This window comes from Sphingomonas sp. (assembly GCF_036388215.1).
Classification (GTDB): domain Bacteria; phylum Pseudomonadota; class Alphaproteobacteria; order Sphingomonadales; family Sphingomonadaceae; genus Sphingomonas.
This window is the reverse complement of sequence record NZ_DASVSH010000010.1, coordinates 222,811-263,953: the sequence shown is the minus strand read 5'-3', so window position 1 is coordinate 263,953 and position 41,143 is coordinate 222,811. Positions and strand designations below refer to the sequence as shown.

Annotated in this window: 39 protein-coding genes and 1 tRNA gene (1 of these 40 cut by a window edge); 18 read left to right on the top strand and 22 right to left on the bottom strand. The window is 66.0% G+C overall.

All coding sequences use genetic code 11. From position 1 onward, the window contains the following. A partial coding sequence (locus VF617_RS04750) for an FtsK/SpoIIIE family DNA translocase (protein WP_331013704.1) occupies nt 1–2,015 on the bottom strand: 2,015 nt, incomplete at its 3' end. A 104-nt stretch (nt 2,016–2,119) separates the two neighbouring features. On the opposite strand from VF617_RS04750, the gene VF617_RS04745 reads away from it, so the two are divergent. Continuing rightward, nucleotides 2,120–3,349, top strand: coding sequence for an FAD-dependent monooxygenase (locus tag VF617_RS04745; protein WP_331013703.1), 1,230 nt, complete (start codon nt 2,120–2,122; stop codon nt 3,347–3,349). A 10-nt stretch (nt 3,350–3,359) separates the two neighbouring features. On the opposite strand, the gene VF617_RS04740 is transcribed toward VF617_RS04745, so the two are convergent. Continuing rightward, nucleotides 3,360–3,968 (bottom strand): LON peptidase substrate-binding domain-containing protein, encoded by a 609-nt coding sequence (locus VF617_RS04740; RefSeq protein ID WP_331013702.1) that lies wholly within the window; start codon nt 3,966–3,968, stop codon nt 3,360–3,362. Beyond that, entirely contained in the window at nt 3,965–4,855 is an 891-nt protein-coding gene (locus VF617_RS04735; protein WP_331013723.1) for a tetratricopeptide repeat protein, read from the bottom strand. The genes VF617_RS04740 and VF617_RS04735 overlap by 4 nt, the downstream gene beginning before the upstream one ends. Nucleotides 4,856–5,041: 186 nt before the next feature. Here VF617_RS04735 and VF617_RS04730 point away from each other — a divergent pair. From VF617_RS04730 to VF617_RS04720, 3 genes are all read left to right on the top strand, one after another. Next, nucleotides 5,042–5,116, top strand: a tRNA-Gly gene (locus VF617_RS04730). Nucleotides 5,117–5,297: 181 nt separating this feature from the next. Beyond that, a complete protein-coding gene (locus tag VF617_RS04725) occupies nt 5,298–6,671 on the top strand; it encodes a DUF1593 domain-containing protein (RefSeq protein WP_331013701.1) in 1,374 nt (457 codons plus the stop codon). A gap of 293 nt (nt 6,672–6,964) precedes the next feature. Continuing rightward, on the top strand, nt 6,965–7,765 hold the full coding sequence (locus tag VF617_RS04720; RefSeq protein WP_331013700.1) for a DUF72 domain-containing protein: 801 nt from the start codon (nt 6,965–6,967) through the stop codon (nt 7,763–7,765). Here VF617_RS04720 and VF617_RS04715 read toward each other — a convergent pair. The 6 genes from VF617_RS04715 to hemC are packed head-to-tail and all read right to left on the bottom strand — an operon-like array spanning nt 7,749 to nt 13,044. Beyond that, nucleotides 7,749–8,858: a CaiB/BaiF CoA-transferase family protein gene (locus VF617_RS04715; protein WP_331013699.1), complete on the bottom strand. Its 1,110-nt coding sequence runs from the start codon at nt 8,856–8,858 to the stop codon at nt 7,749–7,751. The two genes, VF617_RS04720 and VF617_RS04715, sit on opposite strands and share 17 nt — an antisense overlap. Further along, nucleotides 8,855–9,382 (bottom strand): GNAT family N-acetyltransferase, encoded by a 528-nt coding sequence (locus tag VF617_RS04710; RefSeq protein ID WP_331013698.1) that lies wholly within the window; start codon nt 9,380–9,382, stop codon nt 8,855–8,857. The genes VF617_RS04715 and VF617_RS04710 overlap by 4 nt, the downstream gene beginning before the upstream one ends. Beyond that, on the bottom strand, nt 9,382–10,566 hold the full coding sequence (locus VF617_RS04705; RefSeq protein WP_331013697.1) for an acyl-CoA dehydrogenase: 1,185 nt from the start codon (nt 10,564–10,566) through the stop codon (nt 9,382–9,384). The genes VF617_RS04710 and VF617_RS04705 overlap by 1 nt, the downstream gene beginning before the upstream one ends. Before the next feature lie 38 nt (nt 10,567–10,604). Continuing rightward, on the bottom strand, nt 10,605–11,438 hold the full coding sequence (locus VF617_RS04700; RefSeq protein WP_331013696.1) for a hypothetical protein: 834 nt from the start codon (nt 11,436–11,438) through the stop codon (nt 10,605–10,607). Between the two features lie 32 nt (nt 11,439–11,470). After that, the gene (locus VF617_RS04695; RefSeq protein ID WP_331013695.1) at nt 11,471–12,133 is read right to left on the bottom strand and encodes a uroporphyrinogen-III synthase; all 663 of its coding nucleotides are present in this window, start codon (nt 12,131–12,133) and stop codon (nt 11,471–11,473) included. After that, nucleotides 12,130–13,044 carry a hydroxymethylbilane synthase gene (gene hemC / locus VF617_RS04690; RefSeq protein ID WP_331013694.1) on the bottom strand — a complete coding sequence of 305 codons (915 nt, stop codon included), beginning with the start codon at nt 13,042–13,044 and terminating at the stop codon, nt 12,130–12,132. The genes VF617_RS04695 and hemC overlap by 4 nt, the downstream gene beginning before the upstream one ends. 81 nt (nt 13,045–13,125) lie before the next feature. Between hemC and tsaD the strand changes: the two genes are divergently transcribed. Genes tsaD through VF617_RS04675 form a run of 3 tightly spaced genes read left to right on the top strand, consistent with a single transcriptional unit; the run spans nt 13,126 to nt 15,663 of the window. After that, complete coding sequence (gene tsaD / locus VF617_RS04685; protein WP_331013693.1) at nt 13,126–14,151, top strand: tRNA (adenosine(37)-N6)-threonylcarbamoyltransferase complex transferase subunit TsaD; 1,026 nt, start codon at nt 13,126–13,128, stop codon at nt 14,149–14,151. 10 nt (nt 14,152–14,161) lie between these two features. Continuing rightward, nucleotides 14,162–15,136: an NAD(P)H-dependent glycerol-3-phosphate dehydrogenase gene (locus VF617_RS04680; RefSeq protein WP_331013692.1), complete on the top strand. Its 975-nt coding sequence runs from the start codon at nt 14,162–14,164 to the stop codon at nt 15,134–15,136. Beyond that, nucleotides 15,133–15,663: a DUF1697 domain-containing protein gene (locus VF617_RS04675; protein WP_331013691.1), complete on the top strand. Its 531-nt coding sequence runs from the start codon at nt 15,133–15,135 to the stop codon at nt 15,661–15,663. The genes VF617_RS04680 and VF617_RS04675 overlap by 4 nt, the downstream gene beginning before the upstream one ends. On the opposite strand, the gene VF617_RS04670 is transcribed toward VF617_RS04675, so the two are convergent. After that, nucleotides 15,660–15,812, bottom strand: coding sequence for a DUF1674 domain-containing protein (locus VF617_RS04670; protein ID WP_331013690.1), 153 nt, complete (start codon nt 15,810–15,812; stop codon nt 15,660–15,662). The two genes, VF617_RS04675 and VF617_RS04670, sit on opposite strands and share 4 nt — an antisense overlap. A gap of 42 nt (nt 15,813–15,854) precedes the next feature. Between VF617_RS04670 and VF617_RS04665 the strand changes: the two genes are divergently transcribed. The 5 genes from VF617_RS04665 (at nt 15,855) to VF617_RS04645 (ending at nt 22,460) form a co-directional block, all read left to right on the top strand. Beyond that, the gene (locus VF617_RS04665; protein ID WP_331013689.1) at nt 15,855–17,123 is read left to right on the top strand and encodes an RsmB/NOP family class I SAM-dependent RNA methyltransferase; all 1,269 of its coding nucleotides are present in this window, start codon (nt 15,855–15,857) and stop codon (nt 17,121–17,123) included. Nucleotides 17,124–17,158: 35 nt separating this feature from the next. After that, nucleotides 17,159–17,815 (top strand): ribulose-phosphate 3-epimerase, encoded by a 657-nt coding sequence (gene rpe, locus VF617_RS04660; RefSeq protein ID WP_331013688.1) that lies wholly within the window; start codon nt 17,159–17,161, stop codon nt 17,813–17,815. After that, entirely contained in the window at nt 17,812–19,545 is a 1,734-nt protein-coding gene (locus VF617_RS04655; protein ID WP_331013687.1) for a heparinase II/III family protein, read from the top strand. The genes rpe and VF617_RS04655 overlap by 4 nt, the downstream gene beginning before the upstream one ends. 49 nt (nt 19,546–19,594) lie before the next feature. Continuing rightward, entirely contained in the window at nt 19,595–21,157 is a 1,563-nt protein-coding gene (gene purH, locus VF617_RS04650; RefSeq protein ID WP_331013686.1) for a bifunctional phosphoribosylaminoimidazolecarboxamide formyltransferase/IMP cyclohydrolase, read from the top strand. A gap of 79 nt (nt 21,158–21,236) precedes the next feature. Beyond that, nucleotides 21,237–22,460, top strand: a complete 1,224-nt coding sequence (locus VF617_RS04645) for an NYN domain-containing protein (protein WP_331013685.1) — start codon at nt 21,237–21,239, stop codon at nt 22,458–22,460. On the opposite strand, the gene VF617_RS04640 is transcribed toward VF617_RS04645, so the two are convergent. The 5 genes from VF617_RS04640 to nadB form a co-directional block, all read right to left on the bottom strand. Continuing rightward, nucleotides 22,457–23,911 carry a lipopolysaccharide biosynthesis protein gene (locus tag VF617_RS04640; protein ID WP_331013722.1) on the bottom strand — a complete coding sequence of 485 codons (1,455 nt, stop codon included), beginning with the start codon at nt 23,909–23,911 and terminating at the stop codon, nt 22,457–22,459. The two genes, VF617_RS04645 and VF617_RS04640, sit on opposite strands and share 4 nt — an antisense overlap. Before the next feature lie 52 nt (nt 23,912–23,963). Continuing rightward, nucleotides 23,964–24,770, bottom strand: a complete 807-nt coding sequence (locus VF617_RS04635) for a hypothetical protein (RefSeq protein WP_331013684.1) — start codon at nt 24,768–24,770, stop codon at nt 23,964–23,966. Beyond that, nucleotides 24,767–27,520 (bottom strand): DNA polymerase I, encoded by a 2,754-nt coding sequence (polA, locus tag VF617_RS04630; protein ID WP_331013683.1) that lies wholly within the window; start codon nt 27,518–27,520, stop codon nt 24,767–24,769. The genes VF617_RS04635 and polA overlap by 4 nt, the downstream gene beginning before the upstream one ends. Nucleotides 27,521–27,572: 52 nt before the next feature. After that, nucleotides 27,573–28,622, bottom strand: coding sequence for a serine hydrolase (locus VF617_RS04625; RefSeq protein ID WP_414713951.1), 1,050 nt, complete (start codon nt 28,620–28,622; stop codon nt 27,573–27,575). Nucleotides 28,623–28,852: 230 nt separating this feature from the next. Then, on the bottom strand, nt 28,853–30,430 hold the full coding sequence (nadB, locus tag VF617_RS04620; RefSeq protein ID WP_331013681.1) for an L-aspartate oxidase: 1,578 nt from the start codon (nt 30,428–30,430) through the stop codon (nt 28,853–28,855). Between the two features lie 126 nt (nt 30,431–30,556). Here nadB and VF617_RS04615 point away from each other — a divergent pair, with 126 nt between their 5' ends. Further along, nucleotides 30,557–31,417: an alpha/beta hydrolase family esterase gene (locus tag VF617_RS04615; RefSeq protein WP_331013680.1), complete on the top strand. Its 861-nt coding sequence runs from the start codon at nt 30,557–30,559 to the stop codon at nt 31,415–31,417. 3 nt (nt 31,418–31,420) lie between these two features. On the opposite strand, the gene VF617_RS04610 is transcribed toward VF617_RS04615, so the two are convergent. Both VF617_RS04610 and VF617_RS04605 read right to left on the bottom strand, forming a co-directional pair. Continuing rightward, nucleotides 31,421–32,716: a hypothetical protein gene (locus VF617_RS04610; RefSeq protein ID WP_331013679.1), complete on the bottom strand. Its 1,296-nt coding sequence runs from the start codon at nt 32,714–32,716 to the stop codon at nt 31,421–31,423. 17 nt (nt 32,717–32,733) lie between these two features. Beyond that, nucleotides 32,734–33,657: an ABC transporter ATP-binding protein gene (locus VF617_RS04605; protein ID WP_331013678.1), complete on the bottom strand. Its 924-nt coding sequence runs from the start codon at nt 33,655–33,657 to the stop codon at nt 32,734–32,736. A gap of 66 nt (nt 33,658–33,723) precedes the next feature. Here VF617_RS04605 and VF617_RS04600 point away from each other — a divergent pair, with 66 nt between their 5' ends. After that, the gene (locus VF617_RS04600; RefSeq protein ID WP_331013721.1) at nt 33,724–33,954 is read left to right on the top strand and encodes a zinc-finger domain-containing protein; all 231 of its coding nucleotides are present in this window, start codon (nt 33,724–33,726) and stop codon (nt 33,952–33,954) included. A gap of 18 nt (nt 33,955–33,972) precedes the next feature. After that, complete coding sequence (tldD, locus tag VF617_RS04595; protein ID WP_331013677.1) at nt 33,973–35,400, top strand: metalloprotease TldD; 1,428 nt, start codon at nt 33,973–33,975, stop codon at nt 35,398–35,400. 4 nt (nt 35,401–35,404) lie between these two features. Here the strand turns inward: tldD and VF617_RS04590 are convergent, their stop codons facing one another. Continuing rightward, the gene (locus VF617_RS04590; protein ID WP_331013676.1) at nt 35,405–35,701 is read right to left on the bottom strand and encodes a CcdB family protein; all 297 of its coding nucleotides are present in this window, start codon (nt 35,699–35,701) and stop codon (nt 35,405–35,407) included. Next, complete coding sequence (locus VF617_RS04585) at nt 35,701–35,946, bottom strand: type II toxin-antitoxin system CcdA family antitoxin (protein ID WP_331013675.1); 246 nt, start codon at nt 35,944–35,946, stop codon at nt 35,701–35,703. The genes VF617_RS04590 and VF617_RS04585 overlap by 1 nt, the downstream gene beginning before the upstream one ends. Nucleotides 35,947–35,991: 45 nt before the next feature. Here VF617_RS04585 and VF617_RS04580 point away from each other — a divergent pair, with 45 nt between their 5' ends. From VF617_RS04580 to VF617_RS04570, 3 genes are all read left to right on the top strand, one after another. After that, a complete protein-coding gene (locus VF617_RS04580; protein ID WP_331013674.1) occupies nt 35,992–36,201 on the top strand; it encodes a DUF2007 domain-containing protein in 210 nt (69 codons plus the stop codon). Nucleotides 36,202–36,338: 137 nt separating this feature from the next. Continuing rightward, on the top strand, nt 36,339–36,677 hold the full coding sequence (locus VF617_RS04575) for a P-II family nitrogen regulator (RefSeq protein WP_331013673.1): 339 nt from the start codon (nt 36,339–36,341) through the stop codon (nt 36,675–36,677). 65 nt (nt 36,678–36,742) lie between these two features. Next, a complete protein-coding gene (locus VF617_RS04570) occupies nt 36,743–38,167 on the top strand; it encodes an ammonium transporter (protein WP_414713949.1) in 1,425 nt (474 codons plus the stop codon). A 200-nt stretch (nt 38,168–38,367) separates the two neighbouring features. Here the strand turns inward: VF617_RS04570 and VF617_RS04565 are convergent, their stop codons facing one another. From VF617_RS04565 to VF617_RS04555, 3 genes are all read right to left on the bottom strand, one after another. After that, the gene (locus VF617_RS04565; RefSeq protein ID WP_331013671.1) at nt 38,368–39,948 is read right to left on the bottom strand and encodes a GMC family oxidoreductase; all 1,581 of its coding nucleotides are present in this window, start codon (nt 39,946–39,948) and stop codon (nt 38,368–38,370) included. Next, nucleotides 39,882–40,844 carry a sterol desaturase family protein gene (locus tag VF617_RS04560; RefSeq protein ID WP_331013670.1) on the bottom strand — a complete coding sequence of 321 codons (963 nt, stop codon included), beginning with the start codon at nt 40,842–40,844 and terminating at the stop codon, nt 39,882–39,884. The genes VF617_RS04565 and VF617_RS04560 overlap by 67 nt, the downstream gene beginning before the upstream one ends. Before the next feature lie 66 nt (nt 40,845–40,910). After that, nucleotides 40,911–41,143, bottom strand: partial view of a hypothetical protein gene (locus tag VF617_RS04555; RefSeq protein ID WP_331013669.1) — the 3' portion only. It continues 112 nt past the right edge of the window; the window shows 233 of its 345 coding nt (coding positions 113–345); its start codon lies off the right edge, out of view; its stop codon occupies nt 40,911–40,913.

The window sequence follows — 41,143 nt, the reverse complement described above, 5'->3', positions numbered from 1 at the left end:
GTGCCCTGCAGCTTCAGATGCGCCACCACCTTCTCGACCTCATCGTCTGAGACGAACGGGCCGTGGACGCGCTGAATGCGGCCGCCGCCGGCCAGGTAAAGCATGTCGCCCATGCCGAGCAGCTGCTCGGCGCCCTGCTCGCCGAGGATGGTGCGGCTGTCGATCTTCGAGGTCACCGAGAAGCTGATGCGGGTCGGGAGGTTGGCCTTGATGACGCCGGTGATGACGTCGACCGACGGGCGCTGCGTCGCCATGATCAGGTGGATGCCCGCCGCGCGCGCCTTTTGCGCCAGCCGCTGGATCAGGAATTCGACTTCCTTGCCCGCGGTCATCATCAGATCGGCGAGTTCGTCGACGATGATCACGATTTGCGGCAGAGGCTGGAGGTCGAGCGTCTCTTCCTCGTAGATCGGCTTGCCGGTATCGGCATCCCAGCCGGTCTGCACCTTGCGGCCGAGCTTTTGCCCCTTGGCGCGCGCCTGGCGGACCTTGTCGTTGAAGCTCGCGAGGCTGCGGACATTGGCGGAGGCCATCATCCGATAGCGGTCCTCCATCTGCTCGACCGCCCATTTGAGCGCGCGCACCGCCTTTTGCGGCTCGGTCACCACGTCCGCCAGCAAATGCGGGATGCCCTTGTACATGCTCAATTCGAGCATCTTGGGATCGATCATGATCATCCGGCACTGCTCTGGCGTCATCCGATACAGCAGCGACAGGATCATGCAGTTGAGCCCCACCGACTTGCCCGATCCGGTCGTGCCGGCGACCAGAAGGTGCGGCATCGGCGCCAGATCGGCGATCACCGGATCGCCGGCGATGTTCTTGCCGAGCACCAGGGGCAGGCTCGCGCCTTGGTCCTCGAAACTCTGGCTGCCGATCAGCTCGTGGAGGTTGACCGGCTCGCGCGTCGCGTTGGGCAGCTCGATGCCGATCACGCTGCGGCCGGGAATCGTGGCCACGCGCGCCGATATCGCGCTCATGTTTCTAGCAATATCGTCGGCGAGCTGGATCACGCGGCTGGCCTTGATCCCCGATGCGGGCTCGAGTTCGTACATCGTCACCACTGGCCCTGGACGGACCTCGACGATCTGGCCCTTCACGTTGAAATCGTCGAGCACGCTTTCGAGCAGCCGCGCGTTTCGCTCCAGCGCCGCCTTGTCGATCGCCGCATTCTTGTTGATCGGCGACGGTGTGAGCAGGTCGAGCGGCGGCAGCTTGTAGCTGTCCTTGAAATCCAGGCTGGTCTGCGTTGGGGGCTTGGTGCGTGCTGGAGAAGGCGCGATCGTCCGGTCGGCGATCACCGGCCCGGGGCGCGTATCGGGCACCACCACCTTGCGCGGCTCGGATATGGTCTGTTGGCGCTCGGGCTTGGGCTCCGGCGCTGGGAGCAGCGGCTTCTTGGTTTCCCCCAAGCGAAACTGGGGTAGGCTGAAGCCGCCCTCGGGCAAACTGAAATCGAGCCGATTCCACCAGATCCACAAGCCAAGGGCCGCGAAGACCACGCCCAGTGCGCGGCCCGCCCACCAGGTCAGGCTGGGCTCGCCGGCGAATCCGATGAGGAAATTGAACAAGCCGGCGACGCTGAGCCCCGCGATGCCGCCCCATCCGCCGGGGAGCGCCAGCACCGAATCGCTCGAGAAGAACGCCGCCGCGCTCGCCGCGAGCAGGGTGCCGAGCAGGGCCCCGCGCAGCATCCGTGCCCAATCCCCTACCGGCCGCCCTAGCCAGAGCCGGTTGGTGACGATCAGCCCGACCGGCGCAAGCAGCACAACCGGCACGCCAAGCGTGGCCAGCAACGCATCCGCGACCCATGCGCCGAGCGGCCCGAGCAGGTTGCGCGTCGGCCCGCCCGATGCGGTGTTCAGCGAAGGGTCCTGCGCGTGATAAGTGACGAGCGCCAGCACGGCGGCAAGCACGGCCAGAAACATCAACGTGCCGCCGATCAGCGCGATGCTGCGGCGCGCGCCAGCCTTCATCGTGTCGCGCAACAGCGACTTTTGTGCCCGGGACGCCATCCGCCCAGCCTCCGCAATTTTCAGGGGTGCGCGCGAATCATCGCCGCTCGCGAGTCCCGCGTCAAGCGGCTGGCGCAAGCGGGGGACTATGCTAACGGCGTTCCATGGCCCAGGCACAGTCAAGCGCGGACGTTCTTATCCTCGGCGGCGGGCTTGTCGGCAGCGCGCTCGCGGTCGCGCTAGATGCGCATGGCCTCACTTCGATCGTAATCGATCCCGCCGATGCCGCGACGATCACCGCCGCCGATTTCGATGGGCGGGCTTCCGCGATCGCATCGGCGCCGATGCGGATGTTCGAAGCGATCGGCGTCGCGCCCAGGCTGGCCGGCAAAGGCTGCCCGATCCAGGGCATCCGGGTCAGCGACGGGCTGGCGCCCGGCAAGCTCGATTTCGCGCCTGAACAGGGTGAAGGCGCGCTCGGGCACATGTTCGAGAACCGCCAACTGCGCAGCGCCTTGCTCGAAGCGGCGCAGGCGGCGGCGGGAGTCGACCTGCGGATGCGGACGCGTGCGGTCTCGGTCGAGCGCGGCGAATTCGGCGTGACGGCGATCCTCGATTCGGGCGCGACCGCGCATGCGCCGCTGTTGATCGCGGCGGAGGGCAGGAATTCGCCGATGCGCGAGGCGGCGGGCCTCAAGACCGCGCGGTGGAGCTACGATCACGCCGCGATGGTGGCGACGCTGGGGCATGAGCGTTCGCATGAGAATATTGCCTTCGAAATATTCTATCCGGAAGGCCCCTTCGCGATCCTGCCTCTGCGCGACGACGAACGCGGACACCGATCGGCGGTGGTATGGACCGTGAAGGCCGGCGACGCGGCGGGCATGATGAAGATCTCCGACCGCGCCTATCTGGCCGAGGCCGAGAAGCGCATGGGCGGGTTCCTGGGGAAGCTCGGCCCGCCTACCCGGCGCTTCAGCCATCCGCTCGGGTTTCACCACGCCGCCTGGATCACGTCGAACCGGTTGGCGCTGGTCGGCGACGCGGCGCACGGCATTCATCCGATCGCAGGGCAGGGCGTCAATGTCGGCTTTCGTGACGTGGCGACGCTGGTCGAGGTGCTGGTGGATGGCAAGCGGCTGGGCATGGATCTCGGCGATCCGCAACTGCTCGCACGCTACCAGCGCTGGCGCGGGCTCGACACCTTCATGGTCGCCACGGCCACCGATGGCCTGACGCGGTTGTTCGGTATCCCCGGCAAGACCGCAGCTGCGGTGCGCCGCTTCGGCCTCTCCGCAGTCGACAGGATGTCCCCGCTCAAGGATTGGTTCATCGCCGAGGCGCGCGGCGAGAGCGGCGATGTGCCAAAGCTGTTGCAGGGCGATCTGGCATAAGGGTGACGGCCTATTGCAGCGTGCCCACCTCGTCCCCGCTGCGGCCATAGAATTGCATGAGCTGGACGATCAGCTCGGCTCGGTCCGCCAGGGAGTTCGCTTCGAGCAGCGCCTGTTTCGATGCGGGGTCGAAGGGTGCGATCTGCGCGATGCCGTTGACCAGGGCTTCGTCGTCGAGCCGGGACACCGCTTCCCAATCGACCGCATAGCCAAGCCCATCGGCGAAGCGCCGCGATTCGATTTCGAGCGATGCGCGGCTGATCGACGCGAGCACTTCGCTTTCGCCGGCCGGCTCCAGTTCGGCTTCGACCTGGCGGAAGGGCGTGACCACGTCGAGCTCGCGCAGGATCGTGAAGCGCGCCAGTCCCTCCAGCACGATATCAAACCGCCCATCGTCGAGCGCTTCCACTTCAGCGATCCTGCCGACGCAGCCCATGTCGAACAAGGTCGGTGGCTCCTTGCCGTCGCGCGGCTGGATCATCCCGATACGGCGGTCGCGGGCCAGCGAATCGGTGATCATCGAGCGATAACGCGGCTCGAAGATATGGAGCGGCAAGTGCATCCGCGGAAACAGCAGCGCGCCGCTCAGGGGGAAGATCGACAGCCGAGTCGCCGTCATCCGAACAGGATCGCCGAAAGCTTGCGCCGCTGCGCCGATACCCAGGGATCTTCGAGGCCCACGGCTTCGAACAATTTGAGCAGCCGCTGGCGTGCCGCGCCTTCATTCCACTCGCGATCTTCGGCGATCATCGCGAGCAGGGTTTCGGCGGCCGCATCGCGGTCGTTCGCCGCCATCTGTCCGCCGGCCAGTTCGTAGCGCGCATCCATGTCCCCCGTCGCCGCTTGCGCCGCGAGACTGCTCAGATCTTCGATGGGCGTGGCTTCCTGGGCAAGGCTCACGGCCGCGCGGGCCCGCTCCACTTCGGGCGCCTTGGCGACATCGTCGGGCAGATCCGCAAGCGCGATCTCCGCCTCCCCGGTTCGCCCCAATGCGAGCAGCGCCCGGGCGCGGCCCGCCGCGACGGCCGGATGTGCGGGCGCCATCTCGCCGATCTGATCGAATACCGAAAGCGCCCGCTCCCCATCGCCTTCGGCGAGCAACTGCTCCGCCATCGCGATCAGCGGCTCCAGTTCGGCCTCCGCCGCGGCTTCCTCGCTCTGCACAGGCAATTGCTTCAATATCTGGTCGAGCATCGTGCGAAGTTGCGCCTCGGTCCGCGCTTGCGAAAGATCGGCGACCAGCTGGCCCTGGAACATCGCATAGACGGTCGGGATCGAGCGCACCTGGAATTGGGCGGCGATGAACTTGTTGGCGTCGACATCGACCTTGGCGAGCCTGACGCCCTTGGCGGCGTAATCTTCGGCAACCTTTTCGAGCACCGGCGACAGCGCCTTGCACGGCCCGCACCATTCGGCCCAGAAATCCACGATCATCAGCGAAGTCATCGAAGGCTCTACGATGTCGCGGCGGAAACCCTCGACGGCTTCCTTCTCTTGCGGGGTCATTCCAAGCGTGGCCATCAAGCGCTCCAAGGGAGTGGCGGTTTGGAGCCTATGTGGGGGTTTGGCCGTGATGCGCCAAGCGTTTTCGCCCGGGACTTGCGAGACAGGCCAGGGGGTTGCGCTGCCCCAAGGGCGCTGCTAGTGGCCGCGCCTCACCCGCCCGGTGCATGTTGCCGGGCAGACGCCAGAGCGGGCGTAGCTCAGGGGTAGAGCACGACCTTGCCAAGGTCGGAGTCGAGGGTTCGAATCCCTTCGCCCGCTCCAGCGATTGCGATACCCTGCCTCAGCGCGCGTGCACATGACGGAATATCCCGTCCGCATGCAAGATCGGAGGCGATGGGAAGCAAAGGCCGCCCAGACGACCCATTATAGTATATTAGCGTCCAATTGGGACCCTCCGCTTCCTGGCGGAAGGACAGACAGCATCTCAACAAGGACGTGGCTGATGTCGAAATTTGTTCTTTCCGCGCTGCTTTCACTGGCCGCGCTCATGCTGCCGGCCGCGGCACAGGCCGGGGAGAAGAGCCGCGTCCTTGTTCTGACCGATATCGGCAACGAGCCCGACGATTCCGAGTCCCTCGTCCGCTTCCTCGTCTATGCGAACGAGTTCGATGTCGAGGGGCTCGTGGCGACCACTTCGCGCCACCAGCGTACCACGGCGCGGCGCGAGCTGATCGAGGAGCGCGTGCGCGCCTATGGCCAGGTCCTGCCCAATCTGCGCGCCCACGCGCCGGGATATCCGGACGAGAACTTCCTGTGGGGCCGCATCAAGTCGGGCCGCCCTGAATTCGGTCTTGCAGCCGTCGGCGAAGGAAAGGACACCGAGGGTTCCCGCTGGATCATCGAGACGGTCGATAAGCCCGATGCGCGGCCGTTATGGGTGCTGGTCTGGGGCGGGGCAGTCGATCTCGCCCAGGCGCTCCACACCGTAAAGGCGACCCGTACCCTCGCGCAGGTCGAGGCCTTCATAAGCAAGCTGCGAGTCTATTCTATTTCGGATCAGGACGACGCGGGCCCGTGGGTGCGCCGCGCCTTTCCCGAAATCTTCTGGATCGTCAGCCTCCACGCGCAAAACCATTACGAGCGATCGACCTGGTCCGGCATTTCGGGCGAGGCCTGGTATCGTTTCGAAGGGCCCGAATCGCACCTCATCTCGAACGCATGGCTCAAGGACAATGTCCGCAAGGGTCCGCTCGGCGATCTCTATCCCGAGTGGAAATACATCATGGAGGGGGACACTCCCTCCTTCCTTTATCTGATACCCAATGGCCTGGGCGTGCCTGAGCGGCCGGACTATGGAAGTTGGGGCGGCCGCTATGGCCGATTGTCGCCGCAGGACAATATCTGGACCGACACTTCCGACATGGTGGAAGACAGCAAGGGGCAGGTGCGCGAGACCAACCAGGCGACGATCTGGCGCTGGCGCGAGGCCTATCAGCACGATTTCGCGGCCCGCATGCAATGGACGCTGACGCCGAAGCGCGCGGATGCGAATCACAACCCGCTGCTGGTGCTCAACGGCCGTCCGGGCCGCGATCTCGTCCGCATTGCCGCCAAGCCAGGGGCGGCGATCGTGCTGGACGCCGCCGGCAGCCGGGACCCCGACGGCCATGCGATACGCTATCGCTGGTTTCAATACCGGGAAGCCGGGGCCTTGAACCGAAACGCGGAAGGAAAATTCTCCTCCACCACCGACGAAAAGATCCTCTTCACTGCGCCGCCGCGCGACGGCGAGCATCATGTCATCCTGCAGGCGCGCGACGATGGCCCGCTAGGGCTCTACAGCTATCGCCGCGCCTTGATCACGGTCGCGCAATGATGCGGGGCCCAATGCGCGCTGGGGCTCATGATTTTCCTGATGCTGGCCGGTATCGCCGCCCCGGCCCAAGGCCCGGATATCCGTGGTCCAGAGCAGGGATAGCGGGCTTTACGATCCGGTAACGGTAGAATTTGACGGAGCCTGGACCTCGGAGGACCCCCACCCGGGGGATCAGGCGAGTGGACCATCCGGGTCGAGAAGGCGGATTGAACCCGCGAATGGCTGGCGGGCCGCTGCGCCGGAGAGGCAATCGGCGGGTTTGCCGCGGGCACCTTTCCGCCTAATCTCCCCTCATGACCCGAGCACCCATCCGAATCGGCATCGGCGGCTGGACCTTCGAGCCCTGGCGCGGCGGCACCTTCTATCCGGAAGGACTCTCCCAGAAGAAGGAGCTCGAATTCGCTACTCGCGCGCTCACCGCGATCGAAGTCAACGGCACCTATTATTCGACGTTCAAGCCGCAGACCTTCGAGAATTGGGCTAGCACCGCGCCCGAGGATTTCGTCTTCACCGTCAAGGGATCGCGCTTCTGCACCAACCGCAAGGTGCTGGCTGAAGCGGGCGATTCGGTCCAGCGCTTCGTGGGCCAGGGAATCACGGCGCTCGGCGACAAGCTGGGCCCAATCTTCTGGCAATTCATGGCGACCAAGAAATTCGACGCGGTGGACTTTCAGGCGTTTCTCGACCTCCTGCCCGCCAAGCAGGAAGGCGTCGCGCTTCGCCATGCGATCCAGGTGCGCCACGAAAGTTTCGCGGTTCCCGAATTCGTCCGGATGTGCCGCAAGGCCGCAGTGGCTCTCGTCTATGCGGATTCCCCGCAATATCCCGCGATTGCCGATGTAACCGGCGATTTCGTCTATGCCCGGCTCGAGGCCGGCGTGGACGAGAATCCGCTCTGCTACCCGAAGGAGCATTTCCCGCGCTGGACCGAGGCGGCGAAGACCTGGGCGAGCGGCGCGTCGCCCGATGGGCTGCCCTATGTTTTGGATGCGGCCCCGCCCGCGACGCCGCGCGAGACCTTCATTTTCTTCATCCATGGCGGCAAGATGCGCGCGCCAGCCGCAGCGCAGGAGCTGATCAGGCGAGTCGCTTAGGGCTTGCCCGGCCTGACACCATTCGCTCGCCGTCGATCACGATCGGGCTGGCGAGGCCCGGCACGCCATCGCGCTCGATCCGCATCCCGCGCGCGATTACTTGCGGGTCGGCAAACACGTCGGCGACATCGTTGATCGGACCCGCCGGCACGCCCGCCGCTTCAAGCGCTTCGTAGAGGTCGGCCTTGGCCCAGCCCGCGATCGCGGAGGCGACCAGCGGGATCAACGCCTCCCGGTTGGTCACGCGCCCAGGATTGGTCGCGAAGCGAGGGTCATCGGCCAGTGCGAGCCCCAGCACCGTGCAGAGCTTGCGGAACTGCGAATCATTCCCGACAGCGATGACCAGGTCGCCATCCCCGCAGGCAAAGGCCTGATAGGGGACGAGGTTGGAATGGCCGTTGCCCATCCGGTGCGGCACCTTGCCCGAAGCCATCCAGCCCAGCGCCTGATTGGCCAGCACGCTCACTTGCGTGTCCAGCAGCGCCATGTCGATATGCGCGCCCTGGCCGGTTTCGTCGCGGCGGCGCAGCGCGGCCAGGATCGCCACTGCCGAATAGACACCGGTGAAGATGTCGGCATAAGCGACGCCCGATTTCTGGGGCGCGCCATCGGGCTCGCCGGTCAGCGACATCGCGCCGCCCATGCCCTGGATGATGAAGTCGTATCCGGCGCGGGCGGCATAGGGGCCATCCTGCCCGAAGCCGGTGATCGAGCAGACGACAAGCCTGGGATCGGCTGCGATGAGGCTAGCAGGGTCGAGGCCGTATTTGACCAGCCCGCCGACCTTGTAATTCTCGATCACCACGTCGGCGTCGGCGATCAGCGCTCGCGCCTCGGCCTGCCCCTCCGTTGTCGATATATCGATCGCGCGCCCGCTCTTGCCGCGATTGCAGGCGTGGAAATAAGCCGCGTCGAGATTTTCGCCGTCCGCACCGTGGAGGAAGGGTGGACCCCAATGGCGAGTGTCGTCGCCCTCGCCCGGGCGTTCGATCTTGATAACCTCGGCGCCCAGGTCCGCGAGCAACTGCCCGCACCACGGCCCCGCCAGGATGCGGGCAAGCTCGACCACCTTGATGCCCGCGAGCGGCTTCATGCCCCCGAATCTTTCCGGCGCGGAATCACATAATAAACGTGATCGGGCAGCAACGTCCCATCGCCGCGCTCGATGCGGCCCTCCTGCAATACGCCGCCAATCTTCTCCATGGCCTTGCGCGACCGGATATTGTCCTTGCCGACGACGAACACCGCGCCGCCGACGAAACGGTGGATATGATCGAGCATCAGCCGCTTGATCTCGCGATTATAGGTCCCGCCCCAATAATCGCGCGCGATGAACGTCCAGCCGATCTCGATTTCGTCGCGTGCGGCATCGGGAAACGCATAGCGGCTCGCTCCGATGATCTTCTCGCTCGCCTTGTCGAGGATGGTCAACCCGCCGCCCGATTCCAGCGCATCCTCGAAATATCGGCCGAATACGGGCTCCTGCCAACGATCATGCGCGGGATGGATTTCCCAGATCAGCGGATCGCTGGCTACCGCGAACAGGGCATCCCAATCCTCGGGCGCGGTCGGCCGGATCGTGACCAGTTCGCCCTCTAACGTCGGCTGAAGGTCCATCAGAACGCGGCGATCCCGGTGATCGCGCGGCCGAGGATCAACCCGTGCACGTCGTGGGTGCCCTCATAGGTGTTGACCGTCTCCAGGTTGATCGCGTGGCGCATCACGTGGAATTCCGCCGAGATGCCGTTACCGCCATGCATGTCGCGCGCGACGCGGGCGATATCCAATGCCTTGCCGCAATTGTTGCGCTTGATGATGCTGATCGCCTCGGGCGCCAGCGTGCCTTCGTCGAACATCCGGCCGCAGCGCAGGGCCGCCTGCAGGCCCAATGCGATTTCGGTTTCCATATTGGCCAGCTTCAACTGGACAAGCTGCGTCGCGGCGAGCGGTCGGCCGAACTGGGCGCGGTCCAGCGTATATTGGCGCGCGGCGTGCATGCACGCCTCGGCGGCGCCCATCGTGCCCCAGGCGATGCCGTAACGCGCGCGATTAAGGCAGCCGAACGGGCCCTTCAGCCCCTGCACTTCGGGCAGCAGTGCGTCCTCGTCGACTTCGACGCCGTCCATCACGATTTCGCCCGTCACCGACGCGCGCAGCGACAGCTTGCCTTCGATCTTGGGCGTCGAAAGCCCCTCCAGACCGCGTTCGAGCACGAAGCCCTTGATCCCGCCGCCGTGATGATCGGATTTGGCCCAGACGACCATGACGTCGGCGATCGGCGAATTGGTGATCCACATCTTGGTGCCGGTCAGCCGATATCCATTCGCGGTCTTCTCGGCGCGGGTGCGCATGCCGCCAGGGTCCGATCCGGCATCGGGCTCGGTCAGCCCGAAACAGCCGACCCACTCGCCGCTCGCCAGCTTGGGCAGGTACTTCCGCCTTTGCTCTTCGGTGCCATAGGCATGGATCGGGTGCATAACGAGAGAGCTCTGCACGCTCATCGCCGAGCGATAGCCCGAATCCACGCGCTCGACTTCGCGCGCGACCAGGCCATATGCGACATAGCCCAGCCCCGCCCCGCCATATTGCTCGGGGATCGTCGAGCCGAGCAGGCCCAGCGCGCCCATCTCGGACATGATATTGCGGTCGAAATCCTCATCGAGAAAGGCGCGGGTGACGCGGGGCAGCAGCTCGCCCTGCGCGTAATCGCGCGCGGCATCCCGCACCATCCGCTCCTCGTCGGTCAGTTGCGCGTCGAGCGCGAACGGGTCCTGCCAGTCGAACCGGCCCATCTCTGCCATCTGTCTTCCTCTTTTTGCCGGGCTTGCGCCCTTGGCTCTTATCCGGCGGTTGCCGGCTGCACCGCGGGCGACTCCATTGCGGCGCGCTCGATTTCGGTGAGCGCCCGCCTGGCACCTACGAAGCGCTTGGCCGCGCTGGTCCAGCTCCCCGCATTGGCGGCGCCGGGCATGTGCGCGATTTCGGCAAGCGCCGCCTCGACGTCGCCCGCATCCAGCGCGCGCCGCGCGCGGCGCAGGCGGTCGCTCGGACGCGGGCTGGGTGAATCGGCGCTGCGCAGTACGATCATGTCGCCCAGCATCCTCCGCGCATTCGCCCATAGTCCGTCGTCGGGGCCGGAGCTCAGCCGGGGCGCGATCGTATCGAGCGCCAGTCGCAGATCCTCCAGGGTCACGGGCTGGCCGGCGACCTGAACGATCGCGGCGACGGCTTCACCCTGACGCTCCCCAAAGCGGGCGCGAAGCGGGTTCTCCAACGCCCCCAGCGGTTGGCCGCGCTCGACTGCGCGGCGCACTGCGAAGGCGATCATCATCCGCTCGGCCTGCGTGGCGTAGCTCGATGCCGCCCGCGCGCTGCCGTCCACGTCGCGGATGCGCAGTTCAAGCAGGTCGAGCTTGCCCGCCAACGCCGCCTCGCGCGCATCGAGGGTCGCGATATCGGTTCCTGGTGGCAATGCTGCGGCTGCGGGCTGCGGCTGCGGCACTGGCTGCACTGCCACCGCCGCGGGAGCCGGCGTCCCGTTGAAGCCGCCGCCAAGCTGCACCGCGCCGAGCGCGACTGCAATTCCGCCCAGAAAGGCGGCTCCGCCAACCATGCTCGGGTTGCGAAACAGGGGCGCGCGCGGGGGCTCCGGCGCGAAGGGCTCGTCGCTCATATCCGCCTTATTCACCCCCCGCGCTGGCCGGGTCAATCGGCGAGCGCGAATGCCGTGCCGATCAATGCTTCGGTCGAGGCGGCGGCGGGGGTCTTCACGCGCTCCCAGCCGCTTCCCGCCGCTTCGGCCACAGCGCTGCTGATGGCTGCCAGCATCACGGTCGAGCGATCCAATGCGAGTTCCCTGAGTCGAGCGGCGGCCCTTGCGGACTGGACCATTGCCACCGATCCATTCAGCCGTTCAGCCATAACATGCGCGATCGGCAGCGCATCGCTCGAATAGACCGTGACGACCGCGGCGACGATCCCGCCCTCCGCGATCGACCGATCCCGCCCAGCCAGATGCAGCGCACGGCGCACGCCGGCCGCTTCGGCTCTTTCGAGCAGCATGGCCGCGCCCGAATCGCCAACAGCCACCACTCCCATCCCGTATCTCCGCGCCGCCTCGGCGGTGACTTCGCCCACGGCATGGACCGGGAGGCCGAGCAGCCGGTCCAGATGTGCGCCGCCGTGCCGGATTGCATTGGCGCTGGTGAGGATCACTGAGTCGAACCGCGCGGGATCCGGCGCGGCCCACGCCACCGACCGCGTCTCGAACAAGGGCAGGCGGATAGCGATGCGCCCGGCCGCCTCGATCGCCGCGGCGGTAACGCGATTGCCCGGCTCGGGCCGCAGCACTGCGATCGGCCGAGTCACCGGTCGAACAGGCGGCGCACGGCAGGGGGCGCGCGCTCCAGCAGGTCGCGGGCAAGCGCCGCCGGCAAAGCGAAGTCGAGCGGCGCGCCCTCGAGCGCACCATGGACATGCTCCGCCCCATCCTCGGTAAACAGCTCGGCAGTCAGGGTCAGGATCGCGCCCTCGATCACCGCGAGCGCCGCTACGGGCGAATGGCAGTCGGCCCGAAGCGCAGCCAGCAAGGCGCGCTCCGCCAGAATGCAGCGGTGCGACTCGGGATGGTCGATGGCCCCGACCATAGCATGCGCGGCCGCATCGTCCGCGCGAACTTCTATCCCAACCGCGCCCTGCGCCGGCGCGGGGAGCATCACATTGGTCGGGATCGCATGGCCCACGTCATGCCGCCCCAGGCGCTCGAGCCCGGCGGCCGCGAGCAGCGTCGCATCGGCTTCGCCGGCGGCGAGCTTGGCGAGCCGGGTATCCACGTTCCCTCGAAACATCACGACCTGCACGTCCGGCCGCATGCGCCGCACCTGCGCCGCGCGCCTGGGCGAGCTCGTGCCGATTACGGCGCCCCGGCGCAGCGCCGCCACCGATTCCGCGCCAACGATCCGATCGCGCACATCGGCGCGCGGCAGGATCGCGGCGATTGCGATCGCATCGGGCCGGATGGTCTCGACATCCTTCATCGAATGGACGGCGCAGTCGATCTCGCCGTGCAGCAGCGCTCGATCAAGCTCTTTGGTCCACAATGCCTTGCCGCCGATTTCGGCGAGCGGACGGTCCTGCACCTTGTCGCCGGTGGTGCGAATCGCAACGATCTCGAAAGCGTTCTCGTCAAGACCATGCGCCGCCGCGAGCGCGTCACGCACCATTTGCGCTTGGATAAGCGCCAGCGGCGAGCCGCGCGTGCCGAGTCTGAAAACGGACATGGCTGCCCCATATCCGCTCGTGCCGAGCTTGTCGAAGCACCCCCCTTCGACAAGCTCAGGGCGAGCGGGTAGGGGAAATCCATGGCATTGATCCTCGGCCTGGAATCGAGCTGCGACGAGACGGCTGCCGCCCTGGTGACGAGCGACCGGCGCGTCCTTGCGCACAAGCTGGCCGACCAGGCAGCGGCGCATCGTCCCTATGGCGGCGTCGTCCCCGAAATCGCCGCGCGCGCCCATGTCGAGATTATCGGCCCACTGATCGAACAGGCGCTGGAGGAAGCGGGCGTCACGCTGGCCGAAGTCGATGCCATTGCCGCCACCGCCGGGCCGGGGCTGATCGGCGGCGTGATGGTAGGGCTGGTAACGGGCAAGGCGCTCGCGCTTTCGGCGGGCAAGCCGCTTATCGCAGTCAACCACCTCGAAGGCCATGCCCTCTCACCACGGCTCACCGATCCCGATCTCGCATTTCCCTATTTGCTGCTTCTGGTCTCGGGCGGGCATTGCCAGCTGCTCCTGGTCGAGGGCGCGGGCCGGTATCGCCGCCTGGCCACGACGATCGACGATGCCGCGGGCGAAGCGTTCGACAAGACGGCGAAGCTGCTCGGACTGGGATTTCCGGGCGGGCCGGCGGTCGAAGAGGCTGCGAAGCAGGGTGACCCCTCCGCCGTGGCGCTGCCGCGCCCGCTGGTGGGATCGGCCGAGCCGCATTTCTCGTTCGCGGGGCTAAAGAGCGCAGTCGCCCGCGCCGCAGGCAATTACGGTGCGGCGGACCTTGCCGCCTCCTTTCAGCAGGCCGTGGTCGATTGCCTGGTGGATCGAACGCGGATCGCGCTCGGGAAGGTCGAAGCGAGCGCGCTTGTCGTCGCCGGGGGCGTCGCCGCCAATAAAGCTGTGCGCACCGCCCTCCAAGCGCTGGCTGCGGAGCATGGGCTGCGCTTTGTCGCGCCTCCGCTCTGGCTGTGCACCGACAATGCCGCCATGATCGCCTGGGCGGGGGCCGAGCGCTTCGCGGCGGGCCTTACCGACCCACTCGATTTCCCGGCCCGGCCGCGCTGGCCACTCGATCCGGATGCGGAAAAGGTGCGCGGCGCGGGAGTGAAGGCATGAGGATCTCCAAATGAAAATAGGGGTCATTGGCGGCGGCGCCTGGGGCACGGCATTGGCGCAAGTCGCTGCGCGTGGCGGCCCGGTGACGCTATGGGCGCGTGAGGCCGAGGTGGTGGAGAGCATCAACGCGGCGCATGAGAACAGCTTGTTCCTCGCGGGAATTCCGCTTTCCGAAACCATCCGCGCAACCAGCGATCCGGCTGACCTGGCGGGAATGGACGCGCTGCTCATCGTCTCTCCAGCCCAGCATGTCCGTTCAGTGCTCTCTAGCATGCATATCGACCACACGCCGCTGGTGCTCTGCGCCAAGGGGATCGAGGCCGGCACGCGGCTCCTGGTGGGCGAAGTCGCGCATCAGGTGGCTCCGCAAGCGCCGATCGCAGTGCTGTCCGGCCCCACCTTCGCGCACGAAGTCGCGAAGGGCCTGCCCACCGCCGTCACGCTCGCCTGCGAATACGAAGCCCTGCGCACGCAGCTGGCCGAGCGCCTCGCCGGCCCTGCCTTCCGCACCTATGGCTCGGCGGATGTCGTCGGCGCCGAGATTGGCGGCGCGGTCAAGAACGTCCTCGCGATCGCCTGTGGCGTGGTCGAGGGCGCCGGGCTCGGCCAGAATGCCCGGGCCGCGCTGATCGCGCGCGGCTTTGCCGAAATGACGCGCTTCGGCCTGGCGCGGGGCGCGCAGGCCGAGACACTCACCGGGCTTTCAGGCCTGGGCGATCTCGTGCTCACCTGTTCCTCTACAGCCTCGCGCAATTTCTCGCTGGGGGTCGGCCTCGGCCAGGGCCGCAGCGCCGCCGATCTGATGGCCGACCGCAAGACGGTGGCCGAGGGAGCATTCACTGCGCCCGTCCTCCAAGAAGCTGCTGCCGAAGCGCAAGTCGACATGCCCGTCTGCGAAGCCGTCTGCGCGCTGCTGTCGGGCGCTCCCGTCGCCAAGGTGATCGAAGCGCTGCTCAGTCGGCCTCTTCGCGCCGAGGCGGTGTGAAGCGCTGGGCTGCGCTCCTGCGCGGCGTCAATCTCGGGGGGCGCAAGCTGCTTTCCGCCGATCTCAAGGCGGTCACCGAAAACCTTGGCTATGCGCGAGTCGAGACACTGCTTGCCTCCGGCAACGTTGTCTTCGACAGCGCCGACAGCGGCCCTGAAATCGAGCGCAAGCTCGAAGCCGCACTGGCGTCGCAAGGCCTTAAAACCGACGTGATGGTTCGCGATTTTGCCGAGCTTGAAGCGGTGATTGCCGCCAATCCCTATCCCGAAGCCGTGCGCGATCATCCCAGCCACGTGCTGGTGACTTTCCACCGCGATCCGTTTCCACGCGAAGCGCTCGACCGGCTCGACCCCCGCCCCGAACATCTCTGCGCGATCGGCCGCGAGCTCTATACCGACTATTTAAGTCAGCAGGGAATGCGCGACTCCAAGCTGCTCCAGAAGACGGCCAAGGCGAAGTTCCCCAAGATCGCCACCGCGCGCAACTGGAACACCGTCAGCAAGCTGGCTGCCATGCTGGCCGACTAGAAATCGACTGCGACTCCCTTGCGCTCCCAATCGCCGTAGCGCGTCGGATCCAGCGGATCTGCGGGCGGCTCTGCTGGCTGCGGCTCGGGCACCGGCTGGCTCGGCGTCAGATATTCAGGGGGCTTCGAATTTTCCGGGCGCTGGCCCATTTGCATTGCCTCAAGGGTCGATGACGCCCAAATCGGCGCGCGATGCAGCGAAATCAACCCCGATCCGCCCCCGATGCCCCCGGCGTCCCCGCCCGCCGCGCGGCGCTCCAGCTTCTCGACGCGGTCCTGCGCCGCGGCCTTGCGCTCGAGCAGGCGCTCGACCAGGCGGCCCAGGGCCTGCCCCCCAGCGACCGCGGCCTGTCTTACGCCATCGCCTCGGAAGCGCTGCGGCGCTTGCCCGATCTGGACGCCCTTATCGATGGCGCGACTCAGCGCCCGCTTCCTGATGACGCCAAGGCGCGTTTCGCGCTGCGCATCGCGCTCGTCCAGGCGATGTGCCTCGGCACCCCCGGCCATGCCGCGATCTCGACGGTGCTGCCCCTCGTCGATGGCGGCCCCCGCAAGCTGGTTCACGGGGTGTTCGGCACCGTGACGCGCTCGGGCGCGACGCTGCCCGATCCCCCGACGCTGCCCGATCCAGTCGCGATCCGCTGGCACGCCGCCTGGGGCGATCAGCTGATCGAGGATGCCGAGCTGGCCATCGCCGCGCCGCCGCCGCTCGATCTTACGCTGCGCGAGGCCGTCGATCTGGACGAAGCCGTCAGCCTGCTCCCGGGCCATGCCCGGCTGCCGGCCGGAACTTCGGTGACCGAACTGCCGGGCTTCGAGGAGGGCAAATTCTGGGTGCAGGACATCGCCGCATCGATCCCCGCCCGGCTGATCGGCGCGGGTGAGGGCAAGGCGCTCGATCTTTGCGCCGCGCCTGGGGGCAAGACGCTCCAGCTCGCCTCCGCCGGATGGGACGTAACCGCGATAGACGTTTCGGAAAGTCGTCTGGCGCGACTTCGGGAGAATCTCGAGCGCACCGGATTGAGCGCAAAGATCGTCACTGCCGATTTGCTTTCGTGGCATCCGGACGAGCCTGCCGATGCCGTGCTGCTCGATGCCCCGTGCAGCGCAACGGGCATATTCCGCCGCCACCCTGACGTGCTCCACCGCGTCCGCCCGTCGCTGATCAAGGAGATGGCGGAGTTGCAGGGTAAATTGCTTCACCGCGCTTCGTCGTGGGTGAGACCGGGTGGAACACTGGTCTTCGCCACTTGCTCGCTCGAGCCTCTCGAAGGGGAAGTGCAGCTCGAACGCTTCCTGGCGCACCATTCCGCGTTCGCGATCGATCCCGTGCGGGCCGATGAACTGCCTGCGGGCGTCGCCGCCGGTGCAGACGGCAGCCTGCGCCTCCTGCCCGGAATGCTCGCCGAGCAGGGACGCCTGGACGGCTTCTTCATCGTGCGATTGCGGCGCAACGCTTAGTTGCGCCCGAGTCGGCCCGTGCTAAGGATTCGCGCATGGCCGTCCGCATTGCCCCTTCGATCCTTTCCGCCGACTTCGCGCGCCTTGGCGAGGAAGTGCGCGCGATCGACGCGGCCGGGGCGGACTGGATCCATGTAGATGTGATGGACGGGCATTTCGTGCCCAACATCACGATCGGCCCCGGTGTGATCAAGGCGCTGCGCGCGCACACCGCCAAGCCCTTCGACGTGCATCTGATGATCGCGCCGGTCGATCCGATGCTTCAGGCGTTTGCCGATGCGGGCGCCGATTGCATCTCTGTCCATCCCGAAAGCGGCCCGCATCTTCACCGCACGCTCCAGACCATCAAGGGCCTGGGCAAGCGCGCGGGTGTCGTCCTCAATCCGGCAACGCCGATCGATGCGATCGATCACGTCATCGACATGGTCGATCTGATCCTGGTGATGAGCGTCAATCCGGGTTTTGGCGGGCAGAAATTCATCGAATCGCAGCTCGGCAAGATTGCGGCGCTGCGCGAGCGGATCACGGTATCGGGCCGGGCGATCGACTTGGAAGTCGATGGCGGGATCGACCGCGAGACTGCGCCGCGCGCGATTGCCGCCGGCGCCGACGCGCTGGTCGCGGGCACGGCGACTTTTGTCGGGGGACCCAGCCAATACGCCGCCAACATCGCGGCGCTCCGGGGCGGATGAGCGATGATGCAGCCGACTCCGCCGCCGACGGAGTCGAGCCCGGAAAGCGGCTGGTCCGCACCGGGGGCAATAATGGTCTCAGCCTTGCCGACCGGATTGCCGAGCGCTTCCACCGGCTCGCCTGGCAAACGCCGCTGCACAATATGCGCCTGAAAGGCAGGCATCCGCTCAAGCTGATCGCTGTCTCCGAGGATCCCTTTTTCGGCGATCCGGCACGCGGAAATGCGCTGCTTGACGGGATGGTGATGTTTCGCGGCGAGGAACGCTCGATCGCGGGTCTGGATTTCGCCCGCGCCGATTGGTCCAAGCCGTTCGCCGACTATCTCCAGAGCTTCGCCTGGCTGCGCGATTTGTCCAGCGTCACGGCGCGCGTCACTGCCGCGCCGATTGCCGAGGCGATCATGGAGCGCTGGCTGGCCGCGCATGCCGACAAGGTCTCCGAGCCGGCCTGGCGGGCCGATCTCTGGGGCCGGCGCATCCTGTTCTGGACCGCGCATGCGCCGCTGATCCTGTCGGCGAACGACCCGGTCTATCGCTCGAGCGTGCTCCATGCCCTGGCCCGGGGCGCGCGGCACCTCGATCGCGCGGCGGATCGCGTGCCGCTGGGTGTGCCGCGGATCGCCGCCTGGTGCGGAGTGCTGGCGGCGGGGCTGATGCTGCCGGGGGGCGATCCGCGCCGCTCCTTCGGTGAGACGGGGCTCAAGCGCGCGCTCGATGGATCGGTGTTCGACGATGGCGGCTCGGTAGGGCGCTCGCCCGCTGGCCAGCTCGATGCGATCCAGCTTTTGACGATGCTGTGCGAAAGCTATTCCGCGCGGCGGCTCGATCCGCCCGCCTTCGTCCAGGCGGCGCTCGCCAAGATGGTCACGGCCTTGCTCGGCGTGTGTCACGGAGACAAGGGGCTGGCGAGCTGGCAGGGATCGGGGCCGATACCCGGCGAGACGATCGAGCAGTTCATCGAAGCCACCGGCGTGCGCACCCGCCCGCTCAAGCAGGCACGCGAATGGGGCTATCAGCGCCTGGCGCATGGCGGCACCGTGCTGATCTTCGATGCCGCGCCTCCTCCGCTCTCGCGCCTGGTCGCCGGGGGATGTGCCTCGACACTGGCGTTCGAGATGTCCGACGGCAAGCACCGCATCGTCGTGAATTGCGGCGGATCCGGGATGACAGACGCGAGCGTGCCCGCGGCGCTGACCGAGGGCCTGCGCACCACCGCCGCGCATTCGACCCTGGTGCTCGCGGACAGCAATTCCACTGCGATCCACTCGGACGGCACGCTCGGCAGGGGTGTGATCGAAGTCGAGCTGGCGCGCACCGAGAGCGAGAATGGCAGCCGGGTGGAGGCGAGCCATGACGGCTATGCGCGCCGCTTCGGCTTCCTCCATCGCCGCGTGGTGGCGCTGGCGGGGGACGGGCGCGACATTCGCGGCGAAGACATGCTCCTTCCTGCCGACAAGCGCCGGAAGAAGGGCATGACGCCATTGGCGGTCCGCTTTCATCTGCACCCCCAGGTGGAGATCGCGCCTACTGCCGATGGACTGGCGGCGATCCTGCGCACGCCGGATGGACATCTCTGGCAATTCCGCTGCAAAGGCGGGCGCCTTGCGATCGAGGACAGCATCTGGATCGACGGTGCGGGCAAGCCGATCTCCAGCGAGCAGCTCGTCGTCCTTGCCGAATCGCCTCCGGGCGGCGCGAATGTGAGCTGGCTTTTCCACCGCGCCAAATAGGCGCGCCAACAGGGTTGCGCGGCGGGGAACGATCCTTAGGAGGCGGCGCATGGACCAGGTCATCATCAAGCGCGCGCTCCTCTCGGTCTCGGACAAGACCGGCATCGTCGAGCTGGGTCGATCCCTTGCCGGCAATGGCGCCGAACTCGTCTCGACCGGGGGCACTGCCAGGGCGTTGCGCGAAGCGGGGCTGACGGTCCGCGATATCTCGGACCTTACCGGTTTCCCCGAGATGATGGACGGACGCGTCAAGACGCTCCACCCTAAGGTGCATGGCGGGCTGCTCGCGGTGCGGGGCAATGCCGAGCATGAAGCTTCGATGGCCGAGCACGGGATCGGCGGCATCGATCTGGTGGTGGTCAATCTCTATCCTTTTGCGCAGACCGTGGCGAAGGGGGCCGAGCGCGACGAGATCATCGAGAATATCGATATCGGCGGCCCATCCATGGTCCGCTCTGCGGCAAAGAACCATGAGTCGGTGGCGATCCTCACCGATCCGGCGGACTATGCGCTGGTTTCTGGCGGCAGCACGAAGCTCGTCTCCCGCCGCTGGCTCGCCGCGAAAGCCTATGCGGCCACGGCCGCTTATGATGCGTCGATCGCCAGCTGGTTCGCCTTCGCCGATCAGGGCGAACGCTTCCCTTCGGTCCTGCCCTTGACGCTCAAAAAGGGCCCCGAGCTGCGCTACGGTGAAAACCCCCATCAGTCCGCCGCGCTCTATCTGCCGCAGGCGGGCACGCGCGGCATCGCCCAGGCGGAGCAGGTCCAGGGCAAGGAACTCAGCTACAATAATTACAACGACGCCGATGCCGCGCTCGAACTGGTCAGCGAATTCCGCGATGGCCCGCCCACCGTGGTGATCGTCAAGCACGCCAATCCCTGCGGCGTCGCGTCCGCCGATACGCTGCTGGGGGCGTATCAGGCCGCGCTGGCTTGCGATACGGTCAGTGCGTTCGGCGGGATCATCGCAGTCAACCGACCCTTGGACGGACCTACCGCCGAAGCCATTGCCGGCATCTTCACAGAAGTCGTCGCCTGTCCCGCAGCGGACGAAGCGGCCCGCGCCATATTCGCTGCGAAGAAGAACCTCCGCTTGCTGATAACCGGCGACCTCCCCGATCCCGCGCGCGCCGGGCTGATGCTAAGGTCGATCGCCGGCGGCATGCTCGTCCAGTCGCGCGATAACGGGCAGCTCGGCGAAGTGAGGGTCGTCACGAGGCGCCAGCCGACCAACCAGGAGCTCGAAGACTGCCGCTTCGCCTGGACCGTCGCCAAGCACGTCAAGTCGAACGCGATCGTCTACGCCAAGGGCGGCAGCACTGCGGGGATCGGCGCTGGCCAGATGAACCGGCTGGAATCGGCGCGGATTGCCGCGTGGAAAGCGAAAGACGCCGCCGAAAAGGCCGGCTGGCCCCATCCCCGCACAATGGGCTCGGCCGTCGCCTCCGACGCCTTCTTCCCGTTCGCCGATGGGCTGCTCGCGGCGGTCGAGGCCGGGGCCACGGCCGTGATTCAGCCCGGCGGCTCGATCCGCGACGACGAAGTGATCGCCGCCGCAGATGAAGCTGGCCTCGCGATGCTGTTCACCGGAATGCGGCACTTCCGGCATTGATTGTTACTGGCCGATCGACAGCCGTTGATTTGACTCTACGCAAAGTCATTATAAGATTCGCTTAGGAATAACACTGACGTTGGGGGGGCGGCACTTGCCCAAGCGGTATAATCTTTTCATCGACGGCCAGAATGTCCATGCGCGGAACATCCCTGATATATTGGATTATTGCGGCCATACCGGCTTAGCCAAGGGTGAGGCGAAACTGTACGCCGCGACGCATCAGATTGGCGAGCTGATGACGCGCGGCACCGTTCTGGCGGATCATGACATCGATCCGGTGCCGGTCCCCTGCAAAAAGGGCAAGAATAGCGTCGATATCCGAATTGCCGTCGATGTAATCGAAGAAGCCTGCCGAGCGGCAGGCGCGGATTCGGTAATTCTTGTCACCAATGATAGCGATTTCACCCACGTGGCTAGCCGCGTCATCAGCTACGGCGCTGATTTCCATCTCCTGTATACCCAAGGCGCGCCGCCGACCGGCTATTCCTCGAAGGTAAAGCTGAGCAAGCTCGGCGTGGGGCGTTCGCGCGGGAGCGACTTTGTCGAGAAGGTGAAGAACGCAGCCGCGCGCCTCAAACCAATGGTGCTGGTCCAGCCCCCGGCCGCGCCGGCCCTCGTGCAGTTCCAGCCAGATCCTGACTACCGTCACGCGCTTCCCTTGGCAGATCTCAGCGCGGCGGGTTTCGTCAGTCGCATCCTTGCAGCTTCGCCGACGATAATCGACTCTCGCGCCCTTTTCCTGGCCTGGAAGGATTTTGCCGGTAGGGCGTGGAAGGGCAAAGGCTCAAAGAAAAGCGCCCAGCAATTTTTCGACGAACAATTTCCGCAAGCCGGATATCGCTTCTTCGAATGGCCCGGCTTGCCGCCGAACCAAGGCTATTTCCTGCGGCCTGGCAGCGCGATCCTCGATGCTCCCGGCGGCGCACGCAACCCCGTGCTTTCGATGCTCGGCGCTGAGCGTGAACTCCTGATGCTGCAAGCGGAAATCATTGCCCAGGCGCTACGCTCTGGCGATCATCCGGATTTCAATCACCTTTATGAGGCGTGCGGCCCCGCGAATGTCCTTCCGCGCTATGGCGCATGGGGGATCGTTTACTGCTGGCGCAAAAGCACCTCGCCCTCCGGACTTTCCCCCGTCTGGCAAGATCGCATCGAGCTGGACGAGAAAGCCGTCGGGGCCGCGCTGGTAAAGGCGCTGGACGCGGAGATACGACGCCAATTCGAAACTGGCGAAGTTGCCCTGGTATCGAGCGACGATCCAATCTCCCGCGATGCCGGCGCAATTGCCGCGACGGGCTAAAGCTTCTCGCCCACCGGCAACGTCGCGCCCGCCGCTGGCATCTTGCGGAATAATGCGCGGTCTTCGGGCGTGAAGCCGAACTTGATGATCACATACAGATAGGTGATCAGGATCGCCGGCATGCCGAGGCTCAGTTCGGCCCATTCATATTCGTGCGGCAGCGACATGAATGCCGCGCCCACCAGGCTGGCGACAAGGATCGCCGCGAAGAAGCTGGGCCGCACGCTGATCACGCGCGCGCCCGTGATCCGCCATAGCATCCAGGCCTTGATCGCGGAGCCGATGGTCAGCGAGATGGCCAGCGCCACTGCGGGAGCCGCCGCCTGATATCCGGCCGGAAGGTTCTCGGCGCGCGCGATCAGGATGAAGGCGAAGCTCAGCCCGATCTGGAGCAGCAGCACTGCCACCGAGACCACCAGGTTGCGCACCCGCGCGATATAGACGAGCGCCGTCTCGCAGACCGATCCCGGTGAGGCGAGCACTTCGGCGGCGAGAAGCACGCACAAGGCCCCGGCGCCGACGGTGAATTGCGGGCCGATAAGTCCCATCACGCCGCTCGCGGGAATCGAGAACATCACCGCCAGCGCGGCCTGCGCGCCGATGATCCAGAAGCCGACCTGACGCACCTGATTGGCGATTGCCGGCATGTCGCCGGCGGCGAGGCTCTGAGTGATTACGGGCCCCAGGATCGGATCGAAGCTGGTCTTCAGCTTTTGCGGCACCGATGCGACCTGCTGCGCCATATAATAGATGCCGACCACGGCGGGAGTGAACATCAGCCCCAGGATGAAGCGATCCACGTTGCGCGTCGCCCATTCGATCGTGTCCGCGCCCGCCAACGGGGCATTTCGTCGTGTAAGCGCCCAGATATCGGCGGGCCGGGGCCGCCATTCGCGGGGCAGGCCATATTCCTTGACGAACGGCACGAGCGATGCCGCCAGCGCCGCCGCCATCGAGGCGGCATAGGCGAAGATAAGCCCGTCGCGCGCCGAGATATAGGAAAAGCCCAGGGCGGCGATGCTGATCGTCCAGGGCTCGACGACAGCGCGCGCAGTGACCGAGGCCTTTACATTATGGCGATAGGCCAGCGCCGCGAGCACCACATCCGAAGCCGCGGTGGCGAACACCGCCAGCGCCACGAAGCGCTCCATTCCCTGCACCGGGCTGTTGGGAAACATGATCTGTGGAAACACGATCAGCACGCCCGCCGCGATCCCCGAACCGATCATCGCCACGACGAGCGCATCGAACACGACATGGTTGTGCGGCCGCTCGGTCGTCGCCAGCGCCTGCGCCAGCCCGCGCTTTAGGCCCAGCGTCGCGACCAGCGCGGCAAACTCGATCACCAGCACCGCGATGGCATAGCGCCCGACGATATCGGGGCCATAGGCCCGCCCGGCGATGAACAGGAACGGCAGCCGTGCGGCGAGGCGCATCAGGAAGCCGAGCATGTTGGTACGCCCGCCTTTGGCCAGGGCGTTGATGTCCTGCGTCGTCGCGGGCTCAGACAACCCACATTCTCCGCGAGAAAGTGAGCTTGCGGATGCGGGCGTCGGGGTCGGGAAGCGCGGCATCGGTGGCGATCGACAAAATCAGGTCTTCGCCAAACGCGCCGGGGGAGTTCGTCACGGTAAAGCGCGCCTCGATACACAAGCGGTCCGCCGCATCGTGGCACAAGGCGATTGTGACTTGCGACGGGCGCAGCGTGTTGAGCGCCGCGATCGGCGTACGCGCATCGCCGCAGGCGGGATTGCAGGCGAGCGTATCGACCGCCAGCGCGGTTGGATCATCGACTCGGCGCAGCAGTGCAGCGGCGAAACTGGCTTCGGCCGGAAGCAAATCGCGCTGCCCCGCATAGCTGGCGGGGAAGAATGCGCCCTCACCCTTAGCCGGCAGCACCGGTCCGATCGCACGGCACCGCCTATGGGCCGCCTGCGCCTGCGCCGTGAGCGATGCCGGTTCGGGCAAAGCCTGGGCAGGCAGGATCGCCCAATGGGTCCATCGCATCTCCCCCGAGACATACGAGGGTGCATCTCCGGTGGCGCCCGGCGTCGCTGGTCGAAAATTAAGGTGCACGATCGGCGCCATGCAAAGCTCGTCCCAGCCTGCGCTCGCCGCCGATCCAGCGAACTCGATCATGTCGAGTTCGCGTTCGCCATGCACGCGCATCTCGCGCATCGCCTGCCCCGCCATGCCGAGCAATTTGTCGCGCGTCGCCTCGAACGGCTGCGAGCGAGCTTCGGCAAGCGTCAACGTAGCGCCCGACTGGAGCGCGGGTGCGAGCAACGCGAGGACCGCGGCAAGGATCAATGCGCGGCGCCCCAGCTTTTGCCTACGCCGATCTCCACCCCGAGCGGCACGGTCAGCTTGACCGCAGGCTCCGCCGCCGTCGCCATCACGCGCTCGATGATCGGCTTGGCGGCTTCGACATCGCCTTCGGGCAGCTCGAAGACGAGTTCGTCGTGCACCTGCATCAGCATGCGCACATTCGGCAGGCCGGCGTCGAGCAATGCGGGCCCCATGCGGGCCATCGCGCGTTTGATGATGTCGGCGCTGGTGCCCTGGATCGGGGCGTTGATCGCCGCGCGCTCGGCGCCCTGGCGCTCGTGCTGGACGTTCGACTTGATCCGGGGGAAGTGCGTTTTCCGCCCGAACAACGTTGTCGTGTAGCCGCGCTCGCGCACCTGCTGGATCGTCGTTCCGATATAGTTGTTGATGCCCGGGAAACGCTCGAAATAGCGGTTGATCATGTCCTGCGCCTCGTCGGCGGTCACGTCCAGCCGGCCGGCCAGCCCCCAGCGCGAGATGCCATAGAGGATCGCGAAGTTGATCGTCTTGGCGCGGCCGCGGGTATCGCGGTTCACTTCGCCGAACAGCTCCATCGCAGTCATCGAATGGATGTCGTCGCCATTTTCGAATGCTGTGCGCAGCGCCGGCACGTCGGCGATATGCGCGGCGAGGCGCAGCTCGATCTGCGAATAATCGGCGGCGAGGATGACGTTCCCCGGCTCCGCCACAAAGGCGTCGCGGATCTGGCGGCCCGTTTCGGTGCGGATCGGAATGTTCTGGAGGTTCGGATCGGTCGAGCTCAGCCGCCCGGTCTGCGCGCCAGTGAGCGAATAGCTGGTGTGCACGCGCCCGGTCTCGGGATTGATCTGGGCCTGGAGCGCATCGGTATAGGTCGATTTGAGCTTCGATAACTGGCGCCAATCGAGCACCTTGGCTGCCATCACGCGGCCCGGCGAATCCTTGTCCGCCGCGATCCGCTCAAGTTCATTGACGTCGGTCGAATAGACCCCCGATTTGCCCTTGCGCCCGCCTTTGATCCCCATGCCTTCGAACAGCACGTCGCCCAATTGCTTGGGGCTGCCGATCGTGAACTTGAACCCGGCGATGCGGTGAATCTCTTCCTCCAGCGCCGCCATCTGCTTCGAGAATTCGTCCGAGAGCCGCGCGAGCGTCGCCGCATCGACCTTGACGCCTTCGCGCTCCATGCCGGCAATCACCGAGACCAGCGCCCGATCGACCATCTCATAGACGCGCGTGACGCCTTCATAAGCGAGCCGCGGCTTGAAGCGCTTCCACAGGCGAAGCGTCACGTCCGCGTCCTCCGCGGCATAGCGCGTCGCGGCCTTCAGATCGACTTCGCGGAAGCTCAATTGCCTCTTGCCGGTGCCCACCACGTCCTTGAACGCGATGCAGCTATGGGAGAGATGCGTCGCCGCCAGCTCGTCCATGCCATGGCCGTGGAGCCCGGCATCGAGATCGAAGCTCATCACGATCGTGTCGTCATAAGGGGTCACGTCGATGCCCCGTTGGCGCAGGACGATGAGGTCGTATTTCAGATTGTGCCCGATCTTGAGCACCGACGGGTTTTCGAAGAGATGCTTCAGCCGCGAAAGCGCGGAATCGTGGTCGAGCTGCACCGGCTTCTCGGCGAACATGTCCGATCCGCCATGGGTCAGCGGGATATAACAGGCCTTGTTGGACGCGAGCGCGAGGCTGACGCCGCAAAGCCCCGCGCGCATCGCATCGAGTTCGCTGGTCTCGGTATCCACCGCGACCCAGCCCTGATGGGTCGCCTCGGCGATCCAGCGGTCCAGCGCCTCGTCGGTGACGACGGTCTCATAGCCGTCGTGATCGCAGGGCGGGTCTTCCTCCAGCCCCGGCGCCTCGTGCGTCTCGACCGGCGCATCGGCGACCGCGGACAGCCGCGCGATCAGCGACTTGAAGCCATGATGATCGAGGAACGCGCGCAGCGGTGCGTCCGGGATGCCCTGCAATTCCAGCTCGTCCAGCCCATCCGGCAAAGGCACGTCGCACGCCAGCGTCACCAGTTTCCGTGACAGCCGCGCCATCTCGGCATGCTCGATCAGATTCTCGCGCAGCTTCGAAGGCTTCATGCCCGGCGCAGCGGCCAGCACGCTTTCGAGGTCGCCGAATTCCTGGATCAGCTTCGCGGCGGTCTTGGGGCCGATCCCCGGCACCCCCGGCACGTTGTCGACGCTGTCGCCCATCAGCGCCAGGACTTCGCCCAATTGCCGGGGTGGCACGCCGAACTTCTCGATCACCGCCTCGTCGCCCAGCCGGCGGTTGTTCATCGTGTCGTACAAATCGAGCCCAGGCTCGATCAGCTGCATCAGATCCTTGTCGGACGAGACGATCGTCACCTGCCAGCCCTGGCGCAGCGCCTCCTTGGCATAGGAAGCGATCAAATCGTCGGCCTCATAGCCATCGACGTCGATGCAGGGCAGCGAGAAGGCGCGCGTGGCGTCGCGGATCATCGGGAATTGCGGGACCAGGTCTTCGGGCGGCGGCGGGCGGTGCGCCTTATACTCCGCATACATCTCGTTGCGGAACGACTGGCTCGATTTGTCGAGGACGACCGCCATGTGCGTCGGCCCATCGGCCTTGTGCAGCTCGTCCGCGAGCTTCCACAGCATCGTCGTATAGCCGTAGACCGCCCCCACCGGCTCCCCATGCTTGTTGGTGAGCGGCGGCAGCCGGTGATAGGCGCGGAAGATGTAGCCGGAGCCATCGACGAGATAGAGATGTGGCATGGGCGACGGGCTTAGCAGCGCAGTCCCGCAACCCCAAGCCCGTCAGTCGGTATCAGCGCCCGTGATTGGCCACGATAGCCGCGGCGACCTGCTGCATCAGCAACTGGCGCTCCCGCACCGGACGCGCGGTGTCGCCGACCATCACCGCTACCGCATAAGCGCGGCCGTCCGGTGCGGTGAGGATGCCGACATCGTTGAACCCGGCGGTGCGCCCGCCGAGATCCTGGCCGGTGCCGGTCTTGTGCGCGTAGCCCCAGCCCGCGGGCACGGCGGCGCGGACGCGGGCGCGACCTGTGCGGGCGGCGGCCATGGTCTGGATTAGCCAGCTTGTCGAATTCGGCGAAAGCAGTTCACCGCGTTGCAGCCGCGCGAGCGCTCCGGCGATCGCGAGCGGCGCGGCGCCATCGGGCGGGTCGGCGACATAGGCTTCGAACGCGGCCCTGCGCACAGCAGGCGCCAGCCGCGCCCGCGCGACCGCGAAGGCGTTGCCCATCGAATATTCGGGCCGCCATGCGAGCCCCGCGGTGCCCGCCTGGAGCAATCGCTCGCCGGGCCCGAACCGGATCGGGCCCAGGCCGCGCCGGGCGATGAAGTCGCGCACCACTTCGGGCCCGCCGACGAGCCGGAGCAATTTGTCGTTGCAGGTGTTGTCGCTCATCTGCATCGCGCGGCGGATCAGCTCGCCGACCGTGGCATTATAGGGCTGACCGTTCTTCACCAAGGCCGCGATCGGCTGGTGGAAGACAGTGAAATCCTCGCGGCCGATGCTGACCGGGGTATCCAGCGACAATTTGCCCTGATCGATCGCGTCGAGCACGGTCATCGTAACCCAGAGCTTGCTCACGCTCTGCTGCGGGAGCTTGCGCTCGCCGCCCGATGAGATCAGCCAACCCTGATCGACGCTCGCGACCGAAACGCCGGCGACGCCGTTGAAATTGCGGACCAGCGCGTCGAGTGACGAGACCAGTTCCTGGGGTGCAGCCGCGGTCGGCCTGAAAATAGCCTTGAGCGCGGCCGGGATGGACAGAGAGACCTTGTAGCTCGGCGCAGGCAGATAGGCGGCAAGCTGGGGGTTTTCATGCACGGCGCAACCCATCAGCATCGCCGGGCCGAGCCCCGCGACGGTTACTGCTCGCTGAATATTCGAGAACGCGAAGGATTCCCGCAAATTTACAACCCCTTGCCCATCGGCGAACATGCGGCGGATGCGTTCCATGCGAAAGAGTCGGCTCGTGTTGATGCGACGAATCACACCTGTATAGCGATGAACGGTGAACAAAGGGGAAATGGCGGACGTCACCGACGTCCAACGCATGAGGAACCCTGCTGGTCTCAAGGGACCAGCACCGTATCTATCGCCGCGTCGAGCGTCTCGGGATAGTCGATCGTATAATGCAGCCCGCGGCTCTCCTTGCGGTGAAGCGCCGAGCGCACGATCAGGTCGGCGCTTTCCAGCAAATTGCGCAATTCGATCAGGTCGGGCGTCACGCGGAAATGCCCGTAATAATCGTTCACTTCCTCGCGCAGCATATCGATCCTTCGCGCCGCCCGTTCCAGCCGCTTGGTCGAGCGGACGATGCCGACATAATTCCACATGAAGCGCCGGATCTCCGTCCAATTCTGCTTGATGACGACTTCCTCGTCCGAATGCGTCACGCGGCTCTCGTCCCAGGGCCGGATCGCGGGTGGCGGCGCGAGGTCGCCCCAATTCGCGGAAATGTCGTCCGCGGCCGCTTCGCCGAATACGAAACATTCGAGCAGGCTGTTCGAGGCGAGGCGATTGGCGCCGTGCAGCCCGGATTGGCTGACTTCCCCCGCGGCATAAAGATGCGGCAGATCGGTGCGCCCCGCCCGGTCGATCACCACGCCGCCGCAGGTGTAATGCTGAGCAGGCACCACCGGGATCGGCTGTGTCGTCATGTCCACGCCAAGTCCCAGCAGCTTTTCGTGGATCATCGGGAAATGCGTGCGGACAAATTCAGGCGGCTGATGGCTGATGTCGAGATGGACGTAATCCAGGCCCAGCCGCTTGATCTCGTGATCGATCGCGCGCGCCACCACGTCGCGCGGCGCCAGTTCCGCGCGCGGATCGAAATCGGGCATGAAGCGGTGCCCGGTCCCGGGGAGCTTCAGATGTCCGCCCTCCCCGCGCACCGCCTCCGTAATCAGGAAATTCTTGACGTCGAGATTGTAGAGGCAGGTCGGATGGAATTGCATGAATTCCATGTTCGAGATGCGGCATCCCGCGCGCCACGCCATGGCGATCCCGTCGCCGGTCGCTCCTCTCGGCGCGGTGGAGAACAGATAGGTTCGTCCTGCGCCCCCGGTGGCGAGGATCGTCGCGCGCGCCGTAAACAGTTCGACCGCGTTCGCCGCGCGGTTGAAGGCATAGACGCCCCAGACATTCCCCGCGCCCGAATAGCGCGCCTCGTGCCGGCTGGTGGCCAAGTCGATTACCACCATGTCGGCGACCAGCGTGATATTGGGATGCGCCCGCGCCGCATTGAGCAGCGCTTCCTGCACGGCCCAGCCGGTCGCATCGTTGACATGCACGATGCGCCGATGGCTATGCCCGCCCTCGCGCGTCAGGTGCAGCGCCTCGCCTTCGGTGTTGAAGGGAACGCCAAGCTTTTCGAGCCGGTCGATCGCCGCAGGGGCATTCTCGACAACGAATTCCACCGTGGCGCGGTCGTTCAGCCCCGCCCCCGCGATCATCGTGTCTTCGATATGGCTGTCGAAGGTGTCGCCCGGCTCGAGCACCGCGGCGACGCCGCCTTGGGCCCAGGCAGTCGCGCCTTCGTTCATCGCTCCCTTGGCCAGCACGGTGACCTTGAATCGTTCTGCAAGGTTGAGCGCCGCGGTCAGTCCCGCCGCGCCCGAACCGATGATCAGGATGTCGCTTTCATGCATGTGGCAAGCTTTAGAAGCCAATGCCGCCCGCTGTACAGGCCGCCGGCTTGGACCTAGGCGGGCGAAAGGAGAGGCGGAATGCAAGCAGGTTGGGCGCGGCCACTGATTCTGGCGTTGGCGATGCTTATGCCCTCCGTTGCCCTGGCTCGCCCGGACTGCTCGATCGGCCCGCGGGGGACTACCCAGCGCATCGCGATCGGCGACACGGGCCGCTCGATGCTCATGCATTTCCCCAAGTCCGGCTCCCATGGAGCGGCACCCCTCGTCTGGCTCTTCCACGGCAGCACCGGCAGTGGCGCGAACATCCTGAAGGCATCGGGCTTGGCCGAGACCGCCGACCGTCACGGCTTCATCATCGCCGCGCCCGATGGCGGAATTGCCGTGGGCGAGGGGTTCGTCTGGAACATTCCAGGGGTGCCGACCGTCACGGGCAAGATCCCGGGACCGGGCGACCCCGACGATGTCGCGTTCGTGAAGATGGCGACCGACTGGCTGGTCAAGGTGCGCTGCGTAGACCGGACCCGGGTCTATGCCACTGGCCTTTCGGGCGGCGGCCGCATGACTTCGTGGCTCGCCTGTGTGGCCGCCGATCGCTTCGCCGCGATCGCGCCGGTGGTCGGCCTTCGCGCCGGCAATCCGCTGGCTGCGGACCCCCGCGTGCCGGATCCCGCAACGTGCCGCCCCTCACGCCCGGTGCCGGTGATCGCCTTCGCCGGAGACGCGGACAAGACCAATCCGATCCAGGGCGGCGGCTCGCCTTACTGGCAATATACGATGCACGCGGCTCAAAGCCGCTGGGCGGATCTCAACCTGTGCCGCAGCGGTCCCGAGCGACGCGACCTTGGTCCGGCGCTTTACGAAGAGCGTTACACCCGCTGCCGGGGCGCGGCCGATGTCGTCGGCCGGATCACCCGCGGCGGAGCCCATGCCTGGCTGGCGGACAATGAAGCGATGTGGGTGTTCCTCTCGCGTCATCGCCGCCGCTGAAATTCAACGGGGCTGGGCCGCGGCGATCAGGTCGGCGGGCGTGGTCGGCTCCGAAAGCATCTTCGCCAGCGCCTTCCACCGCGCATTCCGGCCTGGTCCGGCGGCTTCGGCAGCCGCGCGGACGAGCTCGAGTCCATAGCCGTAATTGATCACATAGCTGCGATAATGGTCGGTGAAGCGCAGGCTCCCCTCGGCTCCCTTGAGCGAAACCAGCATGTATTTCGCGGTGAGCTCGATTGCCCTGGCGCGGTCCACGTCTCCGTCGAGATAGGCCTTGGCGATGGTGAACCGCGCCTTGCCCAGTTCGGCGCGGATGCGGGTGATCTCCGCATCCTTGGCGCCGGTCGGCGGAGTGAGGCCGGCGGCCGGGAACAGGGTCTTCGCCTGGAAGGCCGCCTGCTCGTTGCCCGGAAAAGCGATTTCGATCCCGTAATTTCCCGAGCCCTCGGCGATCAGCGATTGCGGCCCGTAAAGCGGATAGATCGAGAACTCGACCCAGCCGCGCTTCTTGAGCAGGTCGCGCTCCAGCAGCATGTTGTATACGTGATGGCCGGGATAGCCCTCATGGCAGCCATAATCGACCGCGGCGCCGATCGAGACCGGATTGTCCGCATTCACATCGATATGGCTCGTGAAGCTGCCCTTGTAGTAATTATAGGCGCCCCAGGGCTTGTCGCGCGCCAGCCCCAGCGTGAACTTCTCGTTCGCCGGCAGCGGGATGTGCGCCAGCGTGCGGCGGCGGCACTCGGCGATGGCGAGGCCGACGACCTTCTCGATCCGGTCGATGGGAATGACAACGCCCTTGCGATATGCCTCATAGCGCTCGGCTAGCGTGCCGGCGCCCGGCAGGAGCGCATCGAGCCGCGCCAATAATGGATCGAGACTGGCAAGCGGCGTCAGCACCGGCTTCACGCCGAACAGCCCCATTGCCTCGTCATCGAACTTGAAGCGCTTGCCGCCCGCCATCGCCATCCGCGTCTCGGCCGCTTTTAATTGGCCGATCAGGAAATTGCGGCGCTTGCGCTCGATGAGGCCGAGCGGCGCGGGGTCGATCGCGGTTGCGCGCGCAACCAGCTTTGCCGCGTCGGCTTCCAGCGCCTGAACGCTGCGCGGATTGCGCCTGGCCTCCGCCTGCCATTCCGCCGGTCCGAAATAGGCATCGACATAGCCCTCCTCGCGCTCGCCGGCTTCCAGGCTCAGCTGCACATAGGCGCGCGCGATCGCATCCAGCGTGTCGGGCTTGGGAGCGGCCGCGGCCAGCAGCGCCGCCGCGGCGGCAAGCAACAAGGGGAGGCGCATTCGATTCTCTCCGTTGGTCAGGCGTCGCTCGCCCGTGTCAGGTTGAGGAATACGTCCTCCAGATCAGCCTCGCGTGTGGATACATCGACGATCCCCAGCCCGGCTCCCTGCACCGCGCCGAGCACTTCGCCCGCATTCGCCTGGTCCTTGCGGAAAGTGATCACCAGGGTCCGGCTACCCTTCAATTCGATCTTCTGGAAGCAGCGATTGTCGGGGGCCGCGGCCAGGTCGCGGTCTACCGTGACTTCGACCACTTTCTCCTGCGCCATGCCGACCAGCTCGCGCGTGGGCTTGTTCGCGATGAGCTGGCCATGGTTGATGATTGCGATCCGGTCGCAGAGCTGCTCGGCTTCCTCCAGATAGTGCGTCGTCAGCACCACGGTCACGCCGCGCTGGTTCAGCCCGCGAACATAGGCCCAGAGCTGCTGGCGGAGCTCGACATCCACGCCCGCGGTCGGCTCGTCGAGCACCAGCACCGGCGGCGAATGGACCATGGCCTTGGCGACCATCAGCCGGCGCTTCATGCCCCCCGATAGCGTGCGGGCATAAGCGTTTGCCTTGTCCTCCAGATGCACCGCGCGCAGGAGCTCCATCGTGCGGCGCTTGTCCTTGGGCACGCCATAGAGCCCGGCCTGGATGTCCAGCGTCTCGGCGGGCGAGAAGAAGGGATCGAACATGATTTCCTGATTGACGATCCCGATGGACGCCTTGGCGTTGCGCGGATGCCGCTCGATATCGAAGCCCCAGATGCTCGCCGTGCCGCTGGTCTTGTTGACCAGGCCGGCGAGGATATTGATCAGCGTCGATTTGCCCGCGCCGTTTGGCCCGAGCAGCCCGAACACGCTGCCGCGCGGCACATCGAAGCTTACGTCGTCCAGCGCGCGCTTGCCGCCCTTATAGATCTTGCAGAGGGTCCGGATTTCGATTGCCGCCTGGGTCATGGCGCACGCAATAAGACCGCGCGGTGGCGATTGCGAGCCTTCTCCGCGCTTGCTATCGGCATGTCCATGATCCCGCCCCCCGAAACCATCCGCACATCCCATGCCCGTGTCGCCTGCGATGGCAGTGGCCCCGGCGTCCCCGCGGCCCTGGGCCATCCGCGCGTATTTCTTCAGATCGATGAGCATGGCTATGTCGATTGCGGCTATTGTGACCGCCGATTCGTGCTGATCGGCGGGCCTGCCGATGGGGCGGACCAGGGCAAGCTCCCGGACATCCCGTCTGGCGCCTCGATCTAACCGCCCTATATCTGCGGCATGACCTTGCCCGCAGACCCCCGCGCCTTCCTCTATCGCGACGCCCTGGATCCCGAGACCGCCGTCAGGCTCACCGCCAGCGCGCTCTCCCGCGCGGAGGATGGCGAGCTCTATCTGCAATATCGCAAGACCGAGGCGTTCGGCTTCGACGATGGGCGGCTGAAGACCGCGAGCTTCGACACCCAATCGGGCTTCGGCCTGCGCGCCGTATCTGGAGAGACCACTGCCTTCGCGCATGCCAATGAAATCACGCCGGCCGCGATTCGCCGTGCGGCCGAGACGATGGCGCTGATCGATCCCGCCAAGGGCCCGCGCGCCGCGCCGCCGCAAGGCAATAACCGTCATCTCTATACCGATCGAGACCCGCTCGACCTCGTCCCCTTCGCCGACAAGGTGAACCTCTGCCAGACGATCGACGCCGCCGCGCGTGCCCGCGATCCGCGCGTCGTACAGGTCTCGGTCAGCCTCACCGGCCAGTGGAGCGTGGTCGAGATCGTTCGTCCCGACGGCTTCATCGCCACCGATATCCGCCCGCTCGTCCGCCTCAATGTCTCGATCGTGGTCGAGCAGGCCGGCAAGCGCGAGACCGGCAGCTTCGGCACGGGGGGCCGCGCGCTGTACGATCGCCTGTTCGAGGCTCCGACCTGGAACCGCGCGATCGACGAGGCGCTGGCCCAGGCGCTGGTCAATCTCGACGCCGAGGAAGCGCCCGCGGGCGACATGACCGTGCTTTGCGGCCCGGGCTGGCCCGGCGTGCTGCTCCACGAGGCGGTCGGCCACGGGCTGGAGGGGGATTTCAACCGCAAGGGCACCAGCGCCTTTTCGGGCCGCATAGGCGAGCGCGTCGCCGCGCCCGGCGTCACGGTGGTCGATGACGGATCGATGGAGGCGCGCCGCGGCTCGCTGTCGATCGACGACGAGGGCACGCCCACGCAGGAGACGATCCTGATCGACGATGGCATCCTCAAGGGCTATATCCAGGATCGGCTCAATGCCCGGCTGATGGGCGTCGCCCCCACGGGCAACGGGCGACGGGAATCGTTCCAGCACGCGCCCATGCCCCGCATGACCAACACCTTCATGCGCGGCGGGAACGACGATCCCGCGGAACTGATGAGCCGCGTGAAGAACGGCATCTACGCGCGCAGCTTCGGCGGCGGGCAGGTGGATATCGTCTCGGGCAAGTTCGTCTTCTCGTGCACCGAGGCCTATCGCATCGAGAACGGCAAGCTCGGCCGCCCGATCAAGGGCGCCACCTTGATCGGCGACGGCCCGACCGTGCTCAACAAGGTGACCGGAATCGGCAACGACTTCGCGCTCGACGAAGGCGTCGGCATGTGCGGCAAGGGCGGGCAGAGCGTGCCCGCGGGCGTCGGTCAGCCAACGCTGCTGGTCGAGGGGCTGACGGTGGGCGGGACTGCGGCTTGAGGCGTCAGACGCCGGTCAGGAGCAGATCGACAGCGCCAACTATCGTGTAGCGCTCGGCCTCGAGCGATCCGACGGGTCTTCCTATATCGCGGGCAGGGATCGATGCCGTCATCTGAATGGCCAGAACGAAAGCCTTTCCGTCTAATTCCAGCACAGGGTGCAGGCGGTCCGCAGCCGGCGGGACTTTCTCGATCGCAAGGAGTGGGACGACGAGCCGCGTATTCAAATGCGCCAGGGAGTCCGCCTGGCAATCGACAAGGAGCGTGCCGTTTGGCGCGCGATGGACATCGAACTGCGCCATCAGAACTGGCGATATTCGGCTAGCGGCAAGCCGTGTTCCTCGATCCAGGCGTTCCATGCCTCGATCCGCTCGCGATTCTCTTCCTGCCAGCGCCGAGTAATTTCCGCTCGCGTCGCTTCGCGGATCGCTGTCTCGCAGACTTGCGAAAGGTTCAGCTTGGCCTCGCGCGCGGCGGCAACGATGCCGGTGTCGAGCGATACATTGACCGCTTTGCGCTTGCCGGAAACTAGAGAGTCATGTTTCATGCGGGAAAACTATGCGCATGTGCCATGCGCGTCAAGGAGGCGGCAATGGCTCTGGTTGAACTCGGCCGCTTCGATCGGCAGGAAGCCTATATCATCCAAGGCGCGCTCGAAGACGCCGGGATCATGTCTTTCGTATTCGATGCCGGGGCCAGCATCGCGGACGGCAGTTATCTGCTCATCCCCGTCCGCGTCATGATCGATGACGAGGATTATGCTGCGGCTCGCGAGACACTCGAATTCGTGCCTGATTTTTAGGCACCCTTTCGAAACTGCACAAAAATTTACGCATCGTTAAACTTTGATTGCGCGCAAGGCTGCCGAATCACGCGATTCATGCGTGTGGCACAAGCCTTGCTGATCTGCCCTCGGGACAACCGCCAAGAGGGGGCGACATGAAGCTCATCATCGCCATCATAAAACCGTTCAAGCTGGACGAAGTCCGCGAGGCGCTGACGGGCGTCGGCATCGCGGGGATGACCGTCACTGAGGTCAAGGGGTTCGGCCGGCAAAAGGGCCAGACCGAGATTTACCGCGGCGCGGAATACAGCACCAACATGGTGCCCAAGATCAAGATCGAGATCGTCTGCGGGGCGGACATGGCGGACCGCGCCGTGGAAGCGATCCAGGCTGCGGCCAGCACCGGCGCGATCGGCGACGGCAAGATTTTCGTCCTCGACGTGGGTCAGGCGGTGCGCATCCGCACCGGCGAGACCGACGAGACGGCGCTGTGAAGGGGGTAATGATGAAACACGGATTGAAACTGGCCGCGGGTGCGGGCGTCGCGATGCTCGCTGCAATGCCCGCCTGGGCGAATATCGCCGACGTCGCCAATGCGGCGGTGAACGCCGTGGCCGAAGCCGCGCCCGCTGCGGCGGAGACTGCCGCACCCGCGGCGTTCACGCCCGATGCGACAATGGTCAACAAGGGCGATGTCGCCTGGATGCTGGTCGCATCGGCGCTCGTGCTGATGATGTCCGTGCCCGCGCTCGCGCTCTTCTATGGCGGCCTGGTCCGCACCAAGAACATGCTCTCGGTGCTGATGCAGGTGCTGACGATCGTCTGCGTCGCGGCCCTGGTGTGGTTCAGCTGGGGCTATTCGATGACCTTTACATCGACCGGCAGCCCCTTCCCGCAATATGTCGGCGGCCTAGACAAGATATTCCTCAAGGGCGTCGATCCGACGACCTTCGCGGCGACCTTCTCCAACGGGGTCTATCTGCCCGAATATGTCTTCGTGATCTTCCAGATGACCTTCGCCTGCATCACGCCGGCGCTGATCGTCGGGGCGTTCGCGGAGCGCGTGAAGTTCACTCCGCTGATCATCTTCACGGTGCTGTGGCTTACGTTCGCCTATTTCCCGATCGCGCACATGGTCTGGTATTGGCCGGGCCCGGACTTCCTTCACGCCGCGCCGACGGATGTCGGCAAGATGTGGGGCTGGGGCGCGCTCGATTTCGCCGGCGGCACCGTGGTGCACATCAATGCGGGCGTCGCGGGACTGATAGGCTGCCTCGTGATCGGCAAGCGCATTGGCTACAAATCGGAGCCCATGCCGCCGCACTCGCTGGTGATGACCATGATCGGTGCGTCCTTGCTGTGGATCGGCTGGTTCGGTTTCAACGCTGGCTCGGGCCTCGAAGCCAATGCCTTCGGCGCGCTCGCCTTCATCAACACGCTGGTCGCCACGGCGGCGGCGGGCGCGATGTGGGCGCTCATCGAGCAGGTCGTGCACCGCAAGCCTTCGCTGCTGGGAGCCGCTTCTGGTGTCGTTGCCGGCCTGGTCGCGATCACGCCGGCGGCGGGTTTCGCCCACCCCGGCACCGCGATCATCCTCGGTGCGGTGGCGTCGGCGGGCTGCTTCTTCTTCGTCACCACGGTCAAGAATCTGCTCAAATATGACGATACGCTCGATGTGTTCGGCATCCACGCCGTCGGCGGCATCATCGGCGCGATCGGCACCGGCATCGTCGCGGCGCCGCAGTTCGGCGGCCAGGGCTGGATCGATTACACCGCGCCCGTGGCAAAGGCCGGCGCCTATGACCTGGTCGGCCAGGTGACCACTCAGCTCTGGGCGGTCGGCCTGACGGTCGTCTGGACGGGCACCGTGTCACTGGTCCTGTTCCTGCTGCTCAAGTTCACCATCGGGCTCCGCCCCAGCGCCGAAGTCGAAGTCGAAGGGCTCGACATCAACGCGCACGGCGAACGCGCCTATAATTACTGACGAGTTAGGGGCGCCGCGCACTCCCTCGCTGCACGCGCGGCGTCCCGCACGAAGTTCCTCCTGCGGACACACTGGGCCGGTGGTTCTCCACCGGCCCATTTTTTTGGTCGGCGCACCGCAGGCGCGGCGAAGCGTATCCTCGCGACCCGAAAGGGTGCGAAGCCCGCGGGACGCCAGGCCGCAGCGCGACCGCCTTGAAACTACCCCAGATCCTCGCGCACGAAATCGGCGCAGCGCTCGCCGATCATGATGCTCGGCGCATTGGTGTTGCCGCCGATCAGCCGCGGCATCACCGATGCGTCGGCGATATACAGCCCCTGCACTCCGCGCACCCGCAGCCGCGGATCGACCACCGCGCCCGCATCCGATCCCATCCGCGCCGTGCCGACCGGGTGGTACACCGTGTCCGCGCGCGCTCGGATCAACCGCTCCAGCGCCGCATCGTCGGCCAGGTCGATCGGGTAGCGGTCCTTCCCCTTGAACCGAGTCATCGGAGGAGTTTCGAGGATGCGGTACATTGCGCGCACCCCGTGCTTTAGCACTTCCACGTCGCGCCGATCGCCCAAGAAATCGGGATCGATCAGCGGCGGCGCGGCCGGATCGAGCGACTGCAGCCTCACGGTCCCGCGGCTTTCGGGCCGCAGCACGCAGGCGTGGCACGAATAGCCATGCCCTTTGACCGCGGTGCGGCCATGATCCTCGACGATCGCGATCAGGAAATGGAGCTGCACGTCCGGGCGTTCGCCCGCGAGCGGAGTCCGGATGAACCCCCCTGCCTCGGCATAAGGCGAAGTCATTACGCCCTTGCGCGTGAGCAGCCAGCGCAGCAGCGACCCGATCGACTTGAGGCTGCCCCCCAACGAGCGGCCTAGGAAATAGCTTCCCTTGGTCTCGAAGGCGGCAACATAATCGATATGGTCCTGCAGCCCCTCGCCCACTTCGGGCCGGTCCACGCGCACCGCCAGCCCCATTTCGCGCAGGTGCTTGGCGGGGCCGATCCCCGAGAGCATCAGCAGTTGCGGCGTCTGGAAAGCGCCGCCCGCCAGGATCACGGCGCGCTTCGCCTTGATCTCGCGATCCTGCCCGTCGCGCTTATACGCGACGCCCCAGACGCGGTCGTCCTCGAACAGGATGCGCTCGACCAGCGCATCGGTCAGGATCGTCAAATTCTCGCGCCGCTCGCCCAGATAGGCACGCGCCGCGGTCCAGCGCTCGCCATTTTTCTGCGTGACTTGATAGATGCCCACGCCGTCCTGCCGCGCGCCGTTGAAATCCTCGTTCACCGGAATCTGCAGCGCCGCGCCGGCCTCGACGAAAGCATGGCTGCCGCCATGCGCGAAATCCTGCTCGCTCACCCACAGGGGGCCGCTGTCGCCGTGATATGCGTCGCTCCCGCGCACGTTGCGTTCGGCGCGCTTGAAATAGGGAAGCACATCCTCCCAGCCCCAGCCGGTGCAGCCGAGATCGCGCCACTCGTCATAGTCTTGCCGGTGGCCGCGGACATAGAGCATCGCGTTGATCGCGGAGGAGCCGCCCAGCCCGCGCCCGCGCGGCTGGTATCCCCGCCGCCCGTTCAGTCCCGGCTGGGGCACGGTCTCGAAGCGGTAAATCGTCGCCGGCCCCTGGAACGGCATCATGCCCGGCATGATCGTCTTGAGGCTGGTGTTGCGCCCGCCGGCTTCGAGCACGCAGACGCTGTACTTGCCGCCCTCGCTCAGGCGGCCCGCGGCGGCGCTCCCGCCCGATCCTCCGCCGATGACGACGATGTCGGCTTCTTCCACGCTGTCCCCTCTCGCTGCTTCGCTTCCCAGCGCGCCTTGATGATCTCGGATGTATCGCGGCTTCCGTCATGGCTCCAGCCCGGCGGCCTGACCATATACCCGATTCGGGACTTCCAGTCCGGAGCATGCCACACGTCCCTGGCGATCCCGATCCATTCGTGAAACGCCGCCCACAGCACGTTGAAGCTGCCCAGATCCTTGACGATCCCATAGCGCGGGCGATCGTCGTCGCGCTCGGGCGTGTAAGTGCCGAACATCTTGTCCCAGACGATGAACACGCCCGCATAATTCCTGTCGAGATAGCGCGCATTGGTCGCATGATGCACGCGGTGGTGCGAAGGCGTGTTCATCACTGCCTCGAACCAGCGCGGCATGCGCTGGATCACTTCGGTGTGGATCCAGAACTGGTAGATCAGGTTCACGCCCGCGACGAAGAAGACCATTGCCGGATGGAAGCCGATCAGGAACAGCGGAATCCGGAAGATGAAGCCCAAGGAGATGAACCCGGTCCAGGTCTGCCGGAGCGCGGTCGAGAGATTATAGTGCTGTGAGCTGTGATGGATCACATGGCTCGCCCAGAACCAGCGCACCCGGTGCGCCGAGCGATGGAAAACATAATAAGCCAGGTCGTCGATCACGAAGGCGATCACGAACCAATACCAGGCGAGGCCGATGTCGAAGAGCCGGAACTGCCACAGCCACATCGCCAGCGCGAAGACCGCGCCGCCGGTGATCAGGCCCGCCACCGTGCTGCCAAGCCCCAGCGACAAGGAAGTCAGCGTGTCGCGCGCGCAATAGCGCCGCCGGTCCTTGGCCCAGGCGACCACCATCTCGGCGAGCACCAGCAGCACGAAGGCCGGCACGGCGAAGTCGACGGGATCGGGAAGGTCGGGCACGGGAATAGCTTACATCGCTGTCAGCAGTGTGTCACTATGTGCTCCCCTCCCTTGCAGGGAGGGGAACTAGCTACGCACCAGCACCGAACCGAAGCGTCGTTCGCCGCTGTGGACCAGCAATCCTTCCGGTCGCGGCTCGATGGCCGGGCTCGCCAATCGCCGTGCGGCAAGCTGCGATCCGTGCTGCTTGATGAGCGCCACGCTCCCGTCCGCGCCATGCACCAACGCGGCACGCCCGTCGCTGCCGACCACCGCGCGCATCGCCTCGAACCCCGAAAGCATCGCCTCCGCCTCGGCCA

Bases quoted from the DNA above. Each gene is read 5' to 3' on its own strand.
- VF617_RS04580 (WP_331013674.1), top strand. From the start codon at position 35,992: ATGGCTCTGGTTGAACTCGGCCGCTTCGATCGGCAGGAAGCCTATATC.
- rpe (WP_331013688.1), top strand. From the start codon at position 17,159: ATGGCCGTCCGCATTGCCCCTTCGATCCTTTCCGCCGACTTCGCGCGC.
- VF617_RS04570 (WP_414713949.1), top strand. From the start codon at position 36,743: ATGCCCGCCTGGGCGAATATCGCCGACGTCGCCAATGCGGCGGTGAAC.
- VF617_RS04680 (WP_331013692.1), top strand. From the start codon at position 14,162: ATGAAAATAGGGGTCATTGGCGGCGGCGCCTGGGGCACGGCATTGGCG.
- VF617_RS04715 (WP_331013699.1), bottom strand. From the start codon at position 8,858: ATGAAGCCGCTCGCGGGCATCAAGGTGGTCGAGCTTGCCCGCATCCTG.
- VF617_RS04575 (WP_331013673.1), top strand. From the start codon at position 36,339: ATGAAGCTCATCATCGCCATCATAAAACCGTTCAAGCTGGACGAAGTC.
- VF617_RS04735 (WP_331013723.1), bottom strand. From the start codon at position 4,855: ATGACCCCGCAAGAGAAGGAAGCCGTCGAGGGTTTCCGCCGCGACATC.
- VF617_RS04700 (WP_331013696.1), bottom strand. From the start codon at position 11,438: ATGAGCGACGAGCCCTTCGCGCCGGAGCCCCCGCGCGCGCCCCTGTTT.
- nadB (WP_331013681.1), bottom strand. From the start codon at position 30,430: ATGCATGAAAGCGACATCCTGATCATCGGTTCGGGCGCGGCGGGACTG.
- VF617_RS04615 (WP_331013680.1), top strand. From the start codon at position 30,557: ATGCCCTCCGTTGCCCTGGCTCGCCCGGACTGCTCGATCGGCCCGCGG.
- VF617_RS04705 (WP_331013697.1), bottom strand. From the start codon at position 10,566: ATGGCAGAGATGGGCCGGTTCGACTGGCAGGACCCGTTCGCGCTCGAC.
- VF617_RS04740 (WP_331013702.1), bottom strand. From the start codon at position 3,968: ATGACGGCGACTCGGCTGTCGATCTTCCCCCTGAGCGGCGCGCTGCTG.
- VF617_RS04725 (WP_331013701.1), top strand. From the start codon at position 5,298: ATGTCGAAATTTGTTCTTTCCGCGCTGCTTTCACTGGCCGCGCTCATG.
- VF617_RS04605 (WP_331013678.1), bottom strand. From the start codon at position 33,657: ATGACCCAGGCGGCAATCGAAATCCGGACCCTCTGCAAGATCTATAAG.
- VF617_RS04710 (WP_331013698.1), bottom strand. From the start codon at position 9,382: ATGGACCTTCAGCCGACGTTAGAGGGCGAACTGGTCACGATCCGGCCG.
- VF617_RS04655 (WP_331013687.1), top strand. From the start codon at position 17,812: ATGAGCGATGATGCAGCCGACTCCGCCGCCGACGGAGTCGAGCCCGGA.
- VF617_RS04745 (WP_331013703.1), top strand. From the start codon at position 2,120: ATGGCCCAGGCACAGTCAAGCGCGGACGTTCTTATCCTCGGCGGCGGG.
- tsaD (WP_331013693.1), top strand. From the start codon at position 13,126: ATGGCATTGATCCTCGGCCTGGAATCGAGCTGCGACGAGACGGCTGCC.
- purH (WP_331013686.1), top strand. From the start codon at position 19,595: ATGGACCAGGTCATCATCAAGCGCGCGCTCCTCTCGGTCTCGGACAAG.
- VF617_RS04640 (WP_331013722.1), bottom strand. From the start codon at position 23,911: ATGCTCGGCTTCCTGATGCGCCTCGCCGCACGGCTGCCGTTCCTGTTC.
- polA (WP_331013683.1), bottom strand. From the start codon at position 27,520: ATGCCACATCTCTATCTCGTCGATGGCTCCGGCTACATCTTCCGCGCC.
- tldD (WP_331013677.1), top strand. From the start codon at position 33,973: ATGACCTTGCCCGCAGACCCCCGCGCCTTCCTCTATCGCGACGCCCTG.
- VF617_RS04590 (WP_331013676.1), bottom strand. From the start codon at position 35,701: ATGGCGCAGTTCGATGTCCATCGCGCGCCAAACGGCACGCTCCTTGTC.
- VF617_RS04600 (WP_331013721.1), top strand. From the start codon at position 33,724: ATGATCCCGCCCCCCGAAACCATCCGCACATCCCATGCCCGTGTCGCC.
- VF617_RS04665 (WP_331013689.1), top strand. From the start codon at position 15,855: ATGCAGCGAAATCAACCCCGATCCGCCCCCGATGCCCCCGGCGTCCCC.
- hemC (WP_331013694.1), bottom strand. From the start codon at position 13,044: ATGTCCGTTTTCAGACTCGGCACGCGCGGCTCGCCGCTGGCGCTTATC.
- VF617_RS04670 (WP_331013690.1), bottom strand. From the start codon at position 15,812: ATGGGCCAGCGCCCGGAAAATTCGAAGCCCCCTGAATATCTGACGCCG.
- VF617_RS04610 (WP_331013679.1), bottom strand. From the start codon at position 32,716: ATGCGCCTCCCCTTGTTGCTTGCCGCCGCGGCGGCGCTGCTGGCCGCG.
- VF617_RS04585 (WP_331013675.1), bottom strand. From the start codon at position 35,946: ATGAAACATGACTCTCTAGTTTCCGGCAAGCGCAAAGCGGTCAATGTA.
- VF617_RS04720 (WP_331013700.1), top strand. From the start codon at position 6,965: ATGACCCGAGCACCCATCCGAATCGGCATCGGCGGCTGGACCTTCGAG.
- VF617_RS04625 (WP_414713951.1), bottom strand. From the start codon at position 28,622: ATGCTGATGGGTTGCGCCGTGCATGAAAACCCCCAGCTTGCCGCCTAT.